This is a genomic window from Pseudomonas sp. PS01300, from assembly GCF_029960155.1.
GTDB lineage: Bacteria > Pseudomonadota > Gammaproteobacteria > Pseudomonadales > Pseudomonadaceae > Aquipseudomonas > Aquipseudomonas palmensis.
Genome location: NZ_JASCPN010000033.1, coordinates 1 through 53732 on the forward strand (window position 1 = coordinate 1; position 53732 = coordinate 53732).

Consider the following 53732-nt stretch of genomic DNA (forward strand, 5'->3'; position numbering starts at 1 on the left):
AGCGAGCGAGGATATGCCGCGAAAGCCCCTTGCAGGCAAGGCCTGGTGGCGGATAGGCCATTGGGGCGTCCGCTTCCTACCGATGGTTGCTGAGCTAGCCGCAGTGGTTGCCCTGGAACGACCGGCAAGCGGAGCGCGCAGGCCGTAGGCCGGAGGCGTGAGGATGGAAGCCCGAAGGGCCAAGACCCGGCGTGCTTTTGGCCGGGGCTTGGTTCACGACAGCCGCCCCCCGAATGGGGGCACGCCCATAGCGCGCTGCCTCGTTTCCCCTAGCGTTTACTGGGGAATTACTCAAAAAAGAGTTGCCATACGTGTCAACTTTTGCAACCATGAACCCAGTCAGATGATCTTTGCGAGACCTGGCAAAGCGGCTCCTAACCGCGATGCCGAAAAAACCGCCCTCCTACGGCGGTTTTTTTTTGCCCATAGAAATGCTCGCCAACCCGTTTTGTGATGGCACAGCGACAGCGGAGCCGGTAAGATCGCCAGCAGTCAGTTGTGACGTGCGAGCCGGGTGGGGTGCTTCCCGTCTAAAGATTCACTGCCAGGGACGCGGGCGTAGGAACCCGCGCGGATTTGATCCCCGGTTAACACCAGCCCCGCCCGCGTCTCGCAAAGATCATCTGACAATGCTCTTGTCAGTGCCATGTGTTCCGGAAAAGCATTGATAGGGACAGAGGCCCCAATCGAGGTCTTTGGAGATGAAAAATTTCCTAAAGAATCTCTCTATTCAGGTGCTCGCAAAGCTCCTGGTAGAGGCGATTCGCGATAGTTGGAACGGCTAATACCTGACTGACGGAGAAAGCCCGCTGAGGCCTCGGCCAACGCGGGTTTTCTTTTGCCCGCTATTCGCCTCGCTCGTTGTCCAGCTGGTGCCATAAATCGTCCTCGATGAACTCCGCGTAACGGTCGGCCACCTCGGCGCAGCCGTTGCGGCCTAGATCGCTGGGGTGACCATCTGCGTCGTACGCCACACCAGAAAGCACCCTGAATTCCAGCTCGCGATATCCCTGTGCGTCCCAGTCGCTGGACCATAAGCCTGGGTTAGGATCGGCCTCGATCACATCCGTGATTTCACACTGGATAACACAGGCCTCGGCGTCGATATGAACCTCATACACAATCGCCTCCCGGCGCATCTTCGCCTGGTTACACAGGGTCGGTGTCGCTCTCCAGACTGATGGCCGATGCCGGCTTATCGTCCCTCAGAGCGATGTACACGGCGTGGCGAACTTTGCCGGCTGGGGTCAACTCGGCAAACTTCACCTCGCACACAAGCTGAGGCTCTACCCATACCACGACGCCGCCCTGCAGCTTGGGCGGCGTACGTAAAGCCGACGTTCTCCGTACCAATGGGCCGAGCCGATTTTTGAGCCTGTCCAGCTCGCGTCCGGTGAATCCCGACCTGACACGACCAGCGTACTGCAGCTGGCCAGCGTCATCATGCAGACCGATCAGCAGCGAGCCGATGCCGGCAGAGCTCCGGGTGTAGCCCAAGATCACGAACTCTTGCCGCTGCACGCATTTGAGCTTGATCCATGAGCCATCCCGCTCTCCGGCGTAGGTACTGCCCAACCGCTTGCCTACTATGCCCTCGATACCGAGCGCGCAAGCGCTGGCCAGCAAATGCGCCGGATCCGCTTCGAGGGTTTCTGAGAACCGCACCTGGTCAAGGTCGACCTGTTCCAGCAATACCCGTAGCAGGTTGCGGCGCTGCTCGACAGGCCGGGGTCTGAGGTCCACGCCGTCGATGAACAAGAGGTCGAAGGCGAAGTAGATCAAGCGGTCGGTGTCGCCGATGGCAAAGGCTTCCTGCAGGGACTGGAACGCTGGTCGGTCGTCGTCGTCTTGCACGACCACTTCACCATCTAACCAAGCGCCACGGATGGGAAGTGACTGCAGGTCCTGGGCAAGACGCGGCATCCGCTTCGTCCAGTCGTAACCGTTTTTAGTGAACAGAGCCACGCCGGCATCGATGCGGGCAAACATGCGGTAGCCATCGAACTTGATTTCGTAAGCCCAGTCGCCGGCTGGTGGCCGTGTCACCAAGGCCACCAGCTGCGGCTGGATGCGAGCAGGGACCGCACTTTTCTTGGTAGCCATGACACCTGCGCCTCAATGGCACTCGATATGGTGTGGATTCTCCTGCAGACGGAAAGATCCGCCTTTTGTCCAGGCGGCTCTAGCCGCGCCGTACGGCCTGCATTACTGTATATGCAAACAGTATCAATTCGGTGCCCCATGAACGTTGTATCTATTCAGCCCCTTCGAGACTCAAGCCAGCTCATTTCGGTACTCGCCGGAACAGCTGCAGGCGGCTTTCCCAGCCCTGCAGCTGATTACTATGAGCCGCCGATTTCCTTGGATGAGTTGCTGAATATTCGGGCGCCGCATGTTTGGATTGTGCGTGTCCAGGGCGAAAGCATGCGTGACGCGGGAATCTACGACGGCGGGGTGCTGATCGTAGACCGATCGATCACTGCTAGAACCGGCCAGATCGTTCTGGCCTACGTGGATAACCAACCGCTTGTGAAACGGCTGGCCAAGGCCCCCGATGATCGTTGGCTGTTGGAATCGGCCCACCCGGACTATAAAACCATCACCCCCGATCAGTACGGCTCGATTGATGTGTTCGGGGTTGTTACCTGGGACCTGACCAAGCATGTCTGCTGACAGCTCCCGACCTATCTTCGCCCTGGTAGACGTCAACTCGTTTTACTGCAGCTGCGAGCGCATTTTTAGACCGGAGCTGCGGCAGCGCCCGGTCGTCGTTTTAAGCAATTCGGACGGCTGCATCGTGGCCCGTACGAACGAGGCTAAAGCCCTCGGCTTGAAGATGGGCGATCCCTATTTCAAGGTACGCGGTTTCCTCGAACAGAATGGTGTCGCGGTGTTCAGCTCCAATTACACGCTCTATGGCGAATTGAGTTACCGCGTTGGCGTAGCCATCGCCTCCCTGGTACCCGATTGGGAGCGTTATTCCATTGACGAACTGTTCTGCAGGCTAGATGGCCTTCCCGAGCCGATCATTGATGTAGGCCGGGCCATTCAAGCCCGCGTCCTGCAATGGACGGCGCTGCCAGTGGGTGTGGGCATTGGGCATACGAAAACTTTGGCCAAGGCCGCGCAGCACGCCTCAAAAGTGTGGCGTGAGAAGACTGGCGGGGTAGTGGATCTGCGCAAACCAGAGGCGGTCGAATGGCTGCTCCGGCGAATGCCGGTTGATGAGGTTTGGGGTATCGGGCGCCGTATGCGCGACAACCTGGCCAGCGACGGGATCAGCACCGCTTGGGAACTATCGCAAGCGGATGCGCGGGCCATGGGTCGCAAATACAGTGTCGTACTGGAGCGGACCATTCGTGAGCTGGCAGGCGAGTCGTGCATGGACCTGGAACAGACCGCGCCGGCCAAGCAATCGATCTGTTCCAGCAAGATGTTTGGAAAGCGGGTTCACACGCTCAGAGAGCTTCAGGAAGCACTGGCGACCTACATTCACCGTGCCGCTGAAAAGCTGCGCATGCAGCGTTCGCTATGCGGCGCTCTACGCATTGGCATCCAGACTTCGTTTCATGGCGACGGACCCAAGTACGCGAACGCAGCGACGTGCATTCCGGCTTTCCCAACCGATGATGTGCGGCAGCTGACGAAATCTGCACTGCAGGCGGCAGCAGAGATCTACCGGCCTGGCTTTGCGTATAGCAAGGCCGAGGTGCTGCTGATGGACCTGCGCAAGCGGGGAGAGTACACGCAGGATCTTTTCAGCCCAAGCCAGCCGGAGCGCTCGGATGCGCTCATGGCAACGATGGACAAGATCAACCGCCGATGGGGGCATGACTGCTTGCGTACTGCAGCGGTCCCACTGACGCCTGACTGGGGCATGCGTCGTGCCCTGCTTAGCCCTAGTTACATGACCAGCTGGGATCAGTTGTGGACGGTGCAGTGTCGGTAATTCTCGCGTGCGAGAATTAGCTAAAGCTCGGCTTTAGCCTGGGCCGACAATCGCTTGCGCCGGGCGCCGATGCTGGCTCGCGAAACGCCTGCCAGCTTCGCCACCAGCGCATCAGGCACCTTGCCCAGCAAGTGATCGTAGCGGGACGCTACCGAAACACGCTTGTAGGGCTGAATGCCCAAGAAGGCGCAGCGCTGCATTATCACAGGGTACGGTACGCCGGTTTTCCGGCTGATCTCTGTCGGCGTCATGGTCGCAAACAATGATTCGTAACCCAGCAACGGGCCGTGAAAGTCTGGTACTGGATCTGGTGTTGCACTGCCTAGCAACGGCGGGATGGGTTCAAAGCCAAGCCCCTCACGTACGTCCTGCACCAGGTCCAAATCAACGCCGGCGAGCTGGGCGATCTCCTGGTCACTGACGTAGCCAAACAGCGGCTTATAGGGCCTCAGATCGTGCCCGATGGGCAGCACCTGCTTGCGTGGCGCGGGCCGGAAAAAGGGCAAGATGCCCAACGACTCGCGGTAGGCCTTGACGCTTTTGGCGTCCACGCCGCAGCGGGCAGCTATCGAGCTGTCTGCGACAAAGCCTAAGAGATCTTTGAAGGGTTCGATTTTTTTGCCGACAGACCATGGAGGAATCCCCAGTTGCTCACGGCGACGGCGCACGCGGTGCGGGGTCGAGCCGATCAACCGGGCCAGTTCAACGTCCTTGATCTGGCCCAACTTGCAGTCGTACAGCGCCCAGTCAATGGTGGTCATCTTAGGGGTGCCGAGCCGGGGGGAATGCGGGAATGCTCAAGCCTCGCGGGTCCGCACTGGCGTCCCACGACCACCATCCGGTTGGCCCGTAGTGCCGCGTGTAGTAGGCGCACTTCACTTCCTTGCGGGCCAGGTACTTCGGATCCTGACGCCCGTAAACTTCCATCGGTAGCTCCCTGCCGGCGCCTACGTCCATCAGCCAGAAATCGGGAAACACCTGTTCCTGATCCGCATCAAAACGCATCGGCTTGATGAATCTGCGCCCCTGATCGCGGAGCAACGCCTCGATCACCGCCTCATAACCCGACTCAACGGGTATCCACTCGTCACTGACAACCATCAGGGCCACATTGAGCGCTTGGGCTTTGCTGGGCACTGTGGGTTGATCTGTCTGGACAATGGCAATCACTCGGCGTCCTTCGCGCCATCCACGCAGCGCGGCGGCGTAGCTCCTGGCGGTCCTCTGCCATAGTTCTTCGTCCATGAGCAGCCGCGGTACTCCGTGGAAGCCAGCGATGGCGAGATAGCCGCTCATTGCGTGTTCGCGTTCTTCGGAGTGCGCCGCCAAGGGGGCGACGACGATTAGGCGGCGTTTGTTTCTGATCGCGCTGGCCACCTTTTGACTGTTGGCGTCGGCCTGCAGGCCAGCCGAACTCGTAGCAATGAGCAGAGCGTCACCAATGCGCATGCGCGAAGCGAGCATGCGGTCTGCAGCGTGCTGCAGACGGCTGTGAATCAGGCCGAGTCCGCGCTTGCCCGCCATACCTGGTACCCACTGGTTGAGGCCTGCTTCGCTCCAGAGCAAGTGGAGCAAGCCACACAAGGTCATCGCCGGTTTGGAAGGCTTGCTGCTCGATGGGGCAGGGGAAGTACCCTCCATCGGCTGGTTTTCTGCCGGATCCTTCTTGCGAAGCGAAAGGGTGAGCTTGATCTTGAGGTCGCCATCCTTGGTTTCTTCGACCACGCCCTTGCTGTAGGCACCTAATCCCGATTTGTCGGGATCAGGCGAGTAGTACAGGCAATCAAGCGCATGCTCGGCGCCGGTGTGCGGATAGCGGGACAGGTGAAACGAATCCTGTTCGGATCTGTGCCGTACGGCCAAGCGTCGAGTGCCTTTGCCTGGGCACAAGCAACGCACCAGGGCCTGGCCGTGTGCTTTCTGCAGTATGCCTTTCCACTGCACCGCATAGCCTGGCTGGGTCTGGTAGGCCTCGGAATACTGCTTGGCATTCTCGCCTTGTCCGATGCTTACCGGGTAACGTTGATCGGCCATCGCTGCTTCCTCCGTGTCGCTGTGAAATCTCCAGCGCTCGATGTACAATAAGCGCGTGGATTTTTGCTCCTTCGCAAAAACCTAGAAACCCGCAAGCATTGCCGTGCTGCGGGTTTCGTCTTTTATGGCCGCTCGGCCATTCAGGCTTTGAAGCCGCCCAGCTCGATGACTGGCGCAACCTGGGAAATATCGATCTGAGTGGTAGTGCCGTTAGCACTGCGAAATTCCATTTCCATCGACGGTGGCGCTTCGTGCTGCAGCTGCTCCACGCAGCGTTTATTCAGCAACTCAAAAAGCCATTCCGCATCATTGACCGCATCCACTGGATCACGCGGCAGCGCTTGCTGCAGGCTGTGTTTGAGCCAGTAAGAAGTGGTTGGATCAGCCAATGCGGCCGCAATATCGGCGTCTGCTTCGCTGGCCATCAATGCCTTGTTTGCAGGTTTGGTTGTGGCCTGGATGGCCAGCTGGTCGATGGCCACCAGCTCCTGCTTGGTCGCCTCATCCAAGCCACTGTCAAAGTGAACCAGCTGGGTCAGTCCGGTCAGTTGCCACCAGGCCGAAGAAATCCCTTCATTGCGGTCTGCCCCACTGGGCAATGCCAAAGCCCCGGTCAATTCCACCAGGTGTTGCTTGGCCGATTCGATAAGAGCCTGCTGCAGGCGCGCATAGCGTTCATCAGACATTTTCGGTTTCCTCGGTTGCTGACTTCTGCGCCGCATCGAGAGCGGCGACAACGGTGCAGTGGTCAAGCGACACAGCGCCTGACAAACCATCCACGAAGATGACGGCCTGGCCACACATCACCCACGCATTGCCCCTTGTTTCGGCGCGATGTGTTTCACCCTGCCCGTAAATTTCGGCGTAGCTGACCAGGGCACCATGCTTGTAGGTGGTGTTCCAGTCGTGGCACTGGGCCTTGGCGTGCAGCTCTTGCTGTTCAAAGCTCATGGTGGTTGGCTTCGGCATCGGGCTTTCCTTGCGTGTTAGGTGAATTGAATGAAGAAATAACCCGCATCGGCGCCTTGCGGTGCCTTACGGGCCTGCTGATCAAGAATGAGGTGGCCAATGCCATCCTCAAAGATGCCTTCGTACCGAGGCCCTATGTCCTCCAGCTCTGAGGCGTTTAGCTGTAGCAGCCACATGTAGCGGGAGCTGGGTTCATAAATCGGGTCCTGCAGAAAAGCAGGTCGGCCTGACACCTTGCTGATTTCCAGACCGAAATCATCGTCCTCCAGCTCGGCATCTTCCTCTGCCTCGGTGAATTCCTCCTTGCGGATGAATGCACGGTCGAGAATGAAGGCCGAGTCGGGTGGCGACAGCTCATGATCGGTGAGGGTGTGGAGAATCACCCTCGCATACCCGCTATCCCGTGCAGCTTGCAGCTCTGATTGCTGATGCACCGTGTATCGCCGCATGGTCGACAGGTTGAAACCGTTGGCCTTACGGTTCGGCGCAATGAACACCGTCATGGCCATGCCAGGCGGCAGGAAACTAACTGGCAATAAGGCCTCGGTGATCGTACAGAGCGGGGTCAGAGGAACCTTAGTGTCCGGCAATACCGGCCACAACGCAGGATCGTTCATCCGTACGCTGCCGCCGAATTGACCGATTCCTAGGTCCTCTTTGCTGAATGTGATTTTCCACATAGTCCCTCCTTGGCGTTTCTGGCGTCAGTTGCCGTGGGGGATAGAAGGCATATCCGGCAACATTCCTTCCAGTGATTCCTGCGCGGGTGGATCCATACCTGGCCCTGCAGGTAGCTGAATGTCGCCGTCTTCCATTGTCGGCAGCTGCTTGAGCTTGGCATCGCCCAAATCGGCCTGGTCCTCGGTCGATACCAGTACCCGAGCGTTAAACAGGGCGAACTGCAGGTTGTCCCTTTTATCCGCCCATGCAATTCGGCTGTTCACTACATAAGCGAGCGTCCCGCCACGTTGGCCACCGACGCTGATGGTCTGTATCCAGTTATGCTTGGTCAGAATGGCAATGGCTCGTTTGGTGGTAGCGACAGACGTTTCCATCAGCTTGGCCAGAGTGGCCTGACTGATGATCAGCGCACCTTGCTTGTCCATGTGTTGCACGAGGATGTGCATCAGTTGAGCAGCGCGGGGCGCTTGTGCTGTCAACGCAGCCCACGCTTCATGGCCAGCGCGTTCAGTCTGTACCCAAGTACCGCGCTGGGCCGGCTGCGCATAGGCGCGGATCTCGTTATTGTCACTGGCCATTAAGCCTCCTACGGTGTCGTTACGTGATCGATATCTTCCAGATTTGTTAGATATCGTTCATGAGTCACGCATACCCTAGCTCATCTGGTGAGCGATGGGTAGCTCATCCTTGCACGTTATCTTCCAAATCTTGTGAGATATCTCTCACACATGAGCTAGGGGTAGCTCATCGAGGGGGGTAGCTCATACTGTGAGCTAACCTAGCTCACGGATGATGAGCTAGGGGTAGGTCATAGATAGTGAGCGATGGTCGCTCACAGATCATGATCGGAGGTTCGTGCATAGTATGAGCGAGGTGCTGCCCTGCAGGCCGCGAATTACAAGGCCCGGCAAGTCGTCGTTCTTATGATCTCCTAACCCCAGCTGCATTTGCTTTGGCTGTTAGGGCCTCAAAGTCGCCTGCCGGCGGCGGCCAGTCGTGAATGGCTGACAGACTCCGGCTGCGCCTGCGCTAGTCACCCATTCCCGCCCGGCTCGACTGACAGCTCATCACGAATACGCATCACGGTGGTGGTTGAACAGTTCGCGTGCCTGGCAGTAGCGCGAATCCCGAGGTTCGCGCCCAGTAGCTCACGCACCCGCTTGCGCAGGTCCTCGTTCACTGGTCTGCCCTTGTACACACCAGCTGCTTTCGCTTTGACGATGCCCTGACTCTGCCGCTCCCGCCGCTGCTGATAATCCTTGCGGGCAATTGCCGCCATCATGTCGATCATCATGTAGTTGATAGCCGACAGCATCCTGTCTGTGAATTCATCGTTGGTGGGCAGGGTCATGCCCTGGTGACTGGTAGGGAGGTCGATAGCGACGATACGCAGACCGCGCTGGTCAATCGCGGCCCTGAGTTCCCGCCAATCCTGATCACCCATGCGCGATAGTCGATCAATGCTCTCCACCAGCAACACATCGCCTCGCTTGGCGTCTTTCAGCAAGCGGATGAGTTCTGGCCGGTTGGCATGGGAGCCGCTGGCGTTCTCCATGTAACTGGCCGCAATGGCGAGGCCGAAGCCGGCGACGAATGCTTCCAGCTGATCACGGGCGCGGCTAGCGTCCTGATCATCGGTCGAAGCTCGTAGGTAAGCGCGGATGAACATTGGGAATACCGTATCAGTATGGGTGTACTCAAATCAGTGTATCAGAATGGGTGTATTTTTTGTTTCCGAGCCGAAGGGGCAGGGCAGGGCATCCCTGTATCATATGGGGTATACCCATTTGTGACGATATAGTTTCCCGGTCCCCGAAGTGACGAATGCGAGGGTTGGGCGCCTGGCCAGCCGCCTAGCCCGTGGGCGCAATGTCAGTCAATTCGTCACTTTAGGGACCGGTCCATTCGTCACTCCAGGGACCTGGATCAGCCTTGCAGTTTGCTGAATTCGCGATACAACCGCGCCAAGAGAGGTTGAGCGGCTTCCAACTCGGCCAGTTCTGCCGAGGTAACTTTTCGACGTTCCAAAGCGCTTACCACGGGTGCTGCCAGCTTCTTGGCTTCTTCCTCGCCGAAGTCTTTGACCCATTGGTCATATCCGCCTGGGTATCGGCCCTGTTCTCCGGCCTGACGCAGATCAAACAGCGCCTGGTCATCCTCCTGGTGCGCGTGCTTCAACTGCTCAGTCCATTTCTTTCGGTCTGACAGCTCAGGGCCGAAGATTTCGAGCAGCCGGGTATCGGCCAACGTACGCAGTGAACGGTTGATACCCGCCAAGCTTTCCTGCAATGGCTGCAGCAGCTGGGCGAGATCCTTATCGGTTGGGGTGGTCATGGTTCAACGTCCTTGGTGGTCATGGAATGTGTCTGCCAGTACCGAAGCCGTTCGGCGTCGGCCTCCAGCACGAAGCGATCAATCATTTCGGCAGGTGCGCAGATCTGCGCGCACCGCCAGCCCTCCGGGGTCTGTGTCAGGTAACTGGAATAGATCTTGTCGCGGATGGCCAAGGCGCGCTGCTTGGTAAGTCCGTGCGCATTGGCGACCGCGACAAGGCCCTTGCCTTCGACCAGGATCTCGAAGGCTACGTCGAGGCTGCGTGAGTGCATTTTCGACTTGGTGCGGATCCGCTCGAATTCCTCTCGGGGGATCCGCAGGTCCTGGTCAGGATGCCGGGCGGTCATTCAGAGTCTTTCCATCGCTCGGCCAGCTGCGCACGGGCTTTCTCCAACTCGGCCTTGAGGTAGGTGTTTTCCGAGGTGAGGGTTTCCACCTGTGCTGACAGCACAGCGTTTGCCTCGCGCAGTTTGCCCAACTGGTCATCGAGCAGGGTTTGCTGGGTCGAGTTCGCCGGTGCGCCTTTATCGGATCCTTTCTTGGATCCGCCGTTATGTACGCGGAGGGCTTTGGTGTTGCGCAATGTGGTGCGGACCTCCTGGCGGAGGTTCAGGTCTTCATTGCCCTCTGCGCGCTCCAGTAGATCCGCAGCAGCTTGCGGGTCCAGTTTATCGAGGCGGCTGATATCGTTGACCGTCGAGATATCCGCAGTGATGCCACGGGCGACCGCCTCGCGGCCTGCGCCTTCCTTGGTGACGTTCACCAGATAGGAAAGGCGTTCAGCCACCCAGTTTATCCCTTTGGACCATTCAGCAGCGACCTTCTCCAGGGTGCCGAGCCTGTCCTTGTCTTCCTGCAGGGCAAGTGCCAGTTCCAGCTGAGTGAGGTTTTCGCTGTGAACGTTTTCGGACCGCTGAATGCGCTTCGCTTGAGCATCGGTGAGGTCTTTCACCGTCACTTCGACCAGCACACCCGCAATGATGCACGCCCTATAACGGCGTTCACCGGCAACCATCAGGTACTTGAAGCCTGACTCAGGGTTTGGGTGCAGTCGTATTACGCAGGGTTCGATCTGGCCGTTTACCAGAATGTCGTCCGCCAGTTCCCGCAGCGATTCCTCAGAGAATCCTGGGTTGTCTTGGCTACGGATCTGCTTCACACACTCGATTTCGCCAGGGTTGACCTTTTCAATCAGCGCACCTTCGTTGGCCGGGCGCTTTTGAAAGTCGGAAAGCTTTTTGGCCGTCGCCGCAACTGCACGACCAAAGGAGTTTTTCTTCTCCGTCATGATTCAATCCTCACTCCGCAAAGACCTTGCTAAGCACCGCTGCGCAGGCCCGTTTCATTTCTTTACCCGCATCCCGCTGACTCCCGCTGCGAGCTTTACGCCACACAGGGTTGCCGGCTGCCAGAGATTTGTTGATGCAGGGGCGGTGGGTGATTTGTTCGTTGAACATGGCCTCGCCGTGTTCCTCGCGAAGGCTCGGCAAGATCTCCAGTTCTTCGCTTGAGCGGCTATTGATGAGGTTCGGCAAGAAACCTAGGAAACGCAGGCCCGGGTTGTATTGATCCTGCACAGTTTCAATTGTGGCCATCAGCTTCGGCATGCGAGCCAGCGTGAATGCGCTGATGTTGAACGGAGTGACAACTGAGTCAGAAGCCGCTAGGGCGGCAATCATGCGGCGCTGCAGGTTCGGCGGAGTATCGATCAAGCAAAGGTCGAACTCGTCATTGAAGCGGTCCAGAGCCTTGGCGAGATTGGTTACAACGTCCAGCTCCATATCATCCACATCCAGCAGCGCTACGTCGGCCTCGATCAGCCAGATGTTGGGCGCAACCTGGCGCGGGACGAAGCCGGCGTGCTCGTCAGTGAAAAGCTGACTGGCCATGAGGTAGGGCGTATCGTCGCCATCCTCGATAGGGGGGAAGAACTGCGACAGGTCGCTTTCGTCCAGGTCGAGTACAAGCACACGTTTACCTTGTTCTGCTGCATAGCAGGCCAGGTGGGCTTCAAGGGTGGTTTTGCCAACGCCACCCTTTTGGTTCGCAACGGCAGTGCGTTTCATGGTGACCTTCCTATGATCTCCGGTGGAGCAGTGGATTGAACGTGGGATCATGCTTGCATCAGTAAACCCCATAGTCAACCCCTAAAAAGGGTTTACTAGATTTTCTCGCATGCGGGAAATTGATAAGGGTCACGGATCAGCGCTGTGGCTTTCTCGCATGCGAGAAAGGTAGGGAAGGGAGTTGCTACACTGCGCGCACGTCAACATGTGTCGTACGGGATGGTTTCCTTGCGTACAGATCCTGTTGGCCAGGGTGGCAGTTCGGGGCGGCTCCCAGCTGCCACCTGACCACCCTCCAAAGCCCGTCCTAGACCGTTCGTCGGGCAATCTGAGCAAAACGTATTTCTCGTTGTCTGCTGCGCGAGGTGTCTCATCCCCGAAACACCTTGTTACCCGGCACGAAGCCGGCGTCCGTGCATTGCAGATGCCAGAAATATGGATATTTCCTTTTCAAATCAAAGACCTATTCAAATCACACCCTTACCAGGCGTTAGCCAGGGGCTTGGCCGTTCGTCGCCGAATGTGATGGATCCGATATTTCTCACAGTGAAACCTTGATTTCGTGAAATGAAAGGCATATCTTAAACCACGAAACACGGATTTCATGGATCAAAACTCGAAAGAGGGAAGAAATGCGAGGTGGGATCTAGAACAAAATCGAAGAGGACTCCAGTATCGCCCCTGTATTTGGCCAAGAGCTGCCCAGGGGAAGAGATGCAGAGCCTAGAGAAGAAAGATCTGGCGGTTTTCGCCGTCGCCCAGCCGGATTACCGAGTAATCCTTAATGAAAGGCAGGAAAGCGACGGTCGGAAATGGGAATTAATCATTGAGAGCCCTTCAACGGGACAACGCTTCAACGTAGTAACCTCGTTAGGGAAAACACGGTTATTTAAGAATGCCGATACTGCTATCGACTTCATAAAGGATACCTGCCCTAACAATCCTAATAAGGCAATAACCGTAACGTACGGGGGTTCCCCGTCATGATCAAAGAGGCAATGGTATGCAACTCTCTGCTCGCAAAACTCAACGCAACGTAGGTATCAACGACAAACAAACCTGGCGGACCTGGCTCAAGGACAAAGCCACTGCAACTCTGAAACAAGTTCTCTCGCAAAAGACTCCATCGCACAAGGCATTGATGCGCGATGACTGGATGGCCAAGGCCACCAAGATCGCAGTGTTGGGGTCGCTGTTCTCCTTCGCAATCCTCCCTGAAATCGCCAACGCGGCAATGGATTTCAGCGGCCTGAAAAACCTGGCCAAGGACGTAGTGTCCTTCCTCATCTTTGATATCGGCTACTACCTGGGCATCGCAGCCATTGCGTTCTGCGGTTTCCAGGCCAAGTCGGGCCGTATGTCGTGGGGCCAGTTCGGCTGGGCTGTTGCCGGCGTGTTCCTGGTGTTCTTCTCGCCAAACCTGGTCGATACCATCAAAACCGGTGCGCAAACCGCACTGAAGTGAGGTAAGCGATGGCCGAGTACGACGACCTTGAAGAAGGTGAAGTGCTCGTATTGGCAATGGCCCGGCCTTCAATGGTCGGACCATTCACATTGTCGAGCATTCTTATAAGTCTGATAGCACCTGTGCTGTTAGCACTGTTGATTCGATCACTGTACCCGTTGGGTCTTATCCCAGTCTTGTTTGTCATTTCGTATTGGATATGCAGTAAAGACGTATATCTATTCGGAGTTTTACAGGCAGCAAGTAACTTGAAGGCATCGCGGTTACGCAAACTTTGGGGGTATCGCAGTTATGCGCCTCGTTGATAAGGCATTCAAAAAGCTGACGCGAAATATGGATCTTTCGCTTGGTGTTCAGCATCCAGAAGCTGCGGCACTGGATGATGATGAAATGCTGGTGAGCGCAATGGTGCCGTATGACGTCCACTACGATGACGAAACCGTTATCACCAGCGAGGAAGCGCTGGTCCAAGTCATCAAAGTGGACGGCCTCTTGTTCGACTCGCTTTCTGCCGAGCAGATCAAGCGCTTCGAGCAGCAGCGCAACACTGTGTTCCGCACCATCGCAAGCAGTGACCTGACTGTCTACGTCACGTTCGTGCGCCGCAAGGTGACCGACTTTCCTGATGGCGTAGGCGGTACCTGGTTCTCCCAGCAGTTCAACAAGCGTCTTCGCCAGCGCTACGAGAGCCGTGGTTTCTACATCAACGATATCTACATTTCGTTGGTAAGAAGGCGTTTTCGTGCGGGTATGCCTGGTCTGATGGATCGGGCTATCGCGCTGATGACCGGTACCGAGGCCACCAAGAATGAAGCGGAATCGCTGGATGCGATGGCCGACTCGCTCTACAAGGCCTCCAACCTGGTGCTGCGTAGCCTGGCTGACTACGGTACTCGCCGGCTACGGGTGCAGCGTCATCCTGAGCCGCGTATGGGCCGTATTGATCGTGAAACCGCGTTCAACGCCGTGCAGCGTTTCCAGCTGCAGTGGCATGACTTCAAGGCAACGGTTGGTGATCACGAAGTCTACGAAGCGGAAGCCGTGCATGACTTCCTGGGTGAGGAATTCTGCGAGCTGAGCAGTTTCTTCAACTACCTGATCAACCTCGACAACCGCAAGGTGCCCGTGTCGGACCTGCTGATCAGAGAGTCGCTGCCATACGCCCGGCTGAATTTCCGGGTCCTGGCCAACATGTGCGAGATCCGTGGCAGCACCGAGTCGAAAATCGGCGCGATGCTAAGCATGGGCGAGTGGCCGCGCCGTACACCGTCGCGCATGCTCGACAAGTTCCTGCAGCAGCCGGTGGAGTTCATCATCACCCAGTCGTTCACCTTCCAGAACCGGATTGAGGCTGAGCAGGGGATGCTGGATGAAACCCGTCGCATGACCGTGGACGACAAGCACAACATTTCTGAGGACGACCAGAAGGAACTGAAACAAGGTATCAGCGACCTCCGCCGTGGCAATGCGGTCAATGGTGCGCATCACCTGACCATTTTCGTGCATGTGCCATCGCTGCCAATGAATACCGAGGCAAACCGGGAGATCAACCGCAAGCGCCTGGATCATGCGGTTGGGCTGGTGGAAGGTTGCTTTGTTGAAATGCTGGTCAAGCCAGTGCGTGAATGGTTCGCTCTGGAAACCTTCTTCTGGTCGCAACTACCGGGCCAGAAAGAAGCGCTGATCGGTCGACGCGGCAAGATCAAGTCCAGCAACTTCGCCGGGTTTGCATCCTTGCACAACTACGCCCGGGGCCGTCGCGATGGCAACCTGTGGGGGCCTGCGATCACCGCCTTTGAGACGGAGAGCTACACGCAATACAACTTCAATTTCCACCGTGAAATGGAAGGCATGGTAGCGGGCCATTTAGGCATGGCGGCTGATACCGGCATGGGTAAAACCACGCTGCTGACCCTGCTGATCTCCGAGGCAGACAAGGCTGAGCCGCTGGTGTTCTGGTTCGACAACCGCTTTGGGGCAAAGGTGTTCATGAAGGCTATGGGCGGCGTTCACACCACGCTTTCCCCGCACAGCAACATGCGCTGGAACCCGCTCAAGCTGCCCGATACGCCGGAGAACCGTGCGTACCTGGTCGATTGGCAAGTGCAGATGCGCGAGTGCTACGCCTCGACGCCGACCAGTGCCGAAGACATTACCCGGTTCAAGGCAGCAGTGGAGGAGAACTACGGTCTGCCGCTTGCTGATCGCCGTCTGCGTAATGTGGTCTGGACCTACGGCCAGGGCGAACTGGCCGACATTATGGCCATCTGGCATGGCGCCAAAGGTGTTACCGGCGCTAATGCGGGTGTGTTCGACAATGCCGAGGACTCCATCGACTTCTCGCAAGCGCGGCACTACTGCTTTGAAATGATGGAGCTGCTCAAGGGGGGTGAAGCCCGTCCCGAGCTGCCTGTCGTGATGAGCTACCCGCTGCATCGGATCGAGCAGGCCATGAATGGCCGCCCGTTCATCCTGGTACTGGAAGAAGGCCAGAACCTGGTCAAGAACGAGTTTTGGCGCAAGAAAATCGACAACTTCATCATGCAGATCCGCCGTAAGAACGGGCTGATTATCTTCGTGACGCCGGATGCCAAGTATTTCCGCAGCGAAACGGACTCCATCGATAAGCAGACCGTCACCAAGATCTACCTGGCCAGCGACCAGGTGAAAGATGAAGACCATGAAAACCTGACGGTGGCCGAGCGGGAATGGCTACGCAAGCTCAACCCGAAGGAACACAAATTCTTGATCCGTCGTGGTCGGGAATCGGTGCGGGCTTGTTTCGATCTCTCGTCGGATAACCCTGATGAGGACCTGTCCGACTTTATCCCGGTCCTGTCCTCGAATGACGTTGGTGTCGCCCTGATGGATCAGATCATCGAGCGCCTTGGCACCGACGATCCATCGGTCTGGGTACCTGTGTTCATGCAGGAAGCCAAGGCCAAAAACACCCACAACTTGAAGGCGGTTCGATGATGACAACTATCAAGAAACTCGGCTTGGCAATCGCCGTTTCCGTGGCTATATCCGGCCAGGCCTCCGCAACCGGTGTGCCTACTGGTGACGCTGGCACCTGGGCGGCTCTGGCGCAGAACCTGGCTGTGCTGCAACAGCAGTACCAGACGCTGAAAGACCAGTACGAGACGCAGGGCAACATCCTGAACAACCTGCAGGGTGCATACGGTCGCGGCGCGATTGGCCTGAACGAGTCGATTAACTCGGCCTCGGTCGTACCTGGCTCTTGGCAAGAGGTGGTGTCTCGGCAGAACAGCGGCGCTTACGGAAGCAAGCAGAGCTACTACGAGCAGTTGATCAACACTTTGCCGCAGGAGCTGTTCACCGCACCGGAAAGCAATCGTGCCAAGGACTACCAGCTCAGTTCTAACTCGGTTGTGGCTGCGCTGTCCGCAGGTGATGCGCTTTACAGCGAAGTGCAGGTCCATCTGAACAACTTGGCCACCCTGTCCCAGCAAGTGGACCTGACGACCAACGCCAAGGATGCTGCCGACCTGCAGAACCGCATCGCCACTGAAAACGGCATGTTGACCTCGGCCCAATCGAAGCTGCAGGCCCTGAACATGAACCTGCAAGCGAACCTGGCCAACCAGGAAAACCAGGCTACGGCACAGAACGAACAGTTCTTCCGCTGGAAGGACGAAAACTGATTCTCGCGTGCGAGAAAGGAGAAACCCTATGAAAGCGCTCTGGCTGATCCTCAAGGTAATCACCTTCCCGGCATGGGCACCGCTCTGGTTGACCTGGAAGCTTGGCAAGTTTCTGCTGGTTCTGGTGCTGGTGTCCGCCGCCTCGGGTTGCGTAACCAACAGCGGCACCATCGACAAGTCGCCATGCGCCTGTGAATTCACCCCATTTGTCATCCAGCACAAGGAGTCCCGCAATGCGTAAGTTCTTCACCCTGACCAACATCATCTGCGTGGGCGTGGTCGGCTTTGCGGCGGCGTCGATCATCTACGTCAATGTCACCAACATCAATTTCAGCTCTACGCCGGAGGACGAAGCGGCGCCGGTAGTCGAGGTGCAAACCGGCAATCCTTTGCTGAAAGCAACCAAAGACGATGTAGCAGGCTGGTTCCCTGGCACCTGCTTTGCCGAGATCTACATGCAAAACCCGTCGTACAACGGCGGTCTGGTGAAAGGCTGCATCGACAAAACCGCGCAGGAGATCAAGGCCCAAACCGGAGCTGCCTTGAGTGCTGAGGACTTCCGGTCGCCCGAAGTGATCTCCCACTTCAAGACCGTATACGGGGCCGGGAATCCATGGCGCAGCTGACGTTACAAGGCCTGGTTGGGGCCACTGACGAAGTAACCACTTCCTTTGTCAGTGAGGTCTTCCCCAACCTGGCCAGCATGGTAGAGCCGCTGGTATGGACTCTGGCGGTGGGCTACTGGGTCGCTTTGGGTCTGCAGATGTACAACGGCCATGTTTCAGTCAAAGGCTGGGATATCGTCAAGCGGGCCATGTTGACCGCCCTGGTGTTTACCTGCCTGAACTGGTCCGCAGGCGGGACGGTTCTTTATCAGGCCTGGGGCGCTTGGACCGAAAGTATCGCGTCAAAGATCATGAGCGGCGGCGTAAGCACGAACTCCATGCTCGATGCGCTTTACGTCGATATTGGCAAGGTCGCCAGTACGCTGATGAATGTCAGCTGGCGGCAGGCAGCGATGATCTTGATGGGGACCGGCCTGTTTGTGCTGAACTGCATCCTGTTTATCGCGGCTGTGCTGAACATGCTGATTGCCAAGTTTGGTGCAGCAATCGTCATGGCGATACTACCGATCATGATTGGCTTTATCTTCTTTGATGCGGTGCGCCAGTGGGCAATGAACTGGTTTAGCAAGATGCTGAACTTCTCATTGATCTACATCCTGTCGATTGCTGTTGTCCGTTTTGGTTATTCCGTGTTCGGGGATGCAATCAAAGAAGTGGCCGCAACGGCAACTGTTACAGATGCCGCCCTGATCACTGCGCAGCAATGGGGCCAGTTGGTGATTGTTGAGGGTGTCATGATCATTTGCATGCTGCAGGTGCGCGGTTGGGCAGCAGCATTGTCATCGGGCGCGGCTGTTGGTGGTTCATCGCTGGTGCTGATGGCACTGCGTACTTTAGGGGTTCGTAAATAATGGACAAACAAGACAAGCAATTTGATAAGGCTGAAAAAGCCCGTCGTAAGCGTGAAGTCGAAGGCAACAAGACCCGACAAGAGCGCAATCGCTCGCTGTTCTTCCAAGGGGTGCAGGCTATCGCGATCCTGGGGCTTGGCTTCGCCGTGGCAAGCCTGGCGAATTCCAAGACCTATATTCCAGTGGTTACGGTACTGGGAGCTGACGGCGAGGTTCTGAAACAGCGTGTTATCGATCAAGATAACGTCGATCAGGAGCAGGCGATTATCGAGAAAACCCTGTTCGACATGATCCGCGCCTGTGAAACCTTTGACCCCAAACGCAAGCAGCAGCTGTCGGATACCTGTCATACCTACCAGACGCAGCAAGTCGCCAGGGAATATGAGGAAGTCACCAATCCAGAGAACCCACAAAACCCCTATGTTCTGCTGGGTGAAAACGATTGGATCGAAGGGCAGCCGTACTTGATGAACAAAGTTGGTGATGAATATCAAGTTGCGTTCAAGTCGATTACGCATAAATGGGGAGACAAGGAACCGGTAGAACGTCGTTACCTTGCAACCATCAAGATTGCGCATACTTTGGTACCCCGTGCCCTTGGGGATCGTTGGGAGAACCCTTTTGGCACGCTGGCCACTGTGTATCGCAAGAGCGAAGAACTGAGCCGCCGGTAATTCGCTGAACTGACAAGGAAACTAATCATGAAAAAACAGTTTGTTTTGCCGACTGCTATTGCTTTGAGTTTGTCTCTTTGCGCATTTAGCACCCATGCCGCGAAGTTGCCGAAGCCGCTTTCCAGTGATAATCGCGTAAAACAAGTGCCGTACGATCCCAACCAGGTTTATGAGTTGGTGGGCACTTATGGCTACCAGACTTCCATCGAGTTTGAAGCTGATGAAATGGTGAAGGTCGTGGCCCTGGGCGACACCATCGCCTGGCAGAGCATGCCATTTCGCAACCGTGTGTTTCTCAAGCCGGTAGAAGACAACGCCGACACCAACATGACGGTGATCACCTCCAAGCGTACCTACTACTTCCAGCTGAACAGCACCAAGGTCAAGTCGGGCCAGTCGTACCTGGTGCGATTCGTTTACCCGAACGCTCGCATCACCTCGTACAACCCCGAGGGGGAAACCCCTGCTGGCAGTACCCCGGTCACCAGCTCGGGCACTCCGGCATCGCCGAACATCAATTACGGCTACTCGGGGGACAAGGAAGCCATCGGCGTGCAGGGTGTGATGGACGACGGTCAGTTCACCAAGTTCCTGATCAAGAAAGGCGCCGATCTGCCGCAGTTCTACCGCGTACTGCCGGATGGTACCGAGGCGATGGTCGATGCTCGCCGTGAAGGTGAGTACATGGTCGTCAAGCGCCTGGCCAGCATGTTCGTCTTGCGCAGTGGTAATGCCTACGTCTGCGTTGAAAACCTGGCCAATCCCTACAAGCGCACCGTAACCCGTGGTGCCCGTGACGGCGGGGGGGCATAAAGATGGCCACCGAACCTACTCAACCTCAAGAAAAGACCCGTGACGAAGAGATCCGCGAGTGGAACGAGTCCAACTCGATGCTCAAGGGCAAGGCAGGCAACAGCAAGCGCAGTGGTATTGCCATTGCGGTAGCCGCAGTGGTCGCCTGTGGCTTCGCGTACATGGTTACCCATGGCGATGACGAAACCGAGAATAAAGACACGCTGAAAAAAGAAGAACTGGTCGCGGCCAGCCCGCGCAAAGTGATGGATCCGCCACCTCGTCGGGAGGCTGCGAAGGTCGCGCCGGTGAGCAATGAGCCGGGCGCGCCGGCAGATACGCCACGTTCGGTCGTTGACCGGCAGCAGCAAGGCGCCGTGAGCGATGAAGAACGACGCCGGCAGCAGCTGGAAATGCAGGCCCAACTGGAGCGGGAGAAAATGCTCGCGGCACGGCAGCGCTCGGCCATTTTCGCGACGGCCAAGGACGAAGGTTTTGACCAAGGGGCAGGGCAGGGCGCCGATGGCCAGCAGGCCAACGGTGGCTCTCTACTGGGTGGCGGTGGTCGTTCTTCACAAGGCCCGATGAATGCAAACGATGCTTTCGCCGCGTCTACCTACAGCGATAGCGTGCCGTTCACCGAAGCCCGTGTGATGGAGAACCTGGGATACAAAGTGCTGCAGGGGGCTGTCATCGAGGCAACCCTGCAGCCCCGCGCTCAAAGCCAACTGCCTGGTCAAATCTGCGCGTCGATTGCACAGGATGTATACGCCGCCGAAGGGCGCCGGGTAATGCTCCCGTGGGGTTCCTTGGTGTGTGGGAGCTACAACGCCAGCTTGAAGCCGGGCCAAGAGCGCTTGTTTACCATCTGGAACTTTGTGCGAATCCCGCGCCTGGACGGGCGCCCTCCGATGGAAATCCCGCTCAACAGTGCCGGTACCGACCAGTTGGGTACCGCTGGCCAGGGTGGCGTGGTCGACAACCACTGGGCGCAGATTTTCGGTGTCGCGGCTGCGGTATCGATCATCGGCGCCGGTGCCTCGAACAGCGGTGTTTCGTCGAGCGATCAGGAGAATTCCTCGTCCCGCTACCGCAGCGAAGTACAGGAAGCCGCCGCCGATTCGGCACAGACCATTTTGGGCCGCTACGCCAACATTCAGCCGACCGTGACTGTCCCGCATGGCTCGCGTGTCGTGATTTATCTGCAGCGCGACCTGGACTTTACCAAGGCATTCGCCAAGCAGGCCGAACGCGCCGAAAGCGGCGGCGTTACCTTCATCAACTGAGGACCGGATATGTCTGAGATTGCATCCTTTCGCACAAAACTGGGTCCGCTTGCTGGCATGTTGGATGACCCGGAAGTGACAGAGATCGCTATCAACGGTCCAGACAACGTATGGGCCGGCTACCGCAGTAGCCGGTTCATGCGTCCGGTTCCGGTTCAAGGTGTAACGCTTCCCCTGATCAAATCGCTGGCCAGCCTGATTGCCGCCCACACTGACCAGGAAGTGAGCGCCTACACGCCAATCCTGTCGGGGCGTATCCCAATCAATCTGGACGACAACGTGCCGGACAACGAGCGGGGCGACTACCGCGTCCAGATCGTCCTGGCCCCGGCTGTTGAGCAGCACATCGGCGGTATCGTCTGTATCCGTAAACCAGGGCGGAAGCAAATCACTCTCGATCAATACGAGGCTTCCGGTGCTTTCGACTTCATCAACCAGCCACGTGATCATGGCCAGTACAGCGATGATCACCTGGTTGAACTGTATCGGGCCAAGCGCTGGAAAGAGTTCTTCAAGGGCATCGTCAAGGCGCGCAAGAACATCATGGTTTCTGCCGGTACCAATGCCGGCAAAACCACTTTCCTCAACGAGTTGCTGCAGCATGTGGACGGCAACAATGGCGAGCGAGTAATCACCATTGAGGACACCCGCGAACTGCGCCCAGCGGGCGGGAACGTGGTGAACCTGATCTATTCGCGAGGTGGCCAGGGCAAGGCCCGTGTTACGCCATTCGATCACCTGGAATCGATTCTTCGCCTGACCCCAGACCGGGCAATTATGGGCGAGCTGCGTGGCGGCGAGGCGTTCCCCTTCCTTGAACTGATGAACACCGGTCACAGCGGCACGATGAGTTCTATCCACGCCGACTCGCCGGATCTCATGTTCGACCGCCTGGCATCAATGGCATCGCGTGGCGGTGCTGACATGAGCAAAAACCAGCTGATCGAGTTCTCCCGGCATCTGATCGATGTCGTTATCCAGTGGGAATACGGCTTCGATGGCCGACGCATCATCACGGAGGTTCACTATGCGAAAGCTGCCTAAGTTCACCCTGGCGCTGCTGGCCAGTGTCTGCGCGTCTGCCATGGTTCATGCCGAAGATGCACAGCCGACCCGGTTTTCCGAACTTGCCGCCAAGTGCGCGCCGACCGTTCACCCGTCCACGCTCAAGGCGTTGATCGGCAACGAGTCTACCTTCAACCCTTACGCAATCGGCGTGGTTGGCACTCACCTGCAGCGGCAACCGCAGTCCTTGAGCGAAGCCATCGCCACTGCCGAGCAGTTGGAACGGGACGGCAAGCGTTATGCCATGGGCCTTGGCCAGTTGCTAGTCACCAACATGCGTGCACGCGGGCTGAGCTATCAGGATGTGTTCGAGCCATGCCGCAACTTGCAGGCCATCAGCAACTTGCTGGTGGAGTATTACAAGCAGGCGCTTACGACCAGTAGCGACAAGCAAGAGGCGCTGTTGAAGGCCTTTTCGATGTACTACAGCGGCAACGAGCTGCGTGGCTTCCGCCCGGATCGACCTGGCGAAATGTCTTACGTCGAGAAAGTGGTTCACCGCGCCCTGAACCCCACTGCTGAGGATCCGATTGTGCCGGCTGTAGAGGGTGCAGAAGGCGCTGAGCCGATTTCCGTGGTTGCAGCTAGCGCCCCTGCCCGAAAAGCGCCGCAGCGCGCTCGTAGGGCCTCTGAACAGCAGGAAGGTCCATGGCTGACCTTCACTGACGACAATGGTCAAGCCGTTGCTGCCGCGAAGACTGAGACGGCCAGCAAGCCGCAGATCCAAGTCCACCTCAACACCGATGCCGAGGCTGATATTCCGAAGCGGGAATTCAAGCGCTTCGATCAACCTGCGCCACAACACTTTGAACAAGCCGAGGCGCAGCCTGTTGCCGAACAGCAGCAAGCCACCCCGTCATTTGTCCAGATCATCAATTGATTTCTCGCACGCGAGAAAAGGAGTTCGTATGCGCACCCCAATCATGACTTTCCTCGCTGCGCTGGCATTTGCCGGTACCGTGCAGGCGAATGAATTGCCGCAGCCACCAACTAATTACGACTACGGCTCTAAAAGCGATTCAGAAGCTTGTGGGGCCACCCTGTGTCTGCTGGGCATGATCCGCGACGGTGATTGTGACAAGTACGTCACCAAGTACTTCAGCATCATTCGAACGAAAAAAGGAAAATTCAGCCCGTCCAGAACTGCCGAGGCTCGGGGTGACTTTGTTGCCCAATGTGCTGAGGACCAGGACCGTGCTAAAGCGGCCAATGACAAATGGGGGACCGTACAACGTGGCTTCTAAGTTCACTGCAGTAAGGTCCCTTTCCTTGGCCGTAGCGATGGTGGCCAGCTCCCTGGTTTGGGCTGACCAAGCGCCTGCTTCGTCGGAGCCTGTAGCCGCACCGGTACTGGTCGATGGCGCGCGCCGCATTGAAGTCGGCTTCTCGCCGGAAGGCTCGGCACAGGACCTGGTACTGCGCACCATAGGCGCGGCGAAAAGCTCGATTCGCCTTTCGGCGTACATGCTGACCAGCCCCGATGTGACCAAGGCCTTGATCTCGGCCAAACAGCGCGGTGTCGATGTGGCGGTGGTGGCTGACCATCAAGGCAATCTGCAAGGCGGCGCTGCCCGCGCTGGCCAACATGCGCTGACATTGCTGGCCCGTGCCGGCATCCCAACCCGTACGGTGAAGGCCTACGCGATCCACCATGACAAGTTCATGGTGATTGACGGCAAGGCAGTTGAAACCGGCAGCTACAACTACACCGCTGCAGCTGCCAGAAACAATAGTGAGAACGCATTGGTCGTCTGGAACGACGCCGATCTCGCTGAGCAGTACCTGAACCACTGGCAGAGCCGGTGGGAGAAGGGCCAAGCATTCAAACCAAGCTACTGAGAGGGCACGCACATGGACAAGCAAACTGATCAGACCACCACTTACCAGCTGTTCCAAAAGGGCAGGGAACCGGAAACGTTCACCGACGCAAAGCTGGCGGGCGCAGCCTGGTTCAAGGCCGAGCTGTCCGACAAATCCGTGATGACTGTTCAACAGGGCGGGCAAGCCGCCCGTGTCTTTGCGCAGGTTGGCAAGGAGGGCACGCAGTATTACAAGGATCTGCCCTTCGACAATATGCCAGGCGCTGCAGACTTCAAAGCCTCGTTCAAGGATGCGCTGGAGCTGCGCAAGGCTGAGCAATCCGGCGCGGCCTCTGGTAAACCCGGTGAAGCGATGGCAATTTCCAAGCCAATGGATATGCCGGCCATCAAGGCAGCTGAGCAGGGTAAGACCTACGACGGCAAGATAGTCGCCTTCCACAACAACCAGGTGATTCAGGCCGTCACTGACGGACAGAAGACTATCCATATTGCCCATGAGCGAGCGGCCTTGAGCAGTGCCAAGGCTGGGTTGTTGCACCAGGGCAAGGATCTGTCGATTCGTTACCCCTTCTCGGGCGTTGGCATCGTGCAAGAACGCCAGCTGCAGCACGAACTAAAAACCCCCTCACATCAACCGAAAGGCTACGGCGGCAAAGGTTTTTGAGTAGTAGCTGAAAAAGGAGAAAGGAGCCGGTAGGCTCCTTTCTTTTTGCCCGATATTCGATATGACTCATGACGAAATCGATCAGCTGCTGTGGCCATTCGAGCCGCTATTCGGTCGCTGGTCGGACGCACAGATCGCCACTGCAGCGGGTGTTAGCATCCACGCGGTGGCAGGCCGGCGCAGACGCCTTGGCATTGGGAGCCATCTGCAGGCCTATGATTCCATCTTGGGTCTGTTCACGGATGAGCATGTGGCCCAGCTGGCAGGGGTGGCCAAGCAAACGATAACGGTCAGGCGGTCATCCCTGGGCATTCCGTCGCACCGTGACCAGCAGACCAATCCGCTCGAAGTGTTCGATCCCCTGCTAGGGGTGTTGAGCGATGCCGCGATTGCTCAACTCGCCGGCAGAAGTCCGAGTGCAGTTCTCAAGCGCCGGCGTAAACTTGGAATCACCACGTACCGTCCACGATCCGATACCCCGCAACTGAAAACCCCGCACAAGGCGGGGCATAGTGGGAAGCTGGCCAGCACTACCAAAGGCGTTTGACTCACATCCTGGGATGCCCGCTGCTCGGGCCTTCCAAGTGAGTACGTTGCTTGCGCTCCAGCGCCTGGCCGTCCGCAACATTCCGCGGTTGAATCGACTCCCTACGCTGCCGCTCGCGTTCTTGCTGTAGCGACAACGCCGTGGTTTTGTCGTAGCGCTTGGCGATTGCTGCCGGCAGATCTTTGATGGAGTCCGCATAGACGCGGGCTTCATGCCGTGCCCGGCTGATGGCCACATACCAAAGGTTCTGCGAGGTGGTGCGGCTCTTGGTGTTGAGCGAGATCATGACGCGATCATTGGTCAGACCCTGAGCGCTGTGGACGGTCGCGGAATAGGCATGTTCCAGGTGCAACGGCTTGTTGGTCGGCAAGCTCACGGTGCGTTCGGGCTGGCCGTTGATCTCCTTGAGCGAAGCCAGCTGCACCACGCCGCCCTCGATGCTGACTACGCGCATGCGGTCGCCGTTGGTGAGGTCGAGCTTGGGATCCTGGCGGTTGATGCGAATGAGGTCACCCACAGACAGCTCGGGTTTCTCCAGCTTGTAGACACTGAGCTTGGTGGCCTGTCTCGGGTTGAACTCGTAGCGGTTGCCGCTACGATCCTTGACCACAAGCACATTACCGGGCAGCGCCTGGTCAACTACATACAACTCGCCTCGTACCAGGCCAGCCCGCTTATAGTCCTTTTCCGGCTGAATGATCATGCCCTGCTTGTAGCTGGGGGCGTACCGCCGTTCTGCATCAGTGGAATCGACCCGGTTCAACGTTTCGAACTGTTTACCCTTCCCCAGCAGCCCGAGTGCCTGGCGGGCCATCTGGTTGATTTCCTTCCGGTCCTTGTTGGTGCCGGCAACGATCAACACCTCTTTGCGTTGGTCGGGGGTTAGTGCCATGTAGTCGCGGACAATGGCCTGGTGCCGCTCAGTGGCAGTTCGCAATTCTTCAACGTGTTTCAGGTGATCCAGGGACTTGGTGGGCTTCCCCTCGGCCGCATGCTGCACTGCCAGTTTCAACTCGGGATCCTTCTGCCGCTGGATCTCCTTGATACGTGCGGTCTGCATGCCGTTTTGCTGCAGCTGAGCAAATGGCTTGCCTGCCTCGATGGCCTCGGTTTGCTTGGTGTCACCCAGCTGGATCAAGCGGGCGCCGGATTGCTCGATCTCCCGCATCAGCCGTTCCATCTGGCGGGCGCCCACCACGCCGGCCTCATCGAGAATAACGATGGTCTTGGCATCCAACCCCTTGTTCTTGGTGTGGAAGAAGCTGGCCAGCGTGTGCGCATCCAACCCTTCGTTCTTCAAGGCGGTGACCTGGTTGCCGTACGGAGCCAGGGCAACAACTCTGTACCCTGATCCCGGTTGGGAATCCCGGCTGGCCATCGCGGCGTTCACGGAATCGATCAGTTTGACGGCACGGTCTACCGAGTAGGTTTTGCCGGTACCCGCATCACCCTGGATGCCTACAAATCGATTGTTGGTGCTGACGATCACCTCAACGGCCTGGTATTGGCCAGCCGACAAGGTGGACCCTTCCAGCGCCTTGGCCACCTGTTCCTTGGTCATCAACGGGGTGACCTGGCCACGGCCTGTCCGCTCGATAGCCAGAATGGCTTTCTCGCGCTTCAAGGCCTTCTGCGTCGTATAGCGCTTTTCTGCAGGCTCTAGCGAGCCGCGCTTGATAGCCTTGTCCACATACTGACGGGCCTGTTTCTCACTCCAGCCTTTCAGCTCCTGCAGGTGTGCCCGCCAGCCAGCAGGCGACAGTACCGGCGAATCTAAGTCGCCGTTGGGCATGCGGTAGGTCGGCGGTGATTCGATCAGCGTCCCTTGCTTGACCAGGCGCTTGATTTCCTCGTTTACCTGATCAGGGGTAGCAAGGCCGACAGCACGTCGCAAGGCGACGGTGCGCAGGTCATTTTCCCCGACTACTTGCTCACGTTCGGTCAGGTGATTGATGGCGTACTGGACAACGGCCTGCCCTGGCGTGATGCCTTCGGGCAGGCTGTATTCTGCAGGGCTGCCCTTGCGAGGCGCGTATTCACGATTGTCCAGGTGGCTGCGAGCGCCAAAATCAATGCCCAGCTCGCGGGCTTTGGTTACCCAATATTCTTTGACCAGGTGGCGGTCGCGCTCGTCCTTGCGTGGCCGTGTGGCCATCGCAATGATCTGCTTTTCGAGCGGGGTGGCATCGGCGCGGGTTTTTCCGTCCTTGGCCAGCGCGTCTTCGATCACTTTGGAACGGCTGGAAAACGCCTCGATCTGGTCACGCGATATGTGGGCCAGCTCGAAGTTGCCCTGGTTATCCAGAACCCGGATCTCATATCCCAGCGCACGCAGTTCCTGGGCAAGGATGCCCTTGTACATGGCATCGACTTGCGGCTGGATTTTGTAGATATCGTCGTTGCGCAAAGCGCGCCATTTGCCATCCGACCGCCTGGTCATGTTCATGACCACGGCATGCGTGTGCATCTGCGGATCCTTGGCCCGGCTCATTTCATGACGAAACTTGCCTATCACCAGGTTGCCCGAGCGCTCGAGCATGGTTTTGCCGTTCACCTTCAATCGTGTTTGGGCCAGGCGCTCGACTTCCTCCATGCTCTTGGTCACTGCGCGGTCGTGCGCTGCCATCACATCCTTGTCGCCGGCGATCAGCGCCTGCATGGAGACGGACTTAGGCGCCGAGAACGTTAGGTCTAAGCCCATGCGACGGGAGCCTGTTTCCTTGTCGAAGGTCTTAGCCATTCGTTCGCCATTCGGGAGCTTGCCGTCGAACAGACGGGCCAGTTCCTTCTGGTCGATAGGCCCCTCCAAACCCAGCAACTCGGCCCCGATACCTTGCCACTCGCCGGGGGCTTCCTTGGCGTAGTAGTCATCGGCGTTGGAAAAGTAGCCCGCCGCCGCGTACTGGTTGTCACCCTTGATCAGCGTCACGTTGAACATCGCTTACCTCGTCAAGCTGCTTGGCCAATGACGATTGCCGGCGCCCGCTCTTTGTAATCGACGTAAGGCGTCTTGATCTTGGTAATGGGGAAGTCCTCGGCAAACTTGACGTAGGCTTCCAAGTCATTGAGGTTCGAGATCTCCGAATCCATCACGACCGGTTCAAGCTTGATTTCCTCGGCACGTGTCATCCGCCCTGCGGTCCACGACTTACGGAAGCGCTTGACCTCTTGGTTGCCCAAAATCTCCTTGGCCATATCGGCGTTCTTGGCGTTCGCCGCTGCCAAGATGACGTAGTTACGGAAGCAGGAAAGCAGGGTTTCGGCATCGTCGCGGCCATAGCTGGCGTTGAGCTGGGACCAGTCCTGCAGACTGCCGACCATGCGCAGGCCGTGTTTCCGCCCCTTGGTCGCTGCAGGAACAAAGCTTTCCAGCTTGCCCAGCGACTGCAGTTCATCGAGGAACAGCCAGAGACGCTTACCTGTCATCGGTTCAGAGCTGAGGATGGTTGCGCAGATGGTGTCGATCCAGGTGGCCACCAGCGGGCGCATGGTGTCGCGCATGTCTTCCCGCCAAGTGATAAACAGGTTGCCGGCGTCGGGATCATTCACCCAGCGATAGATGGAAAAGTCGCCTTTGCCCATGTAGCGCAAGGGCCGGATGTACTTGTTCATCATGAACTGGATGCTGGCGATGGCCTTTTCCGCGTTATCGCGGAAATAGCCTTCGGAGTCGGTATTTGCCAGGAAAGCTCGGATGGTGTCGCCGTCTTCACGAACCAGCAGGTTTACCAGCGTGTCCTGATTGGCGTTGTTTGTCTCCATCAGCTTGCGCATGGTGTCGGAAAGCACGTCTCTTGCGTACGCGCACCACTGCTCATCACTGGGGTCCACCTGCGGCGGAATGATCGACTTGGCCATCCGGTTGAAATCGTGGACGCCACGGATCTCGTTGAAGATCGTCCACCCTGCGGATCGAGCGTCGAACGGATTGAGGATGTAATCGCCCTTGAAACTGAACTTTGAATAAAACGTACCGTTCGGGTCGACCACTGCCATGCGGTCATTGCGTCGAAGTGCCGAGGCAATCATGCCTTCCATCGTCACGGACTTACCGGCGCCGATGGATGCACAGATCATTGTGTTGCGGTCTTCCAAGTGCAGAGGCATCGGCAGCTTGCCGATCATGATTGGCTCGGCCTTTTCCTGCCCTTTTTTGCGGCGTTCACGGTTGGTCTTGGCATTGCGGGCACTTACTTTCCGTTCCACGAAATGCCAGTTGCGGATCCGCGAGCCACGCAGCCATTGCTGGAAACGTTCACCTCGGAACCCGTCGTCGCAATATTCGTACAGGTAATAGCAGAGCCCGGCAGCCGCGACGGACGCAGCGATGGTCATGCCCAGCACCATAGGTTCCTGCCAGCCGTTGTGCAGAGTCTCTTTGAATGCTGCCGGGAATGGGGCCAGGGGCAGCTGGGCCAATTGTGTACCGGCCAGCCAGCCAGCGATCGGCAAACCAAAGCCCGCCGTCATGGCGGCTGAATCAACCTCTTGTTTGTGCATCAGTCCTCTCCTGATAGACGTTCAATGTCCTCGGCCAGGTCGGGCAAAAGTGCTGCGAGTGCATCCTCGCTGCTGACCAGGTGCTTGAGTTGAGCGCGCAGCTCATTGACCTTGCCCTGTGCCGTTCCTTGACGCAGCAGATAGACCACGATGGCCTGAATGGTTCTGCTCCGTGCCTGTTCCTGGGTGATGGTTTCGAGCAAGCCAAGGATCTGTTGCTGCTCGGCCCAGCTGTCCATATCCACCTGCCGGCCACCTTTGTCTGTGGCCAGCACCCGGTCGCGGATGTAGCTCGATAGGTGCTTATAGCCAGCGAGTGCTGCTGCTTCTTCAACCCTGGACAGCTGCTCGTCGTTGAATCGAATGGGTACTGTTTTGCCCACGTTGCTCCCTCAAATGCACCTTGAAAATTGGGGTTTGACATGCCCAAAGGTACCGCACATTCTCTGTAATGCAAATGTATCACGCAAAAACCTTGATTTATCTGCATTACAAGCATACTTTGTAATACAAACGTATCACATAGTAAATTCTGAAAAAACCGCTCAGGCCCAAGGCTGACGCGGCTTCCACCTCCCGCCAGGGAGGTGCGTGTTGTGTATTGAGATTTTGACCCTGTTAAGGGTCGAAATTGATGCTCTTGTTAAGGGCGTTTTTAGTGCCTAGGCCGAAGGCCGTAGCGAGCGGAGGACAAGGGTAGGCAGAAAGGGTGCTGTATGGCTGTAGATTGAGTGCAGAAGGGGTAAAACTTGACTACAGGTAGGGGGTGAGTAGGATACAGGGTAAATGCAATATAGGTGCAGGTAGGGTGCAAAATGGCAGGCAAGGATATTGAGAAGGCACTGATGGCGGTTGAGCCAGTGACCAAGGCAGCGAAAATACGCCAGGTCATGCCAGTGATCGAGAAGCAGCTGAGGGCAGGTGTACGACGCCAGGCGATTCTGGATGTGCTCAAGGAGCAAGGTATCGAGGTCAGCATGGATACGCTCAAGAGCTACCTGTACCGATACCGCAAGGCCCAACGTGGAAACCAGGCGAACACTGCAAGCCCTGCACCAGCGCCACAACATTTGGAACCAGCGCGGCAGGTCGAGCCGGAACAAGAAGGAGGTGTATCGTACGATACAGAACCGAGCCATGATGCGGACGAACGGCCACATTTGGGGCCGGCTGAGTTGAGCAGGCTCATGAATCCCGGGGACGATCAAAACGCCTCGGACTTGGATCGATATGAAAGCGCAGCGCGCAGCAGAAGGAAACGCACATGAGAACCGTCACCGTGAATTTCACCGGCAACTCCGGTAAAACCACACTCTCCGATAACCTGCTTTGGCCCCGTATCGGCGGTCTGCGGTTTGCAATTGAAACCATCAACGCCGGTGCGTCGGACACCGCAGCCGAAATTGAACGCCTCAAGGGCAAGCAGTTTGGCGAACTGTCCGAGGTACTGCTGACCGAGGACAAGGTTGTGGTCGACGTTGGCGCATCCAACGTTGAAGACTTCTTCAAGTTCATGGGCCAGTACGACGGCTCCCACGAAGATATCGATTACTTCCTGGTGCCGGCAGTACCGGAGAAAAAGCAGCAGGTCGATACCATCAACACCATCAAGACCCTGGCCGCGCTCGGCGTGCCGGCAAAAAAGATCCTGGTCGTCTTCAACAAGGTCCAGATCGATGATGCCGACGATATCCCGCAGACGTTCGCGGCGCTGTTCGGCTTCCACGAAGTCGAGAAGAAATTCACCCTCAAGCGCGATGCCGTGGTGTACGCGAACGAGATTTTCGAGCGCTTGCGCCCGCTGAAAATGAATGTCACGCAGGTACTGGAGGACTCCACGGACTATCGCGCCCAGTTGCGCGATGCCAAGGACGAAACCGAGAAGGATCACGCGCTTCGCATGATCTCCGCGCAGCGCCTGGCCAAGTCGGCATCGCGCAACCTTGATCAGGTGTATGCCTCGCTGTTCGGCAAGGGGAAGTGATCGATGGCCAAGGACCCGACGACGGCCCGCGAAGCGATGGTCGCGCAAATGATGGAAGACTTTGATGCCATCGTGCGGCGCCTGGAACAGGTCGACGCCGACCTGGCGGCGAAGACCTCCGAAGCCGTACGCGATGCAGCAGGCAAAGTCCTGCTGCAGACGCAGCTGAACTTCGAGTCGATGATGGAAGAACAGCGCAACGCACTGGTGCAGGCAGGACGCGAAGCGGCAGCGCGGATCGGGAATGAGATCAACCGCAGTGCGGCCAGCCTGGTGACAGCACAGGCTGAGCGCCGGGCGGTTGGGTACTCGGTAGCTCTGCTATCGATTGGTGCGGCGCTTGGCGCCGCCATCGTGTACGTCGCCTACTTAGTAGGTCGGTGAGGGGGCTTGCCCCCTTTTTTTGGTGTGTAACCTGTATCGTACGATACAGGTTACTATGTCTCTAACGTTCACACCCCCCTGACGCAGAGTGATCAGCAGGGGGATTCTCGCGTGCGAGAAATGGAGGCCGCATGTCCGCAACCCCTAGCCAGCTGCTCTATGACGAAATTGAGGGAGCCTACGATTGGTTCAATGATCGGTTGTACGGTGGCCAGCTGCCGGGCTGCATCTTCACCCTGCAGCGCAAGGCCAACACTTTCGGCTATTACTCGCCATCGCGCTTCCTGCGCCGGAATGGCTCGGGTAAGAGCGATGAAATCGCGCTGAACTGCGCCTACTTCGCGCATCGCAGCATCAAGCAAACACTGTCCACGCTGGTGCATGAACAGGCGCATCAGTGGCAGGATCGCTACGGGAAGAAGTCTCGCGGCGGGTACCACAACCGCGAGTGGGCCGACAAAATGGAGGCCATCGGGCTGATGCCTTCGCACACGGGTGAACCTGGCGGGCGCCGGTGCGGGCAGCAGATGACGCACTACATCATCGAGGGCGGCCCCTTCGATGTGGCATGCGATGAATTGCTCGCAACCGGCGCCATGATTTCCTGGATCGATATCGTCACCCAGCGGGTGCCAATGTCCGCAACGCAGTTGTACGGGCCAGGTGGGGAGCCTTTACCCCAGCCCGAAGATCCGACCATCGACTTACCGGCGCTGACTGTCGCGGGCCTGATTCAGCCGGCAACGCCGGCTGAGGATCCGAAGAACAAGCGCAAGTACACCTGCCCCAGCTGCAAGTTGAACGTGTGGGGCAAGCCAGGCCTGAGCGGGCGGTTGCTCTGTGTGGACTGCGACGTACGTTTCCTTGAGGCCGGCGAGCTGGTGGAAGTGCCGCACGACCCTGATGCCCAGCCGGGCGGGGACGACTGAGAACCGAAGGGCGTCAGTTGCCCCCGCCTGGCCGCTGCCGGCAAGGCGACTTGTTGCGAGGGAGGCCCTAACGTATATATGTGTTAGGGCTTCGATCCAGCAGGAGATCACATCCCATGTACATACCGTCACGCGACGACTTGCTGCAGTTGTATGAGAACGACGTTAAATCGGCGTACGCGGGGATGTAAGCCGGAACCCCAGAAATTTCCGTCACCCTAGTTGGGTGGGCTCAACACTCGTGTCACCAGCTACCTTCTGGAGAATCGAGCTCGGCCATCCCTCCCTGGACGGGCATCGCTCGACGATGTTCAACGGCTCCCTCACGGGGCCGTCGTTTTGTGGGGGCTATTCCATCCACAAGTCGTCGAGGTTCTTGAAGTTCCAGAGCGTCGGGTCTTCGGGGCCAGTGATACTGTCCTTGCAACTCGTGGCCGCCAGGTCGATGGTCTGCATCGGGATCGGCTCTCTCGAGCGTAGCGAGAAGAACACGCGAACCTTGGGAGTCAGCAGTGATTCCATTCCCGGCTCAACGACAACGGCCAGACGCTGAGAGGACAGGCGAACCAAGGAGCCGACGGGGTAGATGCCCACGGCCTTGACGAAGGCGTGGAAGATGCGTTTGTCGAAATGGCCCTCCCACTTGGCCATCTGCCGCATCGCCGCGGACGGGTCCCACGGCTTTTTGTAGGCTCGCTCCGACGTCACGGCATCATAGACGTCGCAGATTGCGCCCATGCGGGCCAGGAGTGAAATGGCGTCACCGGCCAAGCGATCCGGGTAGCCGGTTCCGTCGATCTTCTCGTGATGGTGCAGGGCAATGTCCACCACCCCGGGCTCGGCCCCGCCTGCGCGCAGCATCTTTGCGCCCTCCACAGGGTGGCGCTTCATGATGGCGAACTCGGCATCGGTGAGCTTGGGGTCGTTTGCGGGAGAGGGCGAAATCCTACGCTAAGGCTTTGGCCAACGATATTCTCCGGTAAGATTGATGTGTTCCCAGGGGATAGGAGAAGTCGCTTGATATCTAGTATGACGTCTGTCGCACCTGCTTGATCGCGGCCGCGATAGCTAGATCGCGTTGCTCCTCTTCTCCATCCGCGTTCCAAGCTGCGGAAAGGCACCCATAAGCGTACGCCTGGTCGAGCAGGCGACGCGGATCGACGTCCAGCGCACGAGAGAATGCGTCCGCCATCTGTGCAATGCGTCTAGGATCGAGACAAAGGTCGTCTCTGTCAGCCGGATCGTAGAACATATTGGCGGCGCCAAAGCCCACTTCACCGACCAGACCGACGGGATCTATCACCAGCCAGCCGCGACTGGAGAACATGATGTTTTCATGATGCAGATCGCCATGTAGCCCACGCAGTTCCGAGGCATTGCTCATCATTTGATCGGCTATAATCGCCGCGTGGACGTAGTCAGTTTGACAACCTGCGTTTTGATCATCGCGCGCCCGCTGAAACAAAGCTGCAAAGCGATCCCGGATCGGGAGAAGGGCAGAAGGCAGGGGTTCCTCAGATGCGGCATACAGCTTCGCCATTAGTTCCGCTGCAATTTCGGTCGCCTGGTAGTCGCCGTGCTCGGCAACGATGTGAGAGAGCATTCGCTCCCCGGCATATTCGAGCAACATCAGATTGTTCTCACGACCGAGCAACCGGACTGCTCCCCTCCCATTGCGCCATACCAGATAGTCGGCCCCGCGCAGTTCATCAGCAATGTCTTCTATAGGTTTCAATCCCTTGACGATTGCAGGAGTCCCGTCTGGCAATGAAACTTTCCAAACGAGGCTGGAAAAGGTGTCCGCAATGAGAACAGGTTGCGAAACGTGCCAATGAGCAGGAAAAACAGGCGGCATGAACATCAACCCCAAGTCAGAGGGTCCAATCGCAGATAGAAGGCAAGGCGTTCGCGGTCGGGGGCTTCGATCCCCAATACATTGAATAGGACAGCGAAGGCGCGCTCTGCTTCATCTGGCGCTGCCCAGTTCTCTTCGGCGTTAGCAATCATGAGTGCCAAATCGGCATAGCGATCTGCTGTTCCGAGCCGCCCAAGGTCGATCAGACCCGTGCATTGAAGAGTTTTAGGGTCCACCATGAAGTTCGGCATGCAGGGATCACCATGGCAAACAACCATATCGGTGCGCTCTTGGTCGAGCCGCACCGGTAGCTCTCGTTCGACACGAGCCAAAAGATCGAGCTGCGGCGTACTCTTGTCCTCGTCCGGTAAGAAGTCGGGATTGACGGCATTGCGGGACACCACATCAACGGCGCGTCCGAACATTCGCGACAGCCTGCGCTCAAACGGACATTGATCAACCGATAGGCTGTGAACAGCGCCAAGTTGCTGCCCCATTGACGGCCACGCTTTGAGCAAATCCGCTCCAGACAGATCAGCCGCCGGTACTCCCGGAATTGCCGTTATCACCAAGCATGCACCCTCCTGTTCCTCCTGCCAGTTGATCACCTCGGGGCAAGCCACACCTCGACCTTTGAGCCAAATGAGGCGGTCACGCTCTCCAGCGAGCTCACCGCGGCGGGAAGCAGGTGCGATTTTCGCGAAGGCATGCCCGTCACCACGTCGAAAAACAAAATCACCAGATTCTCCGCCTCTGACAGGCAACCAGTCAGAATGCGATTCACCAAAAAAAATATTAGTTCGATTCAATGGAGGTTCCTTCAGTTTTCTGATGAAGCGCGGAGGTGGCTCAACCTGCGAAAAGAAACGAGTTGCTACGTAAGTCCGAGAACATGCTTTCCATGGTCTCTGAGCTCGCCTTTGGGACCGACATATCGGTAGAGAGTGACGCGCTCGATGCCGAGTTCCTTGCAGAGATCGGAAACTGAAGTATCGCGCTGGGCCATGGCGGCTTGCGCGAGACGCACCTGAGCTTTGGTGAGCGCGAATTTTCGTCCGCCCTTGCGACCGCGCGCTCTCGCGGAGGCGAGACCCGCCATGGTGCGCTCTCGGATCAGATCCCGCTCGAACTCGGCCAAGGTGGCGAAGATTCCGAACACCATGCGACCGGACGCAGTCGTGGTGTCGATCTGAGCGCCCTTTCCAGTCAGAACCCGCAGGCCGATCTTGCGGTCTGACAGCTCCTTCACCGTGTTGACCAGATGGGCAAGCGATCGTCCGAGGCGATCGAGCTTCCAGACCACCAGCACATCGCCGTCACGCAATGACTTGAGGCAGGCAGTCAAGCCAGGGCGATCATCACGACCGCCGGAAGCAAGATCATCATAGATATTGTCCCGTTCGACACCTGCGGCGCGCAAGGCGTCGTGCTGCAGGTCGAGAGACTGCGAGCCATCGGCTTTGGAGACGCGGGCATATCCGATCAGCATGTATCACAAACGTTGGTTTGAGGCGGCGCTTCGGCCACGATTGCATTGACCTCTGGAAATGTATCTCAACCAGCTTCATAAACAAAGCGTCTTGAACGCTATCAGATTTTGAAAAAGGAACATGTATGCCGCGTCGCGTCACTCTAACCGATCGGCAGAAAGACGCGCTGTTGCGCTTGCCGACTTCACAGACGGATTTGCTCAAGCACTATACGCTGAGTGATGAAGACCTTGGGCATATCAGGCTGCGTCGGCGCGCTCACAACAGGTTCGGCTTCGCCCTGCAATTGTGTGTCCTGCGCTATCCCGGCCGGGTGCTGGCTCCAGGCGAACTGATCCCTGCAGAGGTCATCGAATTTATCGGAGCGCAGCTTGGCCTGGGTGCCGACGATCTCGTAGACTATGCTGCCCGCGAGGAAACACGGCACGAGCATCTTGCCGAGTTACGGGGGCTCTACGGCTTCCGCACCTTCTCCGGACGTGGTGCGAGCGAGCTGAAGGAATGGTTGTTCCGAGAAGCCGAGATGGCGGTGTCGAACGAGGATATCGCCCGTCGCTTCGTAGCCGAGTGCCGACGCACCCGCACTGTCCTTCCCGCGACATCCACGATCGAGCGGCTTTGTGCCGCGGCTCTCGTCGATGCCGAGCGACGCATCGAGACGAGGATCGCCAGTCGGCTGCCTATGTCGATCCGAGAACAGTTGCTGGCATTGCTCGAGGAGACGGCTGATGATCGGGTGACCCGTTTTGTGTGGCTGCGCCAGTTCGAGCCTGGCTCGAACTCTTCGTCGGCCAACCGGCTGCTCGACCGGCTCGAATATCTGCAACGCATCGATCTCCCCGAGGATCTGCTTGCCGGCGTTCCTGCCCATCGGGTGACTCGTCTGCGCAGGCAGGGTGAACGGTATTATGCCGACGGCATGCGCGATCTCCCGGAGGACAGGCGGCTTGCGATCTTGGCTGTTTGCGTCTCGGAATGGCAGGCGATGTTGGCCGACGCAGTGGTCGAAACCCACGACCGGATCGTCGGCCGTCTCTACCGTGCTTCGGAGCGTATTTGCCATGCAAAGGTCGCAGACGAAGCGGGGGTGGTGCGTGACACCCTGAAATCCTTCGCCGAGATCGGGGGCGCCCTGGTCGATGCACAGGATGATGGCCAGCCGCTGGGCGATGTCATCGCGAGTGGGTCAGGGTGGGACGGCTTAAAAACCCTTGTTGCAATGGCAACCAGGCTGACCGCCACCATGGCCGACGATCCGCTCAATCATGTGCTCGACGGTTATCACCGCTTCCGCCGATACGCTCCACGCATGTTGCGCCTGCTCGATCTGCGAGCTGCGCCCGTTGCACTGCCGCTTCTGGAAGCGGTGACGGCCCTTCGTACCGGTTTGAACGATGCCGCGATGACCAGCTTCTTGCGGCCCAGCTCGAAATGGCATCGCCACCTTCGGGCCCAGAGGGCTGGCGACGCTCGCCTATGGGAGATCGCGGTGCTGTTCCATCTGCGCGATGCGTTCCGCTCCGGAGATGTCTGGCTTACTAGGTCCCGGCGCTATGGCGATCTGAAACACGCACTCGTTCCGGCACAATCCATCGCGGAAGGCGGTCGTCTCGCTGTGCCATTGCGGCCGGAGGAATGGCTGGCAGACCGGCAAGCTCGCCTCGACATGCGGTTGCGCGAGCTTGGCCGTGCCGCTCGCGCAGGCACGATCCCGGGCGGGTCGATTGAAAACGGCGTTCTGCATATCGAGAAACTCGAAGCCGCCGCGCCGACAGGCGCCGAAGATCTGGTGCTCGATCTCTACAAGCAGATCCCGCCCACGCGCATCACCGATCTCCTGCTGGAGGTGGATGCGGCGACCGGCTTCACCGAAGCGTTCACCCATCTGCGCACAGGAGCACCCTGCGCTGACCGGATCGGGCTAATGAACGTTATCTTGGCGGAAGGGATCAACCTCGGCTTGCGCAAAATGGCGGATGCGACAAACACCCACACCTTCTGGGAATTGATCCGCATTGGACGGTGGCATGTCGAGGGCGAAGCCTATGACCGGGCGCTGGCCATGGTGGTCGAGGCACAGGCAGCGTTACCCATGGCCCGGTTCTGGGGCATGGGCACGTCGGCTTCGAGCGACGGACAGTTCTTCGTCGCTACAGAGCAAGGTGAGGCCATGAACCTGGTCAACGCGAAATATGGCAATACCCCGGGCCTGAAAGCCTATAGCCACGTCTCCGACCAATATGCGCCGTTCGCAACCCAGGTGATTCCTGCAACGGCAAGCGAAGCGCCTTACATCCTCGATGGCCTGCTGATGAACGATGCTGGACGCCATATCCGCGAGCAGTTCACCGACACGGGCGGCTTCACCGATCACGTCTTTGCCGCATGTGCCATTCTCGGCTACCGGTTCGCTCCGCGCATCCGCGACCTGCCATCCAAACGGCTCTACGCGTTCAATCCGTCGGCCGCCCCGGCGCACCTGCGAGCGTTGATCGGCGGAAAGGTCAACCAAGCCATGATCGAGCGCAATTGGCCCGACATCCTGCGCATCGCCGCCACCATTGCTGCCGGGACCGTCGCGCCAAGCCAGATTCTGCGGAAACTCGCCTCCTATCCGCGGCAGAACGAGCTCGCGACAGCCCTGCGGGAAGTCGGTCGCGTCGAGCGCACCCTGTTCATGATCGACTGGATTCTGGATGCCGAACTCCAACGGCGTGCCCAGATCGGGCTCAACAAAGGCGAAGCTCATCATGCGCTGAAGCGGGCAATCAGCTTCCACCGCCGCGGTGAAATCCGCGACCGTTCCGCCGAAGGCCAGCATTACCGCATCGCCGGCATGAATCTGCTCGCCGCCATCATCATCTTCTGGAACACCATGAAGCTCGGCGAGGTCGTTGCAAACCAGAAACGCGATGGAAAGCTGCTATCGCCCGATCTCTTGGCCCATGTTTCGCCGCTCGGATGGGAACACATCAATCTCACCGGAGAATATCGCTGGCCAAAGCCTTAGCGTAGGATTCCGCCCCCTCCCGCAAACGACCCCTTCGATCTCCAGCCCAGACCGGGAACGGGCGTTTCAGGCGTTGGAGGTGGCCACCCTGTTTGCCCTGCGCCGCGCGGTGCGCAATGGCTCGGTCTGGATTGAGCACAGCCTGAGCTTTCGGGGTCGTGCGCGCTTGTTCTTCACGGACGAGCGTTGGCAGGCAGAGTCCAAGAAACACTATGCCCGTCTATCGTTACCCAGCAAGGCTGCCACTTTCTTGAAGCCTTTGCTGGCCAGAGTAACTGCCGGTGTCGATGCGGTGGCCGCTGCAGCCCGCAGTGGCGTACTGCGCGTGGATGATGAACTCCATTTGTCGCCATTGCCCGCAGAGGACGAAGACCCAGAAGTGACCAAGCTGCGCGCGGCTTTGGATCACCGCATCGGTGAGGTTCAATTGCCGGAAGTGATTCTGGCCGTTGACGCCCAGGTGCGCTTTAGCTGGATCATGCTCGGACGTGAGCCGCGCTCTACCGACGAGCTGCTGATGGTCTATGCCGGCATCATGGCCCACGGCACCAGTCTGACTGCGGTCGAATGCGCGCGCATGATTCCGCAGCAGAAGGCGGCGCGGCAGTGCTGCCTCAACTTCGGGTGTCACGTCTGTGCTCCTTGAAGAAGCGGCGCCGTCGGTCTGTGCCGGCGGCGCCGCCTTGAGAGGTCGTCCGGCGCACCCACGATCAGCGGGTGCACCTGCTGCTTAGCGCTGACTTCAGCTCAGTTCGCCGCCGAAGCGCTGCACGCCCTTGCCGGTGGCAAAGTTGTGCAGTCCGAAGCTCGGGAAGGTGCCGCGCAGGCCTTCGAACTTGCCGGTGGAATCGACCACCTTGTGCATGACGGTGAGCGAGACCTCGTCGATGCCCGGCACCTGGATGCCTGTGGCGGTGTCGACCGTCGAGATGCGGCTGCCGTCGCGGCTCATGAATTCATGAACCATCGTGAAGCTCGCGCGGCCGTCGACGAACTTGATTTCACTGGTGGCCTTGGCCCAGATCGGGCCGTCGAAGTCACCGTCGCCGGTGGCCAGGAAGGTTTCGATATGCGGCAGGTATTGCACGGCGGCGAAAGCGCCGATGCTGAGGGGCTTGGACATGATGCACTCCTAGGTTGGTGTTGGCCTGATGAATAGGCCGCGGGGACGGACGCTGCCGACGCTCGTCACGCCGGCAGCACCGGGATCACTTGCTGTTGCTCAGGCGGAAGCTGATCACCTTGGCAGCGTCCGTCTTGGAAGCGTTGACGACCTGCGTGTCGGGTGCGCTCTTGGGCTGATAGAACGTTTGACCCGTCAGATAGACGATCGGCGCTTCACCGCGCACTTTGACGCTGACCGCACCCTTGTCGTCGTATTCGTGGCGGTATAGCTTGCCGCCGCGCCGGCTGTCCATCACGTAGGGCGGATCGGCGTAGACGAACTCGGAGCCGGTGAACTGGTGGGACTCCAGCCAGGCCACGGCGTCGCCGTGGTGCAGCTCCAGGCCGGGCACGTCGAGCTGCTGCCAGACCTCGATCACCTCGGGATCAACGTCGATGCCGACGCTGCGGGCAGCGGGCCGCTTGCGCTCCAGGATGTTGCCGCCGCCCAGGTGCGTTTCGATGTACGTGTCGTGAGGCGGGATGTTGTTGATGATCGTCTGGTAGACGCCGGCACCGCCCTTGCCGCCGGGGTATCTCATGGCCTTCTTCCTGGAGTAAATCGGGACTTGGCCAGCATCGTCAGAAATGGCGATGCTGTCAAGGGAAGCCGGCCGGGCCTGCATCGTCAGAGCCGACGATGCGAAGCTGCTGGAGCGTCCTGCAGCACCGCCAGGAATGGCGATGCCGGATCGCTCAGTAGGTGGGGATGTAGACCACCTCAATGTCCACGCGCTGGTTCTCGCGCCGGCCCTCGGCCGTCGAGTTGTCTGCCACGAAATCGGCGGCCGATGCGAAGTTCACCATGATCTTGAGCGGCGAGACGCCGCGCGCCACCAAGTACGACCTGGCCGAGAGCGCACGGCGTAGTGCAAGGGCCTCATCGGCCGCGCTGGGCCGTAGTGTGCTGGTGCGCCCGCTGATGTAGATGATCGCCGCATTCCTAGCGTCGGCCAGCAGCTCCAGGGCCTCTGGCGTCGGCTGGAATGTCGCGCTGCTGTCGGGGAAGGACACCGATACGCCGGACTTGATCGGCGTGCCGAAGTTGCCGGCGTCGCCGGCGGCCAGTGCGCTTTGCGCGCTGACCAGGAACGCCAGAGAGAGGGCCAGAAGAACGGGTTTTCGCATGGGGCAGGACTCCAATCAGAAGAACAGGTAGCCGGGCCCGAGGCAGCAAGCCGAGGCGAGGATGGCGGCAAGCCCTCCAGTGAAGAGCGCGCCGCGCCCGGTTTTTGGTTCAGACATGCGCTTGTCCTTTCGAATTGAAATTGGATAGCGTAACCTTACTTCCGTACTCATGTACGGAGTCAAGCGATATGGAAAACAATTTGGAGAACCTGACCATTGGCGTTTTCGCCAAGGCGGCCGGGGTCAATGTGGAGACCATCCGTTTCTATCAGCGCAAGGGCTTGTTGCTGGAGCCTGACAAGCCCTATGGCAGCATCCGCCGCTATGGCGAGGCGGATGTAACGCGGGTGCGCTTCGTGAAATCAGCCCAGCGGCTGGGCTTCAGCCTGGATGAGATCGCCGAGCTGCTGCGGCTGGAGGATGGCACCCATTGCGAGGAAGCCAGCAGTCTGGCCGAGCACAAGCTCAAGGACGTGCGCGAGAAAATGGCTGACCTGGCGCGCATGGAGGCCGTGCTGTCTGAGTTGGTGTGCGCCTGCCATGCGCGAAGGGGGAACGTTTCCTGCCCGCTGATCGCGTCACTACAGGGTGGAGCAAGCTTGGCAGGTTCGGCTATGCCTTAGCGTGCTTTATTTTCCGTTTTCTGAGACGACCCCTTAGAAAGCCTAGTCAAAGAGCTGTCACGAGAACACCGTTAGCTTAGCGTACGATTTTTTCCGAATTCTGCGGTTCCCCCAGGATGGAAGCCCGAAGGGCCAAGACCCGGCGTGCTTTTGGCCGGGGCTTGGTTCACGACAGCCGCCCCCCGAAGGGGGCACGCACAAGAGAGGAAGTCAAACGTCTTTCGGAGCCTGGCCAAGTCGGGCGTCATGCCAACCAGGCCATTTCAGGAGGTTGTTCGGGCCGTTGCTGGCCAGCCACTTTTCAAGGTACGCCAGCTGCGAGGGATTCAACTCGGTGAGTTTGGGTAGGGTTTGAGTCGCTTCAACCTCGGCCTGCAGATCCAGCACAAAATCAGGCCCCAACTCGTCCAGCTTGGTCAGCACACCGTCAACGGCTTCCAGCAACTGGCGAGGATCACCGCCTCGATCAGCGTATTCGCCCAGCAGCTCCGACCATTCGTCCTGCTGCGCGTCCCATTCCTCGGCTTCTTCGATCTGCTGGCTCAACTGGTCCGGGTCGATGGCCTTCATACCATGCGCACGCTCCAGCCAGTTTTCGGCCAGCATGCGTTCATCGCTGCCGTTGCTACCGAAGCGATCAGCCCGAGGTTTGTTTGCATAGTTCTGGATGCCAGCCAGGTCACCGATAAAGCTTTCGAGCAGATCGGCAGCTTTCATCTGATGCCGGCGTGCTTCCCATTCAAATTCGGGGGGGATGCGCACAGATACGACTTCCGTTTCGTCCGGTACGAACTCACCATTGGCCCCGGGCACAAGCCCTGCCGGTGCGAGAAAGCCGGTAGGCCGACTGTCGCAACGCCAACCGCATTGCAGATGAGCACGATGATGAGGCCACTTTCCATGATTAAGCGGCACCATGTGATATTCGTCGTTCGTGGTGTCCAGTTCGTATACGCGGCGCAGGCTCTGATCCTGGTATGCCCGGAAAATCGTGGAGCCGTATTCGGCTGCAGACGGAAATTGTGATGGCAGCACGTATCCCACTTTGCCTATGTCCTTCTCGTACACTGGGCGAGTGGCGCGCAAAACATGCTGTTTCCCCTGGTACTCAACGATCATTTGGGGCGTTACCCCGTCCTCGCTAAGCTGGCCACCGACAAGGGTCACGTTATGAATGGAAACCGAATGAACCCGGTCGCCGGGAAAAAAGAGTGCATCAAACGACATTACGTTTCTCCTTCCGACTTTTGCCGAGGCCCTGCCGATATTGACGGACCGCAAAAAACAGGGCGACTGGGGCTACCCAGGCAATCGCACCGATCAACAGATGGTTGTGGGTTCTCTCCGGGTAAGATTCCGCGAACTCATTACGGCGCGTGAAAATCCACTGACGCTGCGTGACGGCTTTGGCGAAGCAATTCTCGAATTTATCGAACCCGCACTGCTCAACTCCAGGTAGTGCTGGGATCTCTTCGACCGGTAGCGTGGCCGCTGGCCAGGTGAAATGTAGGGCGGCAACCACAAGCGCACTCCATAGCATTAGTGCAGCAGCAGATTTAGTAGCTCTCTCCATGAACCTCTCTCCTATCGACCTACTTTTTCGGGGCAGCAGGCTGCGGGAATGGCTTGGCCATTTCCCGTACCTGCTCGGCCAGCTCGGGGGGCAGCCACACAAGAACGGGTACCAGTTCGCCGGCGCCCTGTTCTTCAAGGATTTTCCGCACGCGCTTAACCGCTGCGTGGGCGGTCTGCTTGGTCATCCCTCTGGCCTCGGCTACGTCGGTGATGCGCTGGCCATCGACCAGAACGGCCTTGGCCACCTCGACAGTCGAGATGGCCAGGCGCTTGGAAGCAAACAGGGGCGCAACCTTCTTCCATTCTTCTTTGGTGTACATCGGCTGCATTCATCAGCTCCTAGTGTCAGTAGTCAATCAGTCGCGGCCCCCTGCTCGCGGATCCGCTGCCAGATCTCGCAATGCGTGATCGTTGGCAGCGCCAGGAACGTCCAGTAAAGCCCGTTTGAACGGGCGTACACGCGCACCAGGTCGCCAACCTCGGGGGCCTGCAGTATGAACGAATCGCCGGCCTCGCCGGCCTTGTAATCAAGCACCTGAGCGCGGCTTAGCGCGAAGTCATACCGGGTTTCGGTGATGCGCGCCGGCTGGGTGCCGTGGGCGGCTTCCTGTGCTTGCAGAAAGCCTACTTCATCCCCCAGCACAGCGCCGGGGTGCCTTAGCTGGATCTCTGGCAGCATGAGCCAGGTTCCGCGAGCGGCCCATACATTGGGGCCGATCTGACGGGCGTAATCGATGATTGCGGTTTGACCAGGTACATAGAAAACTTTTTGCATGGCTGCGATCTCCTTGCATGGGGCAGACCGGGCGCGCTGCGCGCCCGGCCTGTGGCAGTTAGGCGGCTTGGCGCAGGTGCTGAGCCAGTACCCACAGGGCGCGATTAAGCTTTACGTCCTGGTCAATGCCGGTCACGGCACGGGTGCTGGTACGGCGCCCTTGCTTGTTGCGGCCTCGCAGCCCTCCCTTGATGGTGTTTTCCTGTACGCGGTTGAAGGTCGACCAGAGGTCATTGGTAGCGTCTTCGCGGCGACGTGGTTCCAGCAGTTGGCGTGCAGTAACCGGAGCAGGGCCGTCTGCCGGGTCATAGCGGTAGGCAAGTGCAGCCTCGGCAAATGCGTGCTGCAGGTCGTTGCCAAGCTGGATACCCTTCATGGTTTCGCGTTGATCCTGAATCAGCTCGAACTGATTCAGGACTTCATAAGCGCCCTCGATCACATCCCCGATAACGTCCTGGCGACCGCTGTGGCGAACTTTCTGATCCATCGCGGCATCACCCAGCACCAGGCCATTGGCACACACGAAACGGAAGCAACCGCCCATCATCTGGTAGCTGCTGGTGCCGTCGTGGCTGTTCAGCAGAATGATTTCGTTGGCCTCTTTGGCAACGATGGTGTTGGCGTGACGCAGGCGGATCATGTGCTTGGTGTGTTCGCGCTTGTCGGTGTTACGCACGCGGGTTTGGCATGCCATGAATGGCATGAAGCCTTCACTGCGCAGCGCTTCCAGTACGTCAACGGTGGGAATGTAGCGGTAGCGATCGGAGCGGCTTTCGTGTGCTTCCTCGGCAAAGATTGAGGGGGCAACACGGGCAATCTCGTCATTGCTCAGCGGGCTGTCGCTGCGGACCATGCAAGGGTTACGGAAGTTGCTGGATAGACGCATTTTTGAATCTCCTTCGCGATTTGCCTGGAGCGGTTGCCGCCGCTGGTTCCAGGCTGTCGAGGCGGGATTGCTTCGACGGGGTTAGTATCGCAAAGGCACAAACAGAAGTCAACTATTAGTCAAATCTAAATTGACCATTTGTCGAACAAAAAACCCGGCTAATGCCGGGCTTCTTCGTTGATGGATGGTTATTGGAGGTGCCAGTTGAAGCGGTACGGATCCATGAACGGTATGTCGTCATCGAAGCTGTCAAAGTCTGCCGCTGGCTGCGGCGCCGGCTGTGCCGGGCGCTGCGGTGGCTGCTGACGCGGGGCTTGCTGGCGGGGGGCCTGGTTGCTGCCGCCCTGGTTGTAGGGGTCGCCGCCCTGCTGCTGGTTTTGCGGGCGACCGCCGAGCAGCTGCATGGTGCCGTTGATGTCGACGATGATTTCGGTGGTGTAACGCTTGATGCCGTCCTTTTCCCACTCGCGGGTTTGCAGTTTGCCTTCGATGTAGCACTGCGAACCTTTACGCAGGTATTCACCAGCGATTTCGGCCACTTTGCCGAACAGCGACACACGGTGCCACTCGGTGCGCTCGACCTTCTGGCCGGTCTGTTTGTCGGTCCACTGCTCGCTGGTGGCCAAGCTGAGGTTGGTCACGGCGTTGCCATTGGGAAGGTAGCGGACCTCGGGATCCTGCCCGCAAGTACCGACCAGGATCACTTTGTTTACGCCACGGGCCATGATGAATCTCCTTTTCCGTTTGAATTAATCGTTCTCGAAACAACCGCAAGGGCAGGTCATTACGTCCAGGCCGTGCCAGCAGAGGCCGTTATCCGCGTCCTCCTGCCGCTGTGCTTCGTTTTCACTGGCGGACATATAGCCATAAGCCTCGCGGGCGTACGCGAACGCTTCTGCCACTCCCTCGGCATGCTCATCGGTGCCGAACTCGTCATCCATGCTCGCACAGAAGGCGTTGTGCACCATGGTGTCATAGGTTGGAAAGCGCCCGCATGCCGCGCCGTAGAGATCGTCAACCTTGCGCTCCATCGCCTCGATGTTCGAATCCACGACAGGCGCCCAGATCTTTTTGGCGAAGTTCAGAAAGTCGGCTGAGGTGAGCCAGTTGTTGAAGCTGAGGGCGGGTGCTTGAGCGGTGATAGTCATGCGTAAACTCCTTCGCGATTTGCCTGGAGCGGTTGCCGCCGCTGGTTCCAGACCGTCGAAGCGGAATTGCTTCGACATGAGTAGTATCGCCCAACGCCTAACTAAAGTCAACTATTGGTCAAATCTATATTGACCGATTGTCGCGTTTCTCGCACGCGAGAAATCTGCTTTTTCTTGATCCGAACGCTTGACCGCTTTACCGAGCTGCTTTAATGCCGAGCGTGGGGCGCGGGAAACAAACGCTTTTCAAAGCAGCAGCCGCGAAGCGGATGCCGCCTTGCTCTTTGGGAATGGAAGCGCCCCACTGCTGGGTGGATCTGCTCGGCAGCCTTCGGTAGGACGCGGTAAGCCCGGACTATCCAGAGCCAGGCCGCGTGCAAGGGGACCGTGGAATACCGCAGGGAGCGCAGCGAGCGAGGATATGCCGCGAAAGCCCCTTGCAGGCAAGGCCTGGTGGCGGATAGGCCATTGGGGCGTCCGCTTCCTACCGATGGTTGCTGAGCTAGCCGCAGTGGTTGCCCTGGAACGACCGGCAAGCGGAGCGCGCAGGCCGTAGGCCGGAGGCGTGAGGATGGAAGCCCGAAGGGCCAAGACCCGGCGTGCTTTTGGCCGGGGCTTGGTTCACGACAGCCGCCCCCGCAGGGGCACGCCCATGATGGCTCAAGGCGAAACCGCTTCCTTGATGGTGTGTGAGGTATTGTGCGAAGCCCCTGGCGGCATGAATACCTCTAGGTGCGTATTGGCTGGTTTTGGCGGCGAATGCTCCTGCAGATACCGAGCCTTCTCCTGGTTCTTTCGCGCTACGCGCCGTTCGGTCATGTGCCAGGACGAAAACATTTCAACCACGAAAATGAGAATGCCCCCAGCTACGCAGAGGATCACGGGTAACCGATTCCGACGTTTAGCCATGCGGTTCATGACGCCTCCTTAATTGTCCAGACGCATGCCGCCAGCTTTGAGGCTAGCCAGTTCGCTGAGCAGCAACTCCCGCTGCGATGGTGTGATTTTGTTCAGGTATTGCAACTTGGCCAACGTACCAAGAACCGCGCCATAACCCATTAACGGATAGGTAGGATCCGTTTGTCGCCGGCGCATCGAGTCCTCAAGCTGATCCATAGCCAGTGCGACAGCTGAGAATTTTTGGCGGATGACTGACAGCGAAGTGGGCCGACTGACCAGGTTGGGAAAGTAGTTGGCCAAGCCGGGACGGTCTGAGTCCATCATGCACTGAATGCCCAGCTCCAGGTCCTCACGTACAGTGGCGGAGGCCGTGGATAAGGCACCTTCGATCTCGGCCACGGAGGCGGTCTCCAGCCACAACAGGGTATCGAGATAATCGGTCAGTTGCTGTTCCGTTCGTTCGTCCATGGCTCAATCCTCAAATTCCATTTCATCGCTGGCATCGACAACCAGGGAGCGGCACTGTTCGGCGCGGCGCATCAAACTGATGCCTTTGCCTGGCCAAAGGGATGCGGCTGCTTCGTAAAGCTCGGCGGCTGAATACCACTTCTTCCGATGCTCTGCCAACCGCGCAGCGGTATGCAGGGCCTGGCTGGAACGTTGGGCTTTGCTCATCGTGAGATCGCGGAACATGGTGTTACTCCTTCGCGTGGGTTCCCGGGACGGTTGCCGCCGTCATTTCCGGGCTGAGTTAGGCGCCCCGGGCTGAGGCGCCTGTAGGTTGGTTATGCTGCCTTGTCGAGTTCGCTGGCCAGCGACAGGCCGACCGCGACGGGGCGAACCCATACCGGCATATGACTGAGCAGGAAGGTTTCACCCTGCTTGGCCAGCAGGAGGGTTTGGGCCATTACACCGGCGATTGCCTCAGCGGCTTTCGGTGGTACCGCATTACCGATCCGCTCGCGCCACGCCTGGTCGCTCAAACCGTCCAGCTCAAGCATTTCTTCCGGGTCAACCAGGCTTTGCAGCGCCGCCATTTCCAGCGTGGTGAATGGGCGGTGCCAGGTGCCGTCGAGGCTTCGAATCACGCAGGTCAATCGATCATTGGCGGCTGGCATGCGCGGATCGGCAACGCTCCAGCGGCCATTGTCCAGGCGCGCACTGGCGGATACTGCCCCGGCCAGGCCTTCCCACGGCACGACGCCATAGTGGCCCCCGGTGAGGTAGGCATCGCCTTTCACGCGGCGCAAGCCTGGGCGCGGATCCTGTACGGCAAACGCGCCCTGCCCTGTCGTGCTGCCGGCAATGACGGTGCGTGCCGAGCCATCCCAGCGGGTGACGCTGTATTTCCCGTGTCCACCAGCTGCTCCACGCGGATCGGCCACGCTGAACGTGCCCTGCCCTGGCGACTTGATGCCGATGATTGCGCCGCTCGAGTCCTCCCAGCGCCGTACGCCATATTGCTGGTACTGCGCGGCGTGTGCCGGGCTGCGCGGATCTGCAACCGAAAATGCGCCATTGGTTGGCCCTGTCTGGCCGGCAACGGTGCCCATTGAATCACCCCAGTTACGCACGCCTAGATACCCCGAGAACGCCTCGGGCACTATCACGAAGTCGCGCAGATAACCGTCCTCGATGGCCAACTGATCCAGGCTGCGCCAGTCCTTGCCTGCCTCGACCAGGGCAAGGCGAACCCACGTTTTCCATTGCAGCGCTGGAACCCGATGCATTGGGCCAGCGCGCTCGATATCCCCAGGCAGCGGCATGCGGCCAAGGACAGCACCGACCGATTGCAGGGATTTCTTTTCCGGCTCGTACAAGAACGGTGGCACTTTCTCTACGTGCCGGGCCACCAGCAGAAAGCGCTTGCGGCTTTGGGCCAGGCCGCCCAGCTCCCCGCAGTCGTGGGTTGTCTCGCTCACGGCATAGCCAAAGAAGTTCAACACCTGAACGATCTGATCGAGCAGGTGGCGACCACGGGTGGCCAGGCGCGGCACGTTCTCGAACACGATCAGGCCGGGCGGGTTGTGCTGCCAGGCCTCGCACATGAGCCACACGCAGCGCAACGTCAGTTCATTGAGGGCCTGGTACTTGGGGGTTAGGCTCAACGCCTCGGACAACAGGCCAGAAGCGCCTTTGCAGGGGCTGCTGATGAACACCACATCAGGATCCTGAAAGCCCGCAGCGCGGCGAATATCAGCCGGGGTTGCCTCCCGCCAGTCTGCTGGCGGTTCCTTGCCATGGAAGGCGGTGTATTGCTCGCGGGTGAACAGGTCCATTTGCGTACCTGGTACACCGGCCAGGCGTTGGAAATCACGCAGCGCGCCGGCGTCCACATCGACACCGCCAATGCAGCGCCATTCCGCCTGCAGGTGGCCGACCACTTCCTTGTTTTGGTTGAAGCCTTTGGCGCCGCCGCCAAGCCCGCAGCAGAAATGAAAGTGCTTGAGCACATACTTTGTAAGCATGTTCGTCATCCGTCACGATGGCCCGGACCCAAGGTCCGGGCGGGGCTGTGGTCAGAGGGCGCGGGCTGTCGCCTCGGCCATGTCGCGGAAAATCTCGGCATGCAGTTCCAGCGGGAACTCTGCGATGACTTCGCGCTGGCCGATGCCGGAGCGCTGAGCGACGACCGTGTACATGGTGACGGTGGAGGGTTCTTGCCCTGGGCGGGCTTGATGGGACGGCTCGACGGTGAAGCCGGAGAAATCGCGCAGCTGCGTGGCTGAGCTGAAATAGAACAGGTGGGTTTCGATAGCCATTGTTTGAATCTCCTTCGCAATGCGCCCGGAGCGGTTGCCGCCGCTGGTTCCAGGCTGTCGAAGCAGGATTGCTTCGACGGTTCCCAGTATCGCAAAGGCCATTCTCAATGTCAACTTGTAGTCAAATCTATTTTTACTAATAATTTACCACAGCTCTAACTGCTCAGAGTTAGTGATATCGACAACGGGAATGCCCGGCGTACGCGAGTCCAGGGCATTATCTGGATCCCGCAAACTGTCGGACAACGCCGCAAAACGCGCTCGATCGGCAGCGGCTCGCCTGACGTTAAAATGCTCGTCTACAACGTCATTGACCCTGGCCCACTGGTTCCAGGCAAAGCTACGCCCTAGCCCTACCGTTGTCGTCGTGCTGGGGAAGCCATCGGCATTTCGCACTAGGTCTTCCCATGAGGCGCCAAACTGTACTGCGTCGAATCGGCTGTGCTTGCCAGTGAGGGCGTTGCGCTCAAGCAACAGCGCCCGCTCCAGCAGCTCGGGGTGATTCGCGGCAAGCCAATAGAGTTCCCAGTGCTTGGAAGCTGGGCAGAAAAAGCAGGCGGATTTGATCGGTACCAGGTCCGCGCCGAGCGCATGAGTGATCGCACGCACACAATCGCGGCGAGTCCAGCGAACCAGCTGCAACGGGTAGACATAATCGAAGTTTGCGTCCGCAGGCTTGAGCGCTTTGGAGCGGCGCAGATCTGCTTTGCCGCAGTCGTAACCGATCAGCTTGACGATGCGTTGCCCCGTCACCTTGGCGCGTTCCCACACAGGATGCGCTGGCCTGGCGTTCGGGCCAGAACGGGCGCCCATGAGAAACTGATCTTGGGGAACCTGCTTCCACTTCACCGAACAAGATTTCATGCCAAAGGCCAGGCTAGGCAATGTCTCGTTGGCCATGCAGTTGCCGTAAAGATCCTGGTATCCGGTGGTGGGCTTCGGTTTCTTCCGGCACACGCTAACGGACGGCCAGCCCCACGCACGCAGCACTGAATCCATCGCCTCAATGTGGGCCAACGTCTCGGGTTTCTCCGCGCCGGTGTCGGCAAAGGTGATGATATCCGGGCGCAGCCCTGCCGCGTGCAGGGCTACGAGCATGGCCGTGGAATCCACGCCCGATCCGAAACACACGGCCAGCAGCCGACCGGCCAGCGCAGCGCGCAGGGCCTCGACCTGGGCGAGGGATAAAACAGGGTGAGCGCCGCCCGAGGGGCAGCCGCGGCTGATTGCGTTCATGCGTACTCCTTCGCAAGTGCCCGGAGCGGTTGCCGCCGCTGGATCCGGGCACTGTTGGGTTACGTTTACTCGGTGTCGTCACCAATGAGATCGCACAAGCTCGGCACCAGGTCGACCTCGGCGGGCTTGTTGTCTGGTCCCGTCACTTTGAACACGCATGCGCTGTCGGGATCGCCATCTGCAATTCGCGGCTGGAAGTAGTGGCGTGCGCACGCCTCTGCGGCTGCTCGATGATCGCCGTCAACGTCGATATCAACGGCCCATACGACACGGTATGTAGTCATTGCGGGATTCTCCTTCGCTGTGCCGGAGCGGTTGCCGCCGCATGTACCGGCTTTTAGATTACTTGCCTTCGAAATAGGCGGGACGCTGGGCCAGTTCGCGGGCTATCAGCTCGTCCGCAAACAGCGGAGCCTGCTTTTCAACCCGCCGCTCCAGGTTCTTGCGCCTGACCTTGCCTTTTGCCTCGGCGCTCCAGCGCTTGACCGCCTGAGAGGCGGGAAAGTCGAGACAGACCCCGTAACCCTCGGGCCGGGCCTCCCACGCCTTGCGCATTTCCTCGGGGAGCTTCTGCCCTGCCGGCGCCTCGATCACCAGCAGCTCGAAGTCACCGGGGCATGGCAAGTGAGGCAGACACCAGCGCAGGGAGTAGCGCCACATGGGCGGCGCTACCTGCTGGGCATTCGCGGCCATCAGACCAGATCCCAGCTCGCCTGATCCCAGCCCGGCAGCTTGGACTGCGCTACGCGGCGAATTTCATGCAGGGTGCGAAATGCCTGGGTCGCGTAATAGTCGGGGTTTTGATTGGACTGATATTCCAGGCACTGGATGAGCTTGAGGGCTTCGAGCGGGGTGGGCTTGGGGACAGTTTCATCCAGGCCGAACAGCTCGCCCTTGAACGTTTCGCGAGGGTAGCGCGTGCGTACGGATCGGATGTTTTCGTCAAGCAGCTGCTGGCCTTTATCGGCAAGGAGCTGGTAGGTGGTTGCATCCGGCTTGCCGTTGCAGGTGAACATGAGGATGGCGGAGATGTGAAAACGATTCAGGATATAGGCGCTCATGGAAACTCCTTCGCAGTGTGCCCGAAGCGGTTGCCGCCGCTGGTTCCGGGCTGTCGAAGCGGAATTGCTTCGACGTGGTAAGTATCGCAAAGGAACCCCAACAAGTCAACTATCAGTCAAATCTAATTTGACTGATAGTGACATTTTTTTACTACGCAGCGCGGGCGTCTGGCAGCACGTTGCCGGCGTAATATTCGGCAATCTGCTCATTCACTTTGTCCAGCAGATCCAGGCGCAGAAACTCCAGGTGGAGGGTGCCCTTCTTGAACGCCTTGGCCCGGTAGTTCTCGTTCTCGAACACTTCCCCAGCCTGAAAAGCTGCATCCATAGCTGAGGTCAATGCGTGCGCCTGGAAGGGCTTGCCATCGAGCGTCTGAAATACCCGGTCAAGGTCATTGAGCTTGTCCTTGGCCCATGAACCGTACCGGATGCAAAGGCCACTTTTGAACGAAGGTTCGACCATCCCTTCCATGATCACTTTCTGGCCGATGCGAAACGGCTCTTTTGCGTTGGTGCGGTAGTCGTCGGAGAGATACCGGAACACATTGAAAACCCCACGCTGGAACATGGATTCGGCGTTTATGCGCAAGTCGATGAACGTCGCGGTGATCGTCGACGCGGTGAATTCAGGCGGGGATGGGCAAAGGCTCTTCTCAAACTCCGCGACGGCCTCGGCGTCCATCAGTTGCTTAAAGCCTGTCATATCGAACGCCCGGCGCCATAGGGAGGTGTCCAGTTCGCGGCGCACCCTGTCCTGGTCTTCCCTGAGTTGCGCAGCGTGAGGCATCAGATGCCGACCATGGGGCGCTAGAACTTCCTGGGCCAGCTCCAGCA

The 53732-nt window shown here is 58.6% G+C and carries 63 protein-coding genes and 2 pseudogenes (1 of these 65 running past the window's edge); 24 read left to right on the top strand and 41 right to left on the bottom strand.

The genetic code is table 11. The annotated features are described in order from the left end of the window. Window positions 1-845: 845 nt before the first annotated feature. Window positions 846-1121, bottom strand: a complete 276-nt coding sequence (locus tag QMX96_RS16300) for a hypothetical protein (RefSeq protein WP_141562827.1) — start codon at window positions 1119-1121, stop codon at window positions 846-848. Window positions 1122-1149: 28 nt separating this feature from the next. Then, window positions 1150-2103, bottom strand: a complete 954-nt coding sequence (gene ligD, locus QMX96_RS16305) for a non-homologous end-joining DNA ligase (protein WP_050516192.1) — start codon at window positions 2101-2103, stop codon at window positions 1150-1152. Window positions 2104-2241: 138 nt separating this feature from the next. On the opposite strand from ligD, the gene umuD reads away from it, so the two are divergent. After that, window positions 2242-2673: a translesion error-prone DNA polymerase V autoproteolytic subunit gene (umuD, locus tag QMX96_RS16310; protein ID WP_042857716.1), complete on the top strand. Its 432-nt coding sequence runs from the start codon at window positions 2242-2244 to the stop codon at window positions 2671-2673. Beyond that, window positions 2663-3949, top strand: a complete 1287-nt coding sequence (locus QMX96_RS16315) for a Y-family DNA polymerase (RefSeq protein WP_047710206.1) — start codon at window positions 2663-2665, stop codon at window positions 3947-3949. Before umuD ends, QMX96_RS16315 begins: the two co-directional genes overlap by 11 nt. 20 nt (window positions 3950-3969) lie before the next feature. Here QMX96_RS16315 and QMX96_RS16320 read toward each other — a convergent pair whose 3' ends face one another. The 11 genes from QMX96_RS16320 to QMX96_RS16370 form a co-directional block, all read right to left on the bottom strand. Then, entirely contained in the window at window positions 3970-4710 is a 741-nt protein-coding gene (locus QMX96_RS16320) for a hypothetical protein (protein WP_223625432.1), read from the bottom strand. Between the two features lies 1 nt (window position 4711). Continuing rightward, window positions 4712-5983 (bottom strand): DUF1173 family protein, encoded by a 1272-nt coding sequence (locus tag QMX96_RS16325; protein ID WP_047710225.1) that lies wholly within the window; start codon window positions 5981-5983, stop codon window positions 4712-4714. 140 nt (window positions 5984-6123) lie between these two features. Next, a complete protein-coding gene (locus QMX96_RS16330; protein ID WP_042857714.1) occupies window positions 6124-6669 on the bottom strand; it encodes a hypothetical protein in 546 nt (181 codons plus the stop codon). Beyond that, entirely contained in the window at window positions 6662-6952 is a 291-nt protein-coding gene (locus QMX96_RS16335; protein ID WP_223625427.1) for a hypothetical protein, read from the bottom strand. Before QMX96_RS16335 ends, QMX96_RS16330 begins: the two co-directional genes overlap by 8 nt. A 17-nt stretch (window positions 6953-6969) precedes the next feature. Continuing rightward, window positions 6970-7632, bottom strand: a complete 663-nt coding sequence (locus QMX96_RS16340) for a hypothetical protein (RefSeq protein WP_047710205.1) — start codon at window positions 7630-7632, stop codon at window positions 6970-6972. A gap of 24 nt (window positions 7633-7656) precedes the next feature. Then, window positions 7657-8211, bottom strand: a complete 555-nt coding sequence (locus tag QMX96_RS16345; protein ID WP_050516190.1) for a helix-turn-helix domain-containing protein — start codon at window positions 8209-8211, stop codon at window positions 7657-7659. 455 nt (window positions 8212-8666) lie between these two features. Beyond that, window positions 8667-9302, bottom strand: a complete 636-nt coding sequence (locus QMX96_RS16350; protein ID WP_047710204.1) for a recombinase family protein — start codon at window positions 9300-9302, stop codon at window positions 8667-8669. 257 nt (window positions 9303-9559) lie between these two features. Beyond that, entirely contained in the window at window positions 9560-9967 is a 408-nt protein-coding gene (locus QMX96_RS16355) for a hypothetical protein (RefSeq protein ID WP_042857711.1), read from the bottom strand. Next, complete coding sequence (locus QMX96_RS16360) at window positions 9964-10314, bottom strand: TrfB-related DNA-binding protein (RefSeq protein WP_028691929.1); 351 nt, start codon at window positions 10312-10314, stop codon at window positions 9964-9966. The genes QMX96_RS16355 and QMX96_RS16360 overlap by 4 nt, the downstream gene beginning before the upstream one ends. Then, window positions 10311-11255, bottom strand: a complete 945-nt coding sequence (locus tag QMX96_RS16365) for a ParB/RepB/Spo0J family partition protein (RefSeq protein WP_047710203.1) — start codon at window positions 11253-11255, stop codon at window positions 10311-10313. Before QMX96_RS16365 ends, QMX96_RS16360 begins: the two co-directional genes overlap by 4 nt. A 10-nt stretch (window positions 11256-11265) precedes the next feature. Then, entirely contained in the window at window positions 11266-12033 is a 768-nt protein-coding gene (locus QMX96_RS16370; RefSeq protein WP_028691931.1) for a ParA family protein, read from the bottom strand. A 1003-nt stretch (window positions 12034-13036) separates the two neighbouring features. Between QMX96_RS16370 and QMX96_RS16375 the strand changes: the two genes are divergently transcribed. The 15 genes from QMX96_RS16375 to QMX96_RS16445 all read left to right on the top strand — a co-directional run bounded on the left by QMX96_RS16375 (window position 13037) and on the right by QMX96_RS16445 (window position 25488). Further along, complete coding sequence (locus QMX96_RS16375; RefSeq protein WP_047710201.1) at window positions 13037-13498, top strand: TrbC/VirB2 family protein; 462 nt, start codon at window positions 13037-13039, stop codon at window positions 13496-13498. Between the two features lie 291 nt (window positions 13499-13789). Then, window positions 13790-16474 carry a type VI secretion protein gene (locus QMX96_RS16380; RefSeq protein ID WP_050516189.1) on the top strand — a complete coding sequence of 895 codons (2685 nt, stop codon included), beginning with the start codon at window positions 13790-13792 and terminating at the stop codon, window positions 16472-16474. Beyond that, entirely contained in the window at window positions 16474-17163 is a 690-nt protein-coding gene (locus tag QMX96_RS16385; protein ID WP_079384125.1) for a type IV secretion system protein, read from the top strand. The genes QMX96_RS16380 and QMX96_RS16385 overlap by 1 nt, the downstream gene beginning before the upstream one ends. A 28-nt stretch (window positions 17164-17191) precedes the next feature. Then, a complete protein-coding gene (locus QMX96_RS16390; protein ID WP_042857706.1) occupies window positions 17192-17404 on the top strand; it encodes a hypothetical protein in 213 nt (70 codons plus the stop codon). Then, window positions 17397-17789 (top strand): hypothetical protein, encoded by a 393-nt coding sequence (locus QMX96_RS16395; RefSeq protein WP_028691935.1) that lies wholly within the window; start codon window positions 17397-17399, stop codon window positions 17787-17789. Before QMX96_RS16390 ends, QMX96_RS16395 begins: the two co-directional genes overlap by 8 nt. Further along, on the top strand, window positions 17777-18640 hold the full coding sequence (locus tag QMX96_RS16400) for a type IV secretion system protein (RefSeq protein WP_028691936.1): 864 nt from the start codon (window positions 17777-17779) through the stop codon (window positions 18638-18640). Before QMX96_RS16395 ends, QMX96_RS16400 begins: the two co-directional genes overlap by 13 nt. Next, complete coding sequence (locus QMX96_RS16405) at window positions 18640-19314, top strand: type IV secretion system protein (RefSeq protein WP_042857705.1); 675 nt, start codon at window positions 18640-18642, stop codon at window positions 19312-19314. Before QMX96_RS16400 ends, QMX96_RS16405 begins: the two co-directional genes overlap by 1 nt. A 27-nt stretch (window positions 19315-19341) precedes the next feature. Beyond that, window positions 19342-20127 (top strand): TrbG/VirB9 family P-type conjugative transfer protein, encoded by a 786-nt coding sequence (locus QMX96_RS16410; RefSeq protein ID WP_028691938.1) that lies wholly within the window; start codon window positions 19342-19344, stop codon window positions 20125-20127. A 2-nt stretch (window positions 20128-20129) separates the two neighbouring features. Next, window positions 20130-21392, top strand: a complete 1263-nt coding sequence (locus QMX96_RS16415; RefSeq protein WP_028691939.1) for a TrbI/VirB10 family protein — start codon at window positions 20130-20132, stop codon at window positions 21390-21392. A gap of 9 nt (window positions 21393-21401) precedes the next feature. Further along, window positions 21402-22436 carry a P-type DNA transfer ATPase VirB11 gene (gene virB11 / locus QMX96_RS16420; RefSeq protein ID WP_028691940.1) on the top strand — a complete coding sequence of 345 codons (1035 nt, stop codon included), beginning with the start codon at window positions 21402-21404 and terminating at the stop codon, window positions 22434-22436. Next, window positions 22420-23337 (top strand): lytic transglycosylase domain-containing protein, encoded by a 918-nt coding sequence (locus QMX96_RS16425; RefSeq protein ID WP_042857704.1) that lies wholly within the window; start codon window positions 22420-22422, stop codon window positions 23335-23337. Before virB11 ends, QMX96_RS16425 begins: the two co-directional genes overlap by 17 nt. Before the next feature lie 28 nt (window positions 23338-23365). Next, the gene (locus QMX96_RS16430) at window positions 23366-23701 is read left to right on the top strand and encodes a TrbM/KikA/MpfK family conjugal transfer protein (RefSeq protein ID WP_028691942.1); all 336 of its coding nucleotides are present in this window, start codon (window positions 23366-23368) and stop codon (window positions 23699-23701) included. A gap of 25 nt (window positions 23702-23726) precedes the next feature. After that, window positions 23727-24296: a phospholipase D family protein gene (locus tag QMX96_RS16435; RefSeq protein WP_223625421.1), complete on the top strand. Its 570-nt coding sequence runs from the start codon at window positions 23727-23729 to the stop codon at window positions 24294-24296. Window positions 24297-24308: 12 nt separating this feature from the next. Further along, a complete protein-coding gene (locus QMX96_RS16440; RefSeq protein WP_042857702.1) occupies window positions 24309-24941 on the top strand; it encodes a hypothetical protein in 633 nt (210 codons plus the stop codon). A 61-nt stretch (window positions 24942-25002) separates the two neighbouring features. Further along, window positions 25003-25488: a hypothetical protein gene (locus QMX96_RS16445; RefSeq protein WP_042857701.1), complete on the top strand. Its 486-nt coding sequence runs from the start codon at window positions 25003-25005 to the stop codon at window positions 25486-25488. A 1-nt stretch (window position 25489) separates the two neighbouring features. Here the strand turns inward: QMX96_RS16445 and mobF are convergent, their stop codons facing one another. Genes mobF through QMX96_RS16460 form a run of 3 tightly spaced genes read right to left on the bottom strand, consistent with a single transcriptional unit; the run spans window position 25490 to window position 30371 of the window. Then, window positions 25490-28426 (bottom strand): MobF family relaxase, encoded by a 2937-nt coding sequence (gene mobF, locus QMX96_RS16450; RefSeq protein WP_042857700.1) that lies wholly within the window; start codon window positions 28424-28426, stop codon window positions 25490-25492. An 11-nt stretch (window positions 28427-28437) separates the two neighbouring features. Further along, complete coding sequence (locus tag QMX96_RS16455; protein ID WP_042857739.1) at window positions 28438-29988, bottom strand: type IV secretion system DNA-binding domain-containing protein; 1551 nt, start codon at window positions 29986-29988, stop codon at window positions 28438-28440. After that, window positions 29988-30371: a hypothetical protein gene (locus tag QMX96_RS16460; RefSeq protein WP_042857934.1), complete on the bottom strand. Its 384-nt coding sequence runs from the start codon at window positions 30369-30371 to the stop codon at window positions 29988-29990. Before QMX96_RS16460 ends, QMX96_RS16455 begins: the two co-directional genes overlap by 1 nt. A gap of 432 nt (window positions 30372-30803) precedes the next feature. Between QMX96_RS16460 and QMX96_RS16465 the strand changes: the two genes are divergently transcribed. The 4 genes from QMX96_RS16465 (at window position 30804) to QMX96_RS16480 (ending at window position 33285) form a co-directional block, all read left to right on the top strand. Next, complete coding sequence (locus QMX96_RS16465) at window positions 30804-31256, top strand: hypothetical protein (RefSeq protein WP_042857936.1); 453 nt, start codon at window positions 30804-30806, stop codon at window positions 31254-31256. Further along, a complete protein-coding gene (gene stbB, locus QMX96_RS16470; protein WP_028691950.1) occupies window positions 31253-31972 on the top strand; it encodes a StbB family protein in 720 nt (239 codons plus the stop codon). Before QMX96_RS16465 ends, stbB begins: the two co-directional genes overlap by 4 nt. A gap of 3 nt (window positions 31973-31975) precedes the next feature. After that, window positions 31976-32356: a hypothetical protein gene (locus QMX96_RS16475; RefSeq protein WP_028691951.1), complete on the top strand. Its 381-nt coding sequence runs from the start codon at window positions 31976-31978 to the stop codon at window positions 32354-32356. A 131-nt stretch (window positions 32357-32487) separates the two neighbouring features. Beyond that, window positions 32488-33285 carry a SprT-like domain-containing protein gene (locus tag QMX96_RS16480; protein WP_042857939.1) on the top strand — a complete coding sequence of 266 codons (798 nt, stop codon included), beginning with the start codon at window positions 32488-32490 and terminating at the stop codon, window positions 33283-33285. Window positions 33286-33633: 348 nt separating this feature from the next. Here the strand turns inward: QMX96_RS16480 and QMX96_RS16485 are convergent, their stop codons facing one another. The 4 genes from QMX96_RS16485 to QMX96_RS16500 form a co-directional block, all read right to left on the bottom strand. After that, entirely contained in the window at window positions 33634-34230 is a 597-nt protein-coding gene (locus QMX96_RS16485) for an HD domain-containing phosphohydrolase (RefSeq protein WP_275428119.1), read from the bottom strand. Window positions 34231-34309: 79 nt separating this feature from the next. Next, entirely contained in the window at window positions 34310-35146 is an 837-nt protein-coding gene (locus tag QMX96_RS16490) for an aminoglycoside O-phosphotransferase APH(6)-Id (protein ID WP_000480968.1), read from the bottom strand. Beyond that, complete coding sequence (aph(3'')-Ib, locus tag QMX96_RS16495) at window positions 35146-35949, bottom strand: aminoglycoside O-phosphotransferase APH(3'')-Ib (RefSeq protein ID WP_001082319.1); 804 nt, start codon at window positions 35947-35949, stop codon at window positions 35146-35148. Before aph(3'')-Ib ends, QMX96_RS16490 begins: the two co-directional genes overlap by 1 nt. Before the next feature lie 65 nt (window positions 35950-36014). Beyond that, window positions 36015-36629: a recombinase family protein gene (locus QMX96_RS16500; protein ID WP_000904906.1), complete on the bottom strand. Its 615-nt coding sequence runs from the start codon at window positions 36627-36629 to the stop codon at window positions 36015-36017. Window positions 36630-36754: 125 nt separating this feature from the next. On the opposite strand from QMX96_RS16500, the gene QMX96_RS16505 reads away from it, so the two are divergent. Then, window positions 36755-39640 carry a Tn3 family transposase gene (locus QMX96_RS16505; protein ID WP_001138082.1) on the top strand — a complete coding sequence of 962 codons (2886 nt, stop codon included), beginning with the start codon at window positions 36755-36757 and terminating at the stop codon, window positions 39638-39640. A 34-nt stretch (window positions 39641-39674) separates the two neighbouring features. Continuing rightward, a pseudogene (locus QMX96_RS16510) lies at window positions 39675-40229 on the top strand (Tn3 family transposase); the annotation flags it as partial. 153 nt (window positions 40230-40382) lie between these two features. Here the strand turns inward: QMX96_RS16510 and QMX96_RS16515 are convergent. From QMX96_RS16515 to QMX96_RS16530, 4 genes and pseudogenes are all read right to left on the bottom strand, one after another. Further along, on the bottom strand, window positions 40383-40763 hold the full coding sequence (locus QMX96_RS16515) for a hypothetical protein (protein ID WP_011655359.1): 381 nt from the start codon (window positions 40761-40763) through the stop codon (window positions 40383-40385). 85 nt (window positions 40764-40848) lie between these two features. Beyond that, entirely contained in the window at window positions 40849-41346 is a 498-nt protein-coding gene (locus tag QMX96_RS16520; protein ID WP_011655360.1) for an SAM-dependent methyltransferase, read from the bottom strand. 154 nt (window positions 41347-41500) lie between these two features. Next, window positions 41501-41932 carry an OmpA family protein gene (locus QMX96_RS16525; protein ID WP_001665065.1) on the bottom strand — a complete coding sequence of 144 codons (432 nt, stop codon included), beginning with the start codon at window positions 41930-41932 and terminating at the stop codon, window positions 41501-41503. A gap of 33 nt (window positions 41933-41965) precedes the next feature. Continuing rightward, window positions 41966-42049: pseudogene (locus tag QMX96_RS16530) on the bottom strand (mercuric transporter MerT family protein); the annotation flags it as partial. Window positions 42050-42120: 71 nt separating this feature from the next. Between QMX96_RS16530 and QMX96_RS16535 the strand changes: the two are divergent. After that, complete coding sequence (locus tag QMX96_RS16535; protein WP_003131969.1) at window positions 42121-42555, top strand: mercury resistance transcriptional regulator MerR; 435 nt, start codon at window positions 42121-42123, stop codon at window positions 42553-42555. Between the two features lie 210 nt (window positions 42556-42765). Here QMX96_RS16535 and QMX96_RS16540 read toward each other — a convergent pair whose 3' ends face one another. The 17 genes from QMX96_RS16540 to QMX96_RS16620 all read right to left on the bottom strand — a co-directional run. Continuing rightward, the gene (locus tag QMX96_RS16540; protein ID WP_144399940.1) at window positions 42766-43782 is read right to left on the bottom strand and encodes a hypothetical protein; all 1017 of its coding nucleotides are present in this window, start codon (window positions 43780-43782) and stop codon (window positions 42766-42768) included. After that, on the bottom strand, window positions 43772-44128 hold the full coding sequence (locus QMX96_RS16545) for a hypothetical protein (RefSeq protein WP_047710217.1): 357 nt from the start codon (window positions 44126-44128) through the stop codon (window positions 43772-43774). The genes QMX96_RS16540 and QMX96_RS16545 overlap by 11 nt, the downstream gene beginning before the upstream one ends. Window positions 44129-44147: 19 nt before the next feature. Continuing rightward, window positions 44148-44450 (bottom strand): TrfB-related DNA-binding protein, encoded by a 303-nt coding sequence (locus tag QMX96_RS16550; RefSeq protein ID WP_282362061.1) that lies wholly within the window; start codon window positions 44448-44450, stop codon window positions 44148-44150. Window positions 44451-44482: 32 nt separating this feature from the next. Next, window positions 44483-44905 carry a hypothetical protein gene (locus QMX96_RS16555; protein WP_227349942.1) on the bottom strand — a complete coding sequence of 141 codons (423 nt, stop codon included), beginning with the start codon at window positions 44903-44905 and terminating at the stop codon, window positions 44483-44485. A 58-nt stretch (window positions 44906-44963) separates the two neighbouring features. Continuing rightward, on the bottom strand, window positions 44964-45791 hold the full coding sequence (locus QMX96_RS16560) for a DUF932 domain-containing protein (protein WP_042857731.1): 828 nt from the start codon (window positions 45789-45791) through the stop codon (window positions 44964-44966). Window positions 45792-45979: 188 nt separating this feature from the next. Then, window positions 45980-46516 (bottom strand): single-stranded DNA-binding protein, encoded by a 537-nt coding sequence (locus QMX96_RS16565; RefSeq protein ID WP_042857730.1) that lies wholly within the window; start codon window positions 46514-46516, stop codon window positions 45980-45982. A gap of 24 nt (window positions 46517-46540) precedes the next feature. Next, window positions 46541-46939 (bottom strand): hypothetical protein, encoded by a 399-nt coding sequence (locus QMX96_RS16570; protein ID WP_050516197.1) that lies wholly within the window; start codon window positions 46937-46939, stop codon window positions 46541-46543. A gap of 660 nt (window positions 46940-47599) precedes the next feature. Then, the gene (locus QMX96_RS16575) at window positions 47600-47857 is read right to left on the bottom strand and encodes a hypothetical protein (protein ID WP_047710215.1); all 258 of its coding nucleotides are present in this window, start codon (window positions 47855-47857) and stop codon (window positions 47600-47602) included. Window positions 47858-47866: 9 nt separating this feature from the next. Continuing rightward, window positions 47867-48307 carry a hypothetical protein gene (locus QMX96_RS16580; RefSeq protein WP_042857729.1) on the bottom strand — a complete coding sequence of 147 codons (441 nt, stop codon included), beginning with the start codon at window positions 48305-48307 and terminating at the stop codon, window positions 47867-47869. Between the two features lie 3 nt (window positions 48308-48310). Further along, window positions 48311-48532, bottom strand: coding sequence for a hypothetical protein (locus QMX96_RS16585; protein WP_042857728.1), 222 nt, complete (start codon window positions 48530-48532; stop codon window positions 48311-48313). A gap of 92 nt (window positions 48533-48624) precedes the next feature. After that, window positions 48625-50307 carry a DNA cytosine methyltransferase gene (locus tag QMX96_RS16590; RefSeq protein ID WP_042857727.1) on the bottom strand — a complete coding sequence of 561 codons (1683 nt, stop codon included), beginning with the start codon at window positions 50305-50307 and terminating at the stop codon, window positions 48625-48627. A 51-nt stretch (window positions 50308-50358) separates the two neighbouring features. After that, window positions 50359-50601 (bottom strand): hypothetical protein, encoded by a 243-nt coding sequence (locus QMX96_RS16595; RefSeq protein WP_042857726.1) that lies wholly within the window; start codon window positions 50599-50601, stop codon window positions 50359-50361. A gap of 144 nt (window positions 50602-50745) precedes the next feature. Then, window positions 50746-51837 carry a hypothetical protein gene (locus QMX96_RS16600; protein ID WP_202808232.1) on the bottom strand — a complete coding sequence of 364 codons (1092 nt, stop codon included), beginning with the start codon at window positions 51835-51837 and terminating at the stop codon, window positions 50746-50748. Between the two features lie 65 nt (window positions 51838-51902). Then, complete coding sequence (locus tag QMX96_RS16605; protein WP_042857725.1) at window positions 51903-52121, bottom strand: hypothetical protein; 219 nt, start codon at window positions 52119-52121, stop codon at window positions 51903-51905. Window positions 52122-52179: 58 nt separating this feature from the next. Next, a complete protein-coding gene (locus tag QMX96_RS16610; RefSeq protein WP_199520587.1) occupies window positions 52180-52530 on the bottom strand; it encodes a theronine dehydrogenase in 351 nt (116 codons plus the stop codon). Next, on the bottom strand, window positions 52530-52898 hold the full coding sequence (locus QMX96_RS16615; RefSeq protein WP_042857724.1) for a hypothetical protein: 369 nt from the start codon (window positions 52896-52898) through the stop codon (window positions 52530-52532). The genes QMX96_RS16610 and QMX96_RS16615 overlap by 1 nt, the downstream gene beginning before the upstream one ends. Window positions 52899-53049: 151 nt before the next feature. Further along, window positions 53050-53732: the 3' portion of a DUF4942 domain-containing protein gene (locus QMX96_RS16620; protein WP_042857723.1), read on the bottom strand. It continues 97 nt past the right edge of the window; only the last 683 of its 780 coding nucleotides appear in the window; the start codon falls outside the window, past its right edge — the gene reads right to left on this strand; it ends in the stop codon at window positions 53050-53052.

Bases quoted from the DNA above. Each gene is read 5' to 3' on its own strand.
- QMX96_RS16385 (WP_079384125.1), top strand. From the start codon at position 16,474: ATGACAACTATCAAGAAACTCGGCTTGGCAATCGCCGTTTCCGTGGCT.
- QMX96_RS16560 (WP_042857731.1), bottom strand. From the start codon at position 45,791: ATGCGTCTATCCAGCAACTTCCGTAACCCTTGCATGGTCCGCAGCGAC.
- QMX96_RS16525 (WP_001665065.1), bottom strand. From the start codon at position 41,932: ATGCGAAAACCCGTTCTTCTGGCCCTCTCTCTGGCGTTCCTGGTCAGC.
- QMX96_RS16520 (WP_011655360.1), bottom strand. From the start codon at position 41,346: ATGAGATACCCCGGCGGCAAGGGCGGTGCCGGCGTCTACCAGACGATC.
- QMX96_RS16380 (WP_050516189.1), top strand. From the start codon at position 13,790: ATGCGCCTCGTTGATAAGGCATTCAAAAAGCTGACGCGAAATATGGAT.
- QMX96_RS16500 (WP_000904906.1), bottom strand. From the start codon at position 36,629: ATGCTGATCGGATATGCCCGCGTCTCCAAAGCCGATGGCTCGCAGTCT.
- QMX96_RS16490 (WP_000480968.1), bottom strand. From the start codon at position 35,146: ATGTTCATGCCGCCTGTTTTTCCTGCTCATTGGCACGTTTCGCAACCT.
- QMX96_RS16455 (WP_042857739.1), bottom strand. From the start codon at position 29,988: ATGCACAAACAAGAGGTTGATTCAGCCGCCATGACGGCGGGCTTTGGT.
- virB11 (WP_028691940.1), top strand. From the start codon at position 21,402: ATGTCTGAGATTGCATCCTTTCGCACAAAACTGGGTCCGCTTGCTGGC.
- QMX96_RS16335 (WP_223625427.1), bottom strand. From the start codon at position 6,952: ATGCCGAAGCCAACCACCATGAGCTTTGAACAGCAAGAGCTGCACGCC.
- umuD (WP_042857716.1), top strand. From the start codon at position 2,242: ATGAACGTTGTATCTATTCAGCCCCTTCGAGACTCAAGCCAGCTCATT.
- QMX96_RS16325 (WP_047710225.1), bottom strand. From the start codon at position 5,983: ATGGCCGATCAACGTTACCCGGTAAGCATCGGACAAGGCGAGAATGCC.
- QMX96_RS16340 (WP_047710205.1), bottom strand. From the start codon at position 7,632: ATGTGGAAAATCACATTCAGCAAAGAGGACCTAGGAATCGGTCAATTC.
- QMX96_RS16315 (WP_047710206.1), top strand. From the start codon at position 2,663: ATGTCTGCTGACAGCTCCCGACCTATCTTCGCCCTGGTAGACGTCAAC.
- ligD (WP_050516192.1), bottom strand. From the start codon at position 2,103: ATGGCTACCAAGAAAAGTGCGGTCCCTGCTCGCATCCAGCCGCAGCTG.
- QMX96_RS16350 (WP_047710204.1), bottom strand. From the start codon at position 9,302: ATGTTCATCCGCGCTTACCTACGAGCTTCGACCGATGATCAGGACGCT.
- QMX96_RS16430 (WP_028691942.1), top strand. From the start codon at position 23,366: ATGCGCACCCCAATCATGACTTTCCTCGCTGCGCTGGCATTTGCCGGT.
- QMX96_RS16345 (WP_050516190.1), bottom strand. From the start codon at position 8,211: ATGGCCAGTGACAATAACGAGATCCGCGCCTATGCGCAGCCGGCCCAG.
- QMX96_RS16415 (WP_028691939.1), top strand. From the start codon at position 20,130: ATGGCCACCGAACCTACTCAACCTCAAGAAAAGACCCGTGACGAAGAG.
- QMX96_RS16605 (WP_042857725.1), bottom strand. From the start codon at position 52,121: ATGACTACATACCGTGTCGTATGGGCCGTTGATATCGACGTTGACGGC.
- QMX96_RS16505 (WP_001138082.1), top strand. From the start codon at position 36,755: ATGCCGCGTCGCGTCACTCTAACCGATCGGCAGAAAGACGCGCTGTTG.
- QMX96_RS16475 (WP_028691951.1), top strand. From the start codon at position 31,976: ATGGCCAAGGACCCGACGACGGCCCGCGAAGCGATGGTCGCGCAAATG.
- QMX96_RS16390 (WP_042857706.1), top strand. From the start codon at position 17,192: ATGAAAGCGCTCTGGCTGATCCTCAAGGTAATCACCTTCCCGGCATGG.
- QMX96_RS16445 (WP_042857701.1), top strand. From the start codon at position 25,003: ATGACTCATGACGAAATCGATCAGCTGCTGTGGCCATTCGAGCCGCTA.
- QMX96_RS16515 (WP_011655359.1), bottom strand. From the start codon at position 40,763: ATGTCCAAGCCCCTCAGCATCGGCGCTTTCGCCGCCGTGCAATACCTG.
- QMX96_RS16320 (WP_223625432.1), bottom strand. From the start codon at position 4,710: ATGACCACCATTGACTGGGCGCTGTACGACTGCAAGTTGGGCCAGATC.
- QMX96_RS16395 (WP_028691935.1), top strand. From the start codon at position 17,397: ATGCGTAAGTTCTTCACCCTGACCAACATCATCTGCGTGGGCGTGGTC.
- QMX96_RS16585 (WP_042857728.1), bottom strand. From the start codon at position 48,532: ATGTTCCGCGATCTCACGATGAGCAAAGCCCAACGTTCCAGCCAGGCC.
- mobF (WP_042857700.1), bottom strand. From the start codon at position 28,426: ATGTTCAACGTGACGCTGATCAAGGGTGACAACCAGTACGCGGCGGCG.
- QMX96_RS16480 (WP_042857939.1), top strand. From the start codon at position 32,488: ATGTCCGCAACCCCTAGCCAGCTGCTCTATGACGAAATTGAGGGAGCC.
- QMX96_RS16465 (WP_042857936.1), top strand. From the start codon at position 30,804: ATGGCAGGCAAGGATATTGAGAAGGCACTGATGGCGGTTGAGCCAGTG.
- QMX96_RS16555 (WP_227349942.1), bottom strand. From the start codon at position 44,905: ATGCAAAAAGTTTTCTATGTACCTGGTCAAACCGCAATCATCGATTAC.
- QMX96_RS16590 (WP_042857727.1), bottom strand. From the start codon at position 50,307: ATGCTTACAAAGTATGTGCTCAAGCACTTTCATTTCTGCTGCGGGCTT.
- QMX96_RS16370 (WP_028691931.1), bottom strand. From the start codon at position 12,033: ATGAAACGCACTGCCGTTGCGAACCAAAAGGGTGGCGTTGGCAAAACC.
- QMX96_RS16375 (WP_047710201.1), top strand. From the start codon at position 13,037: ATGCAACTCTCTGCTCGCAAAACTCAACGCAACGTAGGTATCAACGAC.
- QMX96_RS16400 (WP_028691936.1), top strand. From the start codon at position 17,777: ATGGCGCAGCTGACGTTACAAGGCCTGGTTGGGGCCACTGACGAAGTA.
- QMX96_RS16595 (WP_042857726.1), bottom strand. From the start codon at position 50,601: ATGGCTATCGAAACCCACCTGTTCTATTTCAGCTCAGCCACGCAGCTG.
- QMX96_RS16570 (WP_050516197.1), bottom strand. From the start codon at position 46,939: ATGACTATCACCGCTCAAGCACCCGCCCTCAGCTTCAACAACTGGCTC.
- QMX96_RS16425 (WP_042857704.1), top strand. From the start codon at position 22,420: ATGCGAAAGCTGCCTAAGTTCACCCTGGCGCTGCTGGCCAGTGTCTGC.
- QMX96_RS16575 (WP_047710215.1), bottom strand. From the start codon at position 47,857: ATGAACCGCATGGCTAAACGTCGGAATCGGTTACCCGTGATCCTCTGC.
- QMX96_RS16610 (WP_199520587.1), bottom strand. From the start codon at position 52,530: ATGGCCGCGAATGCCCAGCAGGTAGCGCCGCCCATGTGGCGCTACTCC.
- QMX96_RS16405 (WP_042857705.1), top strand. From the start codon at position 18,640: ATGGACAAACAAGACAAGCAATTTGATAAGGCTGAAAAAGCCCGTCGT.
- QMX96_RS16330 (WP_042857714.1), bottom strand. From the start codon at position 6,669: ATGTCTGATGAACGCTATGCGCGCCTGCAGCAGGCTCTTATCGAATCG.
- QMX96_RS16360 (WP_028691929.1), bottom strand. From the start codon at position 10,314: ATGACCGCCCGGCATCCTGACCAGGACCTGCGGATCCCCCGAGAGGAA.
- QMX96_RS16410 (WP_028691938.1), top strand. From the start codon at position 19,342: ATGAAAAAACAGTTTGTTTTGCCGACTGCTATTGCTTTGAGTTTGTCT.
- QMX96_RS16615 (WP_042857724.1), bottom strand. From the start codon at position 52,898: ATGAGCGCCTATATCCTGAATCGTTTTCACATCTCCGCCATCCTCATG.
- QMX96_RS16565 (WP_042857730.1), bottom strand. From the start codon at position 46,516: ATGGCCCGTGGCGTAAACAAAGTGATCCTGGTCGGTACTTGCGGGCAG.
- QMX96_RS16600 (WP_202808232.1), bottom strand. From the start codon at position 51,837: ATGAACGCAATCAGCCGCGGCTGCCCCTCGGGCGGCGCTCACCCTGTT.
- QMX96_RS16545 (WP_047710217.1), bottom strand. From the start codon at position 44,128: ATGGAGAGAGCTACTAAATCTGCTGCTGCACTAATGCTATGGAGTGCG.
- QMX96_RS16365 (WP_047710203.1), bottom strand. From the start codon at position 11,255: ATGACGGAGAAGAAAAACTCCTTTGGTCGTGCAGTTGCGGCGACGGCC.
- QMX96_RS16580 (WP_042857729.1), bottom strand. From the start codon at position 48,307: ATGGACGAACGAACGGAACAGCAACTGACCGATTATCTCGATACCCTG.
- QMX96_RS16540 (WP_144399940.1), bottom strand. From the start codon at position 43,782: ATGTCGTTTGATGCACTCTTTTTTCCCGGCGACCGGGTTCATTCGGTT.
- QMX96_RS16355 (WP_042857711.1), bottom strand. From the start codon at position 9,967: ATGACCACCCCAACCGATAAGGATCTCGCCCAGCTGCTGCAGCCATTG.
- QMX96_RS16535 (WP_003131969.1), top strand. From the start codon at position 42,121: ATGGAAAACAATTTGGAGAACCTGACCATTGGCGTTTTCGCCAAGGCG.
- QMX96_RS16550 (WP_282362061.1), bottom strand. From the start codon at position 44,450: ATGTACACCAAAGAAGAATGGAAGAAGGTTGCGCCCCTGTTTGCTTCC.
- QMX96_RS16440 (WP_042857702.1), top strand. From the start codon at position 24,309: ATGGACAAGCAAACTGATCAGACCACCACTTACCAGCTGTTCCAAAAG.
- stbB (WP_028691950.1), top strand. From the start codon at position 31,253: ATGAGAACCGTCACCGTGAATTTCACCGGCAACTCCGGTAAAACCACA.